The following is a 57,671-nucleotide window of genomic DNA, read 5'->3' as shown; positions in this document are numbered from 1 at the left end:
GTCCTCAATAGTTTCCCGCTCTTCGCCAATGGCCGCGGCGAGGTTATCCAGCCCAACCGGGCCGCCAAAGAATTTATCGATCACCGCCAGCAGCAGCTTGCGGTCCATATAGTCGAAACCTTCCGCATCGACATTAAGCATATCCAGCGCCTGTGCCGCGATTTCCAGCGAAATGGTGCCGTCGTGTTTGACTTCCGCAAAGTCGCGCACGCGGCGCAACAGGCGGTTGGCGATACGCGGCGTGCCGCGGGAGCGTTTAGCCACTTCCCAGGCACCCTCTTCGCTCAGCTCCAGCCCCATAAAGCGCGCGCTGCGCCCGACGATATGCTGCAGATCGGCGACCTGATAAAACTCCAGGCGCTGCACAATACCGAAACGGTCGCGCAGCGGCGACGTCAGGGAACCGGCGCGGGTGGTTGCACCAATCAACGTAAAGGGCGGCAAATCGATTTTGATCGAGCGGGCCGCAGGGCCTTCGCCGATCATAATATCCAGCTGGTAATCTTCCATCGCCGGATAGAGCACTTCTTCCACTACCGGCGATAAACGGTGGATCTCATCGATAAAGAGCACATCATGAGGTTCAAGGTTGGTCAGCATGGCGGCGAGATCGCCGGCCTTTTCCAGCACCGGCCCGGAAGTGGTGCGTAAATTGACGCCCATTTCATTGGCGACAATGTTTGCCAGCGTGGTTTTTCCAAGCCCTGGCGGGCCAAATATCAGGAGATGATCCAGCGCATCGCCGCGCAGCTTCGCCGCCTGAATAAAAATCTCCATCTGCGAGCGTACCTGCGGCTGACCGATGTATTCGTCGAGCAGTTTAGGGCGGATCGCCCGATCCACCGCTTCTTCTGGCGTCAGGTTTACGGCCGACACGAGACGGTCTGCTTCAATCATCCTTTACTACCTCACATTGCAGCGCGGAGCGCTTCACGGATAAGATTTTCACTGCTCGCACCCGGCTGAGCAATTTTACTCACCATGCGGCTGGCTTCCTGAGGTTTATATCCCAGCGCCACCAGCGCAGCAACTGCTTCCTGCTCGGCATCATCTTCCGCAGGACCGGCCGGCGATGCCAGCACCAGATCGCTGGCGGGGGTGAAGAGATCGCCATGCAGGCCTTTGAAGCGGTCTTTCATTTCGACAATCAGGCGTTCCGCCGTCTTCTTACCAATGCCCGGTAGTTTGGTGAGCGCCACGGGATCTTCGCGCTCTACGGCGTTAACGAACTGTTGAGCGGACATACCGGAGAGAATGGCCAGCGCCAGCTTCGGCCCGACGCCGTTGGTTTTGATCAGCTCGCGAAACAGCGTGCGCTCCTGCTTATTGTTAAAACCGTACAGCAGCTGCGCGTCTTCGCGTACCACAAACTGCGTAAAGACGATGGCTTCCTGTCCGGCATCGGGTAGTTCATAAAAACAGGTCATTGGCATATGCACTTCATAGCCTACGCCACCCGTCTCAAGCAGTACCAGCGGGGGTTGTTTTTCGAGAATAATGCCTCTGAGTCTGCCTATCACATCGCGCTCCTGCGTTAATGGCAAAGTTATTGTGGGCTATCATATAAAAAAGGCTGGATAAATATCCAGCCTGATTTGCAATTATCGCAACCGCCCGCGCGCCAGATTGAGCCGGCTGTCGCTGATTTGCACCGCATTCTGACTGACATGACAATGCGTAATGGCGATGGCCAGCGCATCGGCGGCGTCGGCCTGCGGATTGGCGGGCAGTTTCAGCAGCGTACGTACCATATGCTGCACCTGGCTTTTCTCCGCGCTGCCGGTGCCCACTACCGTCTGTTTGACCTGCCGTGCGGCATATTCAAACACCGGCAGATCCTGGTTAACGGCGGCGACAATCGCCACGCCACGCGCCTGTCCCAGCTTCAGCGCCGAGTCGGCGTTTTTCGCCATAAATACCTGTTCAATGGCGAAATAATCCGGCTGAAACTGGGTGATGATCTCCGTCACGCCCGCGTAGATGAGCTTCAGGCGGGACGGTAAATCATCGACTTTGGTGCGAATGCAGCCGCTGCCGAGGTAGGTCAACTGTCTGCCAACCTGGCGGATGACGCCATAACCGGTGATGCGTGAGCCAGGGTCAATACCGAGAATAATCGACATCACGCGCCTCCGTCGTTAAGGCCTGCCTGGCACGTCATTCTAACGTAGCCGCAACCTCATCAGAGATCTCGCCATTATGGTAAACTTCCTGCACGTCATCGCAGTCTTCCAGCATGTCGATCAGGCGCAGCAGTTTCGGCGCAGTTTCGGCATCCATATCGGCTTTGGTGGACGGGATCATGGAGACTTCTGCCGCGTCGGCCTTCAGGCCCGCCGCTTCGAGCGCATCTTTCACCGCACCCATATCTTCCCAGGCGGTATAAACGTCGATGGCGCCGTCATCGTAGGTCATCACGTCTTCCGCACCGGCTTCCAGCGCTGCTTCCATGATGGTGTCTTCATCGCCCTTTTCAAAAGTGATGACGCCTTTCTTGCTGAACAGATAGGCCACGGAGCCGTCAGTGCCGAGGTTGCCGCCGCATTTGTTAAACGCGTGACGCACTTCCGCCACCGTACGGTTGCGGTTATCAGAGAGGCATTCAACCATTACCGCCGTGCCGCCAGGACCGTAACCTTCGTAAATGATGGTTTCCATCTGCGCATCGTCGTCACCGCCCACACCGCGCGCGATGGCACGGTTTAAGGTGTCGCGCGTCATGTTGTTAGACAGCGCTTTATCCACTGCCGCACGCAGGCGCGGGTTAGAGCCGACGTCAGCGCCGCCCAGACGGGCAGCCGTGACCAGCTCACGGATAATTTTGGTAAAGATCTTACCGCGTTTGGCATCCTGTGCCGCTTTGCGGTGTTTGGTGTTGGCCCATTTACTATGACCTGCCATAAAAATATCTCCAAAAGCCTCGCCCTTTCAGGCGGCGTTAATTACAAATTCTTCAATCGCCTGCCGGTTGCTCCATGATTTGGTTAATGCAGCCGCAGCGGGCGCATCCAGCCAGCGGTAGGTCAGATGTTCCGTAAACACAATCTGCCGCTCATGGGGCAGCGCAAGACAGAACCAGGATTCCGTATTGCGCTCAATACCCGGCGCGTAGCGATGACGCAAATGAGTAAAGATCTCAAACTCCACCGTGCGCTGACAGTCGACTAAGGTCAGTTGCTCTTGCACAACGTCGATAACGACCTCTTCCTTTACTTCACGCAGGGCGGCCTGCGACGCGGTTTCCCCCTCCTCCAGGCTGCCGGTTACCGACTGCCAGAAATCAGGATCGTCGCGTCGCTGCAACATCAGCACCCGTTTCGTGTCCTGCGCATAAATCACCACCAGCACGGAAACGGGACGCTTATATTGCATATTATTTATTCTCCGGGGACTCTTTTTTGATCACCTGAATACCCAGTTCGGTCAGGGACGCGTCGTTTGCGAAACTCGGCGCTTCCGTCATCAGACAGGCGGCTGCGGTGGTTTTCGGGAACGCGATCACATCACGAATGTTGTCGGTGCCGGTGAGCAGCATGGTCAGGCGATCCAGACCAAAAGCCAGACCCGCATGCGGCGGCGTACCGTATTTCAGGGCGTCCAGCAGGAAGCCGAATTTCTCGCGCTGTTCCTGTTCGGTGATGCCGAGAATGCCGAACACGGTCTGCTGCATTTCACTGCGGTGGATACGCACGGAACCGCCGCCCACTTCGTAACCGTTGATCACCATGTCGTAGGCGTTGGCGATAGCCGTTTCCGGCGCTGCTTTCAGCTCTTCCGGCGTCATGTTGCTCGGCGCGGTGAACGGGTGGTGCATCGCGGTCAGGCCGCCTTCGCCGTCGTCTTCGAACATCGGGAAGTCGATAACCCACAGCGGCGCCCATTTGGACTCGTCGGTGAGGTTCAGATCTTTGCCGAGTTTCAGACGCAGCGCGCCCAGCGCATCGGCAACCACTTTCTTGTTGTCGGCGCCGAAGAAAATCATATCGCCATCCTGCGCGTCAGTGCGGGCAAGGATCGCTTCCACAATCTCAGCGTTAAGGAATTTCGCCACCGGGCTGGTGATACCTTCCAGACCTTTCGCACGCTCGGTCACTTTAATATAGGCCAGGCCTTTCGCGCCGTAGATCTTAATGAAGTTGCCGTAGTCGTCGATCTGTTTACGGCTCAACGCCGCGCCGCCGGGCACACGCAGGGCAGCCACACGGCCTTTGGGATCGTTCGCCGGGCCTGCAAAGACGGCGAATTCCATGTCTTTCAGCAGATCGGCCACGTCCACCAGCTCCATCGGGTTACGCAGATCCGGTTTATCGGAACCGTAACGACGCTCGGCTTCCGCGAAGGTCATCTGCGGGAACTCGCCGAGATCCACGCCTTTAATGTCCAGCCACAGCTGGCGGATCAGCGCTTCCATCACTTCACGCACCTGCGGCGCAGTCATGAAAGAGGTTTCCACGTCGATCTGGGTAAATTCTGGCTGACGGTCAGCACGTAAATCTTCGTCGCGGAAGCATTTAACGATCTGATAGTAGCGGTCAAAACCGGACATCATCAGCAGCTGTTTAAACAGCTGCGGCGACTGCGGCAGCGCGTAGAATTTACCTTTGTGCACACGTGAAGGCACTAAATAGTCGCGCGCGCCTTCCGGCGTGGCTTTGGTCAGCATCGGGGTTTCGATGTCGAGGAAGCCGTGATCGTCCATAAAGCGGCGCACGAAGCTGGTGATTTTGGCGCGCGTTTTCAGGCGGGTCGCCATTTCCGGGCGACGCAGATCCAGATAACGGAATTTTAGACGCGCTTCTTCGGTGTTGACGTGATTGGAGTCCAGCGGCAGCGATTCTGAACGGTTGATGATCTCCAGATCGGTGGCCAGCACTTCGATTTCGCCGGTCGCCATATCGCTGTTAATGTTTTTCTCGTCACGGCGGCGTACGGTGCCGGTGACCTTAATGCAGAACTCATTACGCAGTTCAGAAGCCAGCTTTAATGCGTCCGCGCGATCCGGATCGAAAAACACCTGCACGATACCTTCGCGGTCGCGCATATCGATAAAGATCAGGCTGCCGAGATCACGGCGACGGTTGACCCAACCACACAGAGTCACCTGCTGCCCCTCGTGGGACAGTCGAAGCTGTCCGCAATATTCTGTACGCATGAGATATCCCTTAACTTTGCCGCAGGCCGATTGTCGCCTGCCGTGCAGGCCACGTTGTCGCAGCGTTAGCCTAATGTCACAACTGGATGAAAAAAGGGGGTTATTATACTGGAAATTCTGGCGGACGATAAGTGCCACGCCGTGCGGACGCGCGATTGCTGCGCGCTTATTGCGTAATCTCACAAAAATTAACAATATTTGTCAGCCGCGCTACCCTTTTATACAGGTAAGGTAAACGCGATGTCATTCAATAAACGGGAGTTATTATGCTGGAACTGAACGCCGCCACCACCGCACTGGTCGTTATCGATTTGCAGGAGGGGATCCTGCCCTTCGCCGGTGGCCCGCACAGCGCCGGGGATGTGGTGGCCCGCGCCGCGCGGCTGGCGGAACAATGCCGCCTTAAAGGCGCGCCGGTGGTGATGGTGCACGTCGGCTGGTCTGCGGATTTTGCCGAAGCGCTGAAACAGCCCGTAGATGCCGCGATCCCGGCCCACTCGCTGCCGGACAACTGGTGGGATTACCCTCTTGCGCTGGGTAAAAAAGAGAGCGATCTGGAAGTAACCAAACGTCAGTGGGGCGCGTTTTACGGCACCGATCTGGAAATGCAGCTGCGTCGCCGTGGCATCGACACCATTATTCTCTGCGGGATCTCCACCAATATCGGCGTCGAGTCCACCGCCCGTAACGCCTGGGAAATGGGCTTTAAGCTTGTGGTGGTGGAAGACGCCTGTAGCGCCGCCAGCAGCGAGCAGCATCTCGGCAGCATGACCAACATCTTCCCGCGCATCGGCCGCGTACGCAGCACCGAAGAGGTGCTGGCAGCCTTATGATTTACATCGGGCTGCCGCAATGGTCGCACCCGAAATGGGCGCGGCTTGGTATTCAGGGACTTGAAGACTACGCCCGACACTTCAACTGCGTGGAGGGTAACACCACCCTCTACGCTCTGCCGAAAGCGGAGATCGTCGCGCGCTGGCGCGAGCAGACTCACGATGATTTTCGCTTTTGCTTTAAATTTCCGGCCACCATTTCCCACCAGGCGGCGCTGCGCAACTGCGACGATTTAACCCAGGAATTCTTCACCCGCCTGTCCCCTGTTGCAGATCGTATGGGACAGTTCTGGCTGCAGCTTCCGGCGACTTTTGGCCCGCAGGCATTACCTGCCCTGTGGGAATTTCTGGATGGCCTGCCGAAAACCTTTACCTATGGCGTGGAAGTGCGGCATGCGGAATTTTTCGCCAAAGGTGAAGCAGAAACGCAGCTTAACCGTGGCCTGCATATGCGTGGCGTTAACCGGGTGATATTAGACAGCCGACCGGTGCACAGCGCGATCCCGAGTAACCAGGCCATTATTGACGCCCAGCGTAAAAAACCGAAGCTGCCGGTGCATGCGGTAGTCACCGCGCGGGATCCCATGGTGCGCTTTATCGGCAGCGACGACATGGCGCAAAACCGCGCGCTGTTCGACGTCTGGCTGCAAAAGCTGCCGCTGTGGGAGCAAAGCAGCACGCCCTGGCTGTTTTTACACACGCCGGATATTGCCCAGGCCCCGGAACTGGTGGATACCCTCTGGTCGTCTCTGCGCGCGGCCATACCGTCCGTCGGCGCCGCGCCCTCAATTCCACAACAATCCTCTCTTTTCTGAAGCAGTCGCGCTATCATAGAGGTGTGCCATCTTTGTACCTCTAACGGAGTTGTTATGGTTAGCGCGCTGTATGCCGTGCTGAGCGTTTTGCTGTTGATGAAGTTTTCCATGGATGTTGTACGGTTACGCATGCAGTACCGCGTCTCTTTGGGTGACGGCGGTTTTAGCGAACTGCAAACGGCGATCCGTATTCATGGCAATGCGGTGGAGTACCTCCCCGCCGCCCTGATCCTGCTGCTGTTTATGGAAATGAACGGCGCAGAAACCTGGATGGTACATTTTTGCGGCCTGCTGCTGGTTATCGGGCGGCTGATGCATTACTACGGGTTGCACCACCATCTGCTTTTCTGGCGTCGTTCTGCCATGAGCGCCACCTGGTGCGCGCTGATCCTGCTGGTGCTGGCTAACCTGTGGTATATGCCCTGGGAGTTGGTTTTCTCCCTGCATTAGCGCACAATACGCCACTTTTGTTTTCTCGGATTTTTACGTTATGCCTCACCGCGACACGCTTTTTTCTGCGCCAATCGCCAGCCTGGGCGACTGGACATTTGATGAACGGGTAGCCGAAGTCTTCCCGGATATGATCCAGCGCTCCGTTCCGGGCTACTCGAATATCATCTCCATGATCGGCATGCTGGCCGGGCGTTTCGTCACGCCGGATACGCAGGTCTACGATCTGGGCTGTTCTCTGGGCGCGGCCACCTTGTCTGTCCGCCGTAATATCGCCCATGAGGGCTGCAAAATCATTGCCGTGGATAATTCACCGGCGATGATCGAACGCTGCCGCCGCCATATCGAAGCCTTCAAAGCGCCAACGCCGGTAGAGGTTGTGGAAGGCGACATCCGCGCGGTGCGTATCGAAAACGCCTCAATGGTGGTGCTGAATTTCACCCTGCAATTCCTTGAACCTGCTGAGCGCCAGGCTTTGCTGGACAACATTTATCAGGGCCTCGTCCCGGGCGGCGCGCTGGTGCTGTCGGAAAAGTTCAGCTTTGAAGATGCCCAGGTCGGCGAGCTGCTGTTCAATATGCATCACGACTTCAAGCGTGCTAATGGCTACAGCGAGCTGGAAATCAGCCAGAAGCGCAGCATGCTGGAAAACGTCATGCTGACGGACTCGGTGGAGACGCACAAAGCACGCCTGCGCAAAGCCGGTTTTGAACACAGCGAGCTCTGGTTCCAGTGCTTTAACTTTGGTTCGCTGGTGGCGCTGAAAGCCGGGGATGCGCAATGATCGACTTCGGCAATTTTTATCAGCTTATCGCCAAAAATCATCTCTCCCACTGGCTGGAAACCCTGCCCGCGCAGATCGCCAGCTGGCAGCGCGATGCCCTGCACGGCCAGTTTAAACAGTGGAATAACGCCGTTGAGTTTCTGCCGGAAATGACCCCTTACCGGCTGGATCTGCTGCACAGCGTCACCGCCGAAAGCGAGACGCCCTTAAGCGACGGTCAAATCAGACGCATCGAAACGCTGCTGCGCAATCTGATGCCGTGGCGCAAAGGGCCATTTTCCCTCTACGGCGTGGACATTAATACCGAATGGCGCTCCGACTGGAAATGGGATCGTGTACTGCCCCATCTGTCGGATCTGACCGGGCGCACCATTCTGGACGTCGGTTGCGGCAGCGGTTATCACCTGTGGCGCATGATCGGCGCGGGAGCGCATCTGGCGGTGGGTATCGATCCGATGCAGCTCTTTTTATGCCAGTTCGAAGCGGTGCGTAAACTGCTGGGCAACGATCAGCGCGCGCATCTGCTGCCGCTGGGCATTGAACAGCTTCCGGCGCTGAACGCCTTTGACACCGTCTTCTCGATGGGCGTGCTCTATCACCGCCGCTCGCCGCTGGAGCATCTGTGGCAGCTGAAAGATCAGCTGGTGAAAGAGGGCGAGCTGGTGCTGGAAACCCTGGTCATCGAAGGGGATGAAAACGCCGTGCTGGTGCCGGGGGATCGTTATGCGCAAATGCGTAACGTCTACTTTATCCCGTCGGCGCTGGCGCTGAAAAACTGGCTGGAAAAATGCGGCTTTGTGGACGTGCGTATCGCCGACGTCAGCGTGACCTCCGTTGAGGAGCAGCGCCGCACCGACTGGATGATCACCGAATCCCTGGCGGAATTCCTCGATCCGCTTGATGTCAGCAAAACGGTGGAAGGTTACCCTGCCCCGCAGCGTGCGGTGTTGATTGCCCGCAAACCGTAACCTTGCGTCGGACGCCCGCCCGGCGGCGCAGGCTTGCCGGGCCTACACGTTAACTTTACATCTTTTTCCAAACGGGTTCGGTTTGCAACAAGGCGGCGACGCAGCAAATCCCCGGGAGCTTACATAAGTAAGTGACCGGGGTGCGCGAGGAAAGCCAACGCAGTGGCAGGCCGAAACAGGCAGGAAAAAGACAAAAAAAGGCCCCTGTTGAAATTGCAGGGGCCTGGTACAAGCAAGCATCACATTGGGCGACATGATGCGCGGTAAAAAGGGTTAACGAAAGCGATGACGGGCGATCATCGCTTTCATCTCAGAAACCGCGTCGCCATCAACGCCATAACGGGAATACTCATCCGCGCTGGCATCCGAAGACATCGACAATCCTGAATGACGATAACGCATTGGTGACGGCGTCCATCTTCCCGCTGAACTGTGAACCTCCGCGATACCCGCGTCGAGAAACAGTTCAAGGTTGGAAGGGCGAACGCCAGCACCGGCCATAATGATTGGAACACGGGAGTGTGCTTTTAGTTCCGTAATAAATGAAAGTCCTTGCTCCGCCGACGCCTGCTGACCCGACGTAAGGACGCGCGCCACGCCTGAATCCGCTAGCTTTTCAAAAGCTTCGATGGGGTTCTGGCACATATCAAATGCACGATGAAAAGTTACCGCCATCTCTCCGGCAGCATCCATTATTTGCCGCATCCGCGGCAAATCGACGTTGGCGTCCTCGTCCAGTACGCCGGTGACCACGCCCGGATAGCCCAGCGATTTGATGAAACGGATGTCTTCCAGCATGGCGCGGAATTCCGCCTCGCTGTAGCAAAAATCCCCGCCGCGCGGACGCACAATCGGATGCACCGGAATAGTCACGCTTTCCCGCACGCGTTTTAACACGCCGTACGAGACGGTCAGCCCGCCCTCTTTCGGCGCAGCGCACAGTTCAATACGATCCGCGCCTTGCTGTTCGGCAACGATCGCGCACGCCTCGCTGTAACAACAGATTTCCAGTAATGCCACGGTTTTCTCCTTAAACGCTGTGATTAATGCTCGCTGGCGACGATCTCCTCAATCGACCAGGGATGGAATTTGATCGTCACCTTGCCGTCGCTGACCGCCAGCGTCGGATTCGGCAGACGCTCGCGCTCCCCTTTTGGCGAACTGGTTTTCACAACAATGCCCGGCTGGCTCAGGCCCTCGTCCGCCAGCAGCGCCAGCGCCCTGGCGTTAAGGCTTTGCGGATCGCCGGGCAGGACGATTTCGATATGCTCCCAGCCCTCATGGGGATAGCGTTTTTCGCCGGGCCACGGCAGCTCCACCACTTTAAACTGCCAGTGCGCCACCGTCACCGGTTCGTGCAGCTTAAACAGGCAAATGGGGCGTCCGTTAATCAGCGTTTCGCTGAGTAACTCGCCGCACTGCTCAAGACCGGCCCGCCAGCGTTCGGCAGTGGCGTTCTGATGACAGCGCAGAGAAATGTGATCGGCATCAAGGGGGGCGATATCCAGACCGAGCCGGGTGGCAAGTTCTGTTAACGCCAGAGTGAAGCGCGGTAAATCCGCGGAAATATCATGCAGTTCATCAATTGTCTGCCAGTGTGCCATCGTCAGTGCCTTTCACGGGTCGCAAAACCGCTAATTTACCCTGTTGCCGGTGGCTTACCAACCGCTGATTTACAGCAGGCGCAACTGAATGATTATTCATGGATCTGCCGCGATTTATTTGCGCATTCTGCACCCGGTCGCAGGGCTGACGGCAGGGGCCAATTGCAGTATACTCCCGCCTTTGATGATCAACATCCGGGTGCAGCCAGCCCTTACGCGCTGCGCCATTAACCAAAGGTATCACGGTGAATATTCAGGCTCTTCTCTCAGAAAAAGTCAGTCAGGCACTGATTGCCGCAGGCGCGCCTGCGGATTGCGAACCCCAGGTTCGTCAGTCAGCAAAAGTACAGTTTGGCGACTATCAGGCTAACGGCGTGATGGCGGTTGCTAAAAAACTGGGTATGCCCCCACGACAAGTTGCAGAGCAGGTGCTGACTCATCTCGATCTCAGCGGCATTGCCGGCAAAGTGGAAATCGCCGGACCTGGCTTTATCAACATTTTCCTTGAGCCTGCGTTTCTGGCGGCCCAGGTGGATCAGGCGCTGGCCTCCGATCGCCTCGGCGTTTCCCGCCCGGCGCCGCAAACCGTGGTGGTCGATTACTCCGCGCCTAACGTCGCCAAAGAGATGCACGTCGGTCACCTGCGCTCAACCATTATCGGCGATGCCTCGGTGCGCACGCTGGAATTCCTCGGCCATAACGTCATTCGCGCGAACCACGTCGGCGACTGGGGCACCCAGTTCGGCATGCTGATCGCCTTCCTGGAGCTGAAGCAGCAGGAAAACGCCGGTGAAATGGCGCTGGCGGATCTGGAAGAGTTCTACCGCGCAGCCAAAACCCATTATGACGCTGACGAAGCCTTTGCCGAACGCGCCCGTAACTACGTGGTGAAACTGCAAAGCGGCGACGAATATTGCCGTGAGATGTGGCGCAAGCTGGTGGACATCACCATGACGCAGAATCAGATCACCTACGAGCGTCTGAACGTGACCCTGACCCGTAAAGACGTGATGGGCGAAAGCCTGTATAACCCGATGCTGCCGGGTATCGTGGCCGATCTGAAAGAGAAAGGTCTGGCGGTGGAAAGCGAAGGCGCAACCGTGGTCTTCCTTGACGAGTATAAAAATAAAGAAGGCGAGCCGATGGGCGTCATCATCCAGAAAAAGGATGGCGGCTACCTCTACACCACCACGGATATCGCCTGTGCGAAATACCGCTATGAAACCCTGCATGCGGATCGCGTGCTCTATTACATCGACTCCCGTCAGCACCAGCACCTGATGCAGGCGTGGACCATCGTGCGTAAAGCCGGTTACGTGCCGGACAGCGTGCCGCTGGAACACCATATGTTCGGCATGATGCTCGGCAAAGACGGCAAGCCGTTTAAAACCCGCGCGGGCGGCACGGTGAAGCTGGCGGATCTGCTGGATGAAGCACTGGAGCGCGCGCGTCGTCTGGTCGCGGAGAAAAACCCGGACATGCCAGCGGACGAGCTGGAAAAACTGGCTAACGCCGTGGGTATCGGCGCGGTGAAATACGCGGATCTCTCCAAGAGCCGTACCACCGACTATATCTTCGACTGGGACAATATGCTGGCGTTTGAGGGCAACACCGCGCCCTACATGCAGTATGCCTACACCCGCGTGCTGTCGGTATTCCGTAAGGCCGGTCTGGATGAAAGCACGCTGAGCGACGCGCCGGTGATCCTCACCGAAGATCGCGAAGTGCAGCTGGCCGCCCGTCTGATGCAGTTTGAAGAGACGCTGACCGTGGTCGCCCGCGAAGGTACGCCGCACGTGATGTGTACTTACCTGTACGATCTGGCAGGGCTGTTCTCCGGCTTCTATGAGCACTGCCCGATCCTGAGCGCGGAAAACGAAACCATGCGCCAGAGCCGCCTGAAGCTGGCGCTGCTGACGGCCAAAACCCTGAAGCTGGGTCTGGATACCCTGGGTATAGAAACCGTAGAGCGGATGTAATAAAAAACCCCGGTTCGCCGGGGTTTAATTTTTGCACATCTGATTAGCGAAGCGTCATCAGGCGTTTTCCCCGGTGGCGCGTTGCTTACCGGGGCTACAACCTCAGAAGTATTTCCGCAAATACTCCGTCAGGCATAACATCGCCATCGCCTGGCCGTAGGGCATGGAGGTGCGCGGAATATTGCGGTAGAAATCCAGATCCGATCCCATTCCGGTACCAAACGACGTCTGCAACAGCTCCCCTTCCGGCGAAATGTTATTCACGATACCTTTAATGGCCTTCTCCGCCACCTCTGCATATTCCTGGCTGATATAACGCTTACGCACCGCCTTCAGAATGCCGTAGGCAAATCCTGCCGTCGCTGATGCCTCCAGATAAGAGTGCGGATCGTCGAGCAGCGTATGCCACAGGCCGCTGTCATCCTGACATTTCGCCAGCGCCGCCACCTGCGCGTTCAGCACCTGCACCAGATAACGGCGCACGGCGTTGTTTTCCGGCAGATCCACCAGTTCCAGAAAATCCGGGATCACTATGGTCAGCCAGCTGTTGCCCCGCGCCCAGCGCGCTTTCGCAAAGTTATGGTTGCCTTCGTAATTCCAGCCGTGGAACCACAGCCCGGTTTCCCTGTCCATCAGGTTCTGCACGTGCAGCAGGAACTGATACACCGCCTCTTCCACATAGGCCGGGCGATCCAGCAACTTGCCGATTTTCGCCAGCGGCAGCACGGTCATCATCAGCGTGTCGTCCCACATCTGCTGATGATTTTCCTCTGCCAGGGTGATGTGCTGCATGCCGCCGTGTTCGGTGCGCGGCATGTCGTGCATCGCCCACTCCGCCCAGCTTTCCAGCCACGGCAGATACGCCGGGTTGAGGTTTTCCTCATAGCGGTACGCCAGCGTCAGGAACGGCGCCATGGTGTTGACGTTTTTGGTGGTCGCCCCTTCCGCAAAGCGGTCGGCAAACCAGGCATCGATAATATCGCGCATTGCCAGATCGCCGGTCTGCTGGTAGTACTGCCAGATGCCATACAGACCGACACCGTGCGTCCACTCCCAGCCCGCCCAGCCTTTGGTATCAATGACGCGCCCGTCATCTAATCGCAGTAAAAACTCACCGGATTCATCCCGAATGTTGACCAGGTTATGGGTCACTTTCTGGATCAGTGCCTTCAGCTCATCCCGGGCGATAAAACGCTCCGGCTGACGCAGTAAAGGGCTATATTTGACAGGATAAACAATCATTTACTTCACCTCCTGAGTATTGTATTCAGTCGCTGCGCGGGCTTTAAGAGAGCCCGGGGCTGGCTTATTGCGATTCAGATAGCCAATGTTGTTATTGCCCCACAGGGATTCGAACGGCATACCCGCCAGCATTTCCACGGTTGCACGCGCCTGCGGGGTGACGGTTTCCGGCATCACGCGGCCTGTCTGGCGCATTTTTTCGGTTTCTTCCCGCAGCACGCTATGGGTTTTCAGATTCAGTTTGAAGCGCAGTGAGACCAGGAAGCCGCACAGCAGCACCGCCACCGTACCGAAGCAGAGGATCATCAGAATGGTATGGCTGACAGATTCCACCTGGGTTTTCTGACCAGAAACAAAGCCGGAGGCCTGCATGATGATCCCCACCAGCATAATCGCACCCGCCTGGGAGGCTTTACGTGTCAGGGTCATGATGCCCGCGAAGATACCTTCACGACGCTGCCCGGTGATCACTTCATCCACGTCAGCAATGTAGGTATAGGTGTTCCACGGCACGTAGTTGATACCACCACGTCCCAGACCAGCAATCGCGGAGACCAGCAGCAACAGCGAATAGATGTCGCTCAGACCGGCGTAATAAAGAATGGCGTAGGACGCTGAGCTCAGACCAAACAGTACCACCACCATGCGGTAGGACGGCGCGGGTCCGAAACGGATACACAGCGGGATCATCATGATGACCGCGATGAACTGGAAGATCGCCATGGTGCCCAGCAAGTTCGACGCCATTGACGCATCCTGCATCAGCACGAACACCACATAGTAAGTAAAGACGGCATTGAAGACGTCCTGCGCGATATAGCCGCCCAGGTACATGCCCAGGTGCTGACGGAAAATCTTGATGCGCAGGGTGGAGCTTAACTCCGTAAACAGACGGCTCATGCTCTGGCCGAAAGTAAGGTGTTTTTTCTCCTCTTCTGCACGCAGCGCCGCTTCGGTCCAGTCTTCACGCGGCCGTTCCCAGGTGAAGAACCAGACAAAGGTAAGCATCAGCGCGCACAGCACCGAGAACACCAGGCTGGCATAAAAGAAGGAAACCGGATTGTCTTTACCGAAATGGGTTAACAGAATGCCCGGCAGGAAGGACGCCAGAATAGCGGACATCTGCGCCATACCGATACGCGCGCCGGAGAATTTGGTTTTCTGTTTGAAATCGTCGGTCATCTCCGGCACCAGGGTTTCATAAGGCACGAGGATCATGGTGTAGACGATGTCGAAAATCAGGTAGGTCAGCAGGTAGTACCAGAATCCCATGTCGCCGACCCACATAATGGAGTAGCTGAACACGGCGGGTATACCGAGCAGGATAAAGAACTTGCGACGACCGAAGCGTTTACCCAGCCAGGTCGAACCAAAGTTATCGGTTAAAAAGCCCATCAGCGGACTGATCACCGCGTCCAGTACCCTTGCGGTGGCAAAGATAAAGGTGGCTTCGATAGGCGTTAAGCCGCAGAAGGTGGTGTAGAAGTACAGAAGCCAGGCCGCAGTCAGCGCTGTGGTGCCCGCTCCAAGAAAGTCACCCGAGCCGTAGGCCAGGTAGTTTGCCAGTCCAATTTTACGTGTCTTCATTGCCGCAAACCCTTTTTGTTATTGGGAGCTCTCAGGCAATTGGCGTAGCCTGAAAGGAACATTACACGGCTAAAGTAGAATTATGTGATGAGAGAAACCTTTCTGTTTCTGCCAGGGTACTGACGCAACTGGCAAAAATGCAAAGAGTCTCATCATGCGTGTCACTGATTTATAAAACAGTGTTTCTCGCGGTTCAAAAGGCGGGGCCAAAATATGAGAGGCAGCCACCGGATTGCGGAAGAAATCACCAGTGGCGGGTTAAAAGACGGGCATTTAGCGGTAGTTAACAATCACTTCGTTGCGGCTGACTTTCAGCGCCGGGATTAGCCTGCCGCCGCCGGGCACTTCCCAGATAAAGCGTAACGGCTCGGCCGCCGGAACATTGGCGAAGCCCATGGTCGTACCGCTTTCGCCGTCCAGCTCCACGCAACGCGATTGCGAACACAGGCGCACCAGCAGGCCCGCCGGGGTCGGGCCGTTAAGTTCGTAGCGCCAGGCCACCAGCGTCATCAGACCGCTGGCTGGCTGCGGGGCGGACAGCGGCTGCGATGACGCCGCCTGCCCACGGTGACTGAGCGTGATGCCGATACTGCTGGCCTGCCACGCCCCCTCACCCGCCGCCTGGGCGAACAGCGGCAGGGCGATTAACCAGGCAAGATGACGCATTATTTGCCTCCGATGGTGGCGGTCATGCGGATGCTGCGGTTATCCGACAGCTCCATGTTGGACAGCACCACCAGCTGCGGCAGACTGCGGCGCAGGAAGCGCGACAGCAGCGGACGCAGGGCATGGTTGACCAGCAATACCGGCGGCGCGCCAAGCATCTCCTGACGCTGCAGGGCTTCCTGGGTTTGCGCCAGCAGGCGATCCGCCAGACCTGGCTCCAGACCGCCGCCGCCCTGCAGGGCCTGCAACAGCAGACGTTCAAGGGGCGTATCCAGACCAATCACCTGCACTTCCCCGCTGCCAGGGAACCACTGCTGGGTTATGGCGCGACCCAGCGCCACGCGCACAACCGTCGTCAGCTCATGAGGATCGTTCTGTACCGGCGCATGTTCCGCCAGGGTTTCCAGAATGGTGCGCATATCGCGGATCGGCACTTTTTCTTCCAGCAGGTTTTGCAGCACTTTATGCAGCGTGGTGAGCGTGACCACGCCCGGCACCAGATCTTCCGTCAGCTTCGGCATCTCCTGGGTAACGCGATCCAGCAGTTGCTGCGCTTCCTGACGGCCAAACAGTTCAGATGAATATTGTCCGATCAGATGGTTAAGGTGAGTGGCCACCACGGTACTGGCTTCCACCACGGTATAACCCTGGATCTGCGCCTGCTCTTTCAGGGCGCTTTCGATCCAGATCGCCGCCAGGCCAAAGGCCGGATCGACGGTCTGCTCGCCCGGCAATGTGCCCGCCGCGGTGCCAGGGTTAATCGCCAGCCAACGGCCCGGATAGGCGTCGCCGCTGCCGATCTCCACCCCTTTCATCAGAATACGATAACGCGCGGGCGGCAGATCCATGTTGTCGCGGATATGCACCACCGGCGGCAGGAAGCCCATGTCCTGCGCGAACTTCTTACGGATACTGCGGATACGGCCTAACAGCTCGCCATCCTGCTGCATATCCACCATCGGGATCAGGCGGTAGCCCACTTCCATACCCAATGGATCTTCCAGCTGCACATCGCCCCAGGTGGCTTCCACCGCCTGGGTATTTTCCGGCAGCTTCACAGGCGCGGCTTCCACCGGCGCCTGTTGCTGGCGGCCGCGCAGCCACCAGGCGAGACCCAGTAACGCGCCGGTAAACAGCAGGAACACAAAGTTCGGCATCCCCGGCACCAGACCCAGCAGACCCAGCACCGCGGCGCTTAATACCATCACGCTCGGATTGGTGAACAGCTGGCCCACCATCTGCTGGCCCACATCTTCATCCGTAGCCACGCGGGTCACAATGACACCCGCCGCCGTGGAGATCACCAGCGCCGGGATCTGCGCCACCAGGCCATCACCGATGGTCAGCAGCGTATAGGCTTCCGCCGCATGACCGACATCCATACCGTGTTGCAGCACGCCCACCAGCAGGCCGCCGATGACGTTAATCACCATGATCAGGATGCCCGCGATGGCATCGCCGCGCACGAATTTACTCGCACCGTCCATTGAGCCGTAAAAATCCGCTTCCTGGGTAACTTCAGAGCGGCGCTTTTTCGCCTCTTCTTCGCCAATCAACCCGGCGTTAAGATCGGCGTCGATAGCCATCTGTTTGCCCGGCATCCCGTCCAGTACAAAGCGCGCGCCCACTTCTGCAATACGCCCGGCACCTTTAGTGATAACCATAAAGTTGATGATCACCAGGATGATAAACACCACGATACCGATGGCGAAGTTACCGCCCACGAGGAAGTGACCGAAGGCTTCAACCACTTTACCCGCCGCCGCGCCGCCGGTATGCCCGTCCATCAGGATGATACGGGTGGAGGCGACGTTCAGCGCCAGGCGCAGCAAGGTGGTGAACAGCAGGATCGTCGGGAAGGCGGCGAATTCAAGCGTACGCTGGGTGAACATCGCCACCAGCAGCACCATGATCGACAGCGCAATGTTGAACGTAAATAACAGGTCAAGAATGAACGCCGGAAGCGGCAGCACCATCATCGACAAAATAAGCATGATGAGGATCGGTCCGGCAAGGATCTGCCATTGAATCGACTTCATGTTGCCAGGCAAACGCAACTTTGCCACCAGATTATTCATCAGTGTCCTTCTCGTTCATAAAATCCAGCGCTTCAGGCACCGGAAGATTTGCAGGTTTAACAGGTGCAGTACCCCCCGCCAGACGCCAGCGTTTCAGCTGCCATACCCAGGCCAGCACTTCCGCCACGGCGGCATAAAGCTGGCCGGGGATCTGCTGACCAATTTCCGCATGGCGATAGAGCGCACGGGCCAGCGGAGGGGCTTCAAGGGTGGGAATTCGGTTTTCGTTGCCAATTTCACGGATGCGCAGGGCCACCAGCCCTGCCCCTTTGGCGATCACTTTCGGCGCGCTCATTTTGTTTTCGTCATACTTCAGCGCCACGGAGTAGTGCGTCGGGTTGGTGACGATGACGTCAGCCGTCGGCACATCGGCCATCATGCGACGACGCGCGGCGGCACGCTGCATCTGCCGGATGCGCCCTTTCACATGCGGGTCGCCTTCGGTCTGTTTGTACTCATCGCGAATATCCTGACGGGACATGCGCAGTTTCTTAAAGTGGCTGTAGAGCTGGAAGCCCACGTCAAAGCCGACCATCGGGATAATGCTCAGTACCACCAGCAGCACGCACATGCCCACCAGATCGAGGGCATTGTTCATCGCCGTGGTCGGCGCCTCGCTGACCAGACGCATAATTTCTGGCCACTTATTCCATAAATAGAGTGCGGCGACCCCGCCCATCAGCACTGATTTAAGGACGGCTTTCAGCAGTTCGGCCCCGACCTGCGCGGAAAACAGGCGTCCGATACCGGTAATAGGATTGAGTTTGGAAAATTTAAACGCCAGGGATTTGGTGCTGAAAATCAGCCCGCCGAGCAGCACCGGCGACACCAGCGCAATGATCACCACCCCGGTGATCAGCGGGAGCAGCGCATAAATCGCCTCTTTCACCAGCAAAATCACCTGACCCAGGATCAGCTTCTGGTCGTTAATGATGCCGTGGTCAAACCGCAAGCCTGACGCCAGTAGCCCCGCCAGCCGTCGGGCGATCGACTCACCGCCAATCCACACGATACTTACGCCCACCACTAAAATCAGCAGTGACGTCAGTTCTTTGGATCGGGGGATCTGCCCTTCCTCACGCGCTTTGTCCAGTCGTTGGGGTGTGGGGGCTTCTGTTTTGTCGTCGCTATCTTCTGACACAGCCGAAGTTCCGGAGATATAGGTTTGTAGCATGATGCCAGAGAGAGGCCGCCGCAATGGGCAGATAAACGCGACTAAAAGGCGGTTTTTTCAGGCGATAAGAACCCTGCGGCGTGTCACGCAGCATCGGGATAATGCAGAGAGTGGAGGGCAAATTCATTAACCCCACTCCCCGCCTGCCGGAGTGCGCAGGCGGAAAGCGGGATTGTTGATCAGAAACCGAGGCTGTCCAGCAGGTCGTCGACCTGATCCTGGCTGGCCACGACGCCTGCTTTGGTGGTGTCCAGTTGCGGACCGTTCAGCAGGCTGTCGTTTTCACGTTTGGCGCGTGCTGCCGGTTCCGGCATGTTATCGAGCAGCACCATCAGCAGCTGACGCTCGATTTCCTGGATCACATCCATCATGCGCTTGATCACCTGACCGGTCAGATCCTGGAAATCCTGCGCCATCATGATGTCGAGCAGCTGGGCGTTGGTGAAGCTGGTATGACCCGGCACGTCGCCCAGATACTGACGTGTATCTTTCACCAGTTCTTTGGCATCCGTCAGCTCGATAGGATTCTCGAACCACTCATCCCAGCGTTTGGTCAGGGATTTCGCGCCGGATTCCATCGCGTCCTGGTGCGGCTGCGAGGCTTCAACGCTGTTCAGTGCACGTTCGGCGGCCTGCGCCGTCATCTGCACAACATAGTCGAGACGGTCACGCGCATCCGGAATGGCTTCTGCCGCTTCGGCAATCGCCTGATCCAGACCCAGCTCACGCAGGCTGTCACGCAGCATACGCGTCAGGCTGCCGATGCGGGCGATAATGTCTCCGGCAGCGTTTTCGTCTGCCGGTTTAATCTGCGATTGATGCATCATTATCCTGCCCTCACATGCCAAGTTTCTCGAAGATCTTGCCAAGTTTCTCTTCGAGTGTTGCAGCGGTGAATGGTTTCACCACGTAGCCGCTTGCGCCTGCCTGCGCGGCCGCAATGATGTTCTCTTTTTTCGCTTCCGCCGTGACCATCAGCACCGGAAGCGACGCCATGTTACCGCTGGCACGAATGGTTTTTAACAGTTCCAGACCGTCCATGTTCGGCATGTTCCAGTCAGAAATGACAAAACCGAAACCACCCGCCTGCAGTTTATTCAGCGCGTCAACGCCATCTTCTGCTTCTTCGACGTTGTTGAAACCCAGCTCTTTCAGCAGGTTGCGCACGATGCGACGCATGGTGGAAAAGTCATCCACAACCAGAAACTTGAGCTCTTTGTCCGCCATAAAACTACACTCCTCTTTAAATACGTATTGCCTGTCCGGCACTGATTTTTGCCAGCATCTGCTGGCTTACCTGGCTAAGATCGACCACTTCGCTAACGCCACCCATATTGATAGCCTCGCGCGGCATGCCGAACACCACACAACTTGCTTCGTTTTGTGCAATGGTCCAGGCGCCCGCCTGGTGCATCGCTAACATACCGGCCGCGCCGTCGTTGCCCATACCGGTGAGGATCACCCCAACGGCATTACGACCCGCGAACTTCGCCGCCGAATGAAAGAGTACGTCCACCGACGGGCGATGGCGGTTAACCGCCGGGCCGTCGTGGATCTTGATTTGATAGTTTGCCCCACTGCGCGACAGCTCCATGTGCCGATCACCGGGCGCAATATAGGCGTGTCCTGGCAATACACGCTCGCCGTCCTCTGCTTCTTTCACGGTGATCTGGCACAGCTTGTTCAGACGCTCGGCAAAAGAACGGGTAAAACCCGGCGGCATATGCTGGGTAATGAGGACCGCCGGGCTGGAAAGCGGCAGCGGTTGCAGCACATGCCGGATCGCCTCGGTGCCGCCGGTGGATGCGCCGATCACCAGCAGTTTTTCCGAACTAAGCAGCGGCCCGGCTTTTAAGGTGGCAGGCGCTGCCGTCGGCTTATGCGCCGCCAGTTTCGCCCGGGAAGCGGTACGCACTTTTTCAGCGATCATTTCGCTGTAGGCCAGCATGCCTTCGCGGATCCCTAACTGCGGTTTGGTGACGAAATCAATCGCCCCCAGCTCCAGCGCGCGCAGCGTCACTTCTGAACCCTTACCGGTTAGTGAGGAAACCATCACCACCGGCATCGGACGCAGACGCATCAGCTTTTCAAGAAAATCCAGCCCATCCATGCGCGGCATTTCAACATCCAGCGTCAGGACATCGGGGTTAAATTTTTTGATTAAATCCCTCGCCACCAGCGGGTCCGGCGCGGTTGCCACCATCTCCATATCGCTGTGACTATTGATGATTTCCGTCATTATCTGGCGCATCAGTGCGGAATCATCAACGGACAATACCCTGATTTTACTCATGCTTTTTCCTTACTCAGCGCATAAACAGTCTGCCCACGGAGGGTGAACTCACGCGCGAGGTTGCTAAAATTCTCCGAGTGCCCGGCAAAGAGTAATCCGTCAGGCTTAAGCAAGGGTGCAAACCGACGCAGAATGTCCTGCTGAGTCGTTTTATCAAAATAAATCATTACGTTACGACAAAAAATTGAGTCGAACGGCCCCTGCACGTTGTACTGTTTGGCGAGCAGGTTAAGCGGGGTGAATTCAATGTAATTCGCCAGCTCCTGACGGACGCGCACCAGCCCTTCATGCGGGCCGGTGCCGCGCATGAAATAACGCTGTAGTTGCTGCGGTGACAGCGTTTTCAGTTCGTCCACGCGGTAGATGCCGCTTTTGGCTTTCTCCAGCACTTCGGTATCGATGTCGCTGGCGATCACTTTAAAGCGCCCCGGCGCCATACCGAGCGAATCCGCCAGGGTGATGGCAATGGAGTACGGCTCTTCCCCGGTGGAGGCCGCCGCGCACCATACGCGGTACTCGCCACTGCGTTTGCGGGCGTGGTCAGCCAGCACCGGGAAGTGGTGAGCTTCCCGGAAAAAAGCCGTCAGGTTGGTGGTCAGGGAGTTAATAAACGCCTGCCACTCAGCATTACTCTGATTCGCCTCCAGCATGCTGAGATAGCGACCAAAATCATCCAGGCCCAGCGCGCGCAGGCGACGGACGAGACGGTTGTAAACCATGTCACGCTTATGATCAGCCAGTACAATCCCTGCACGCTGGTAAATCAGTTCACATATCCGACGAAAATGCGTGTCGGACAACGCCAGACGTTGTGTCATCTGTAACAGCAGCGATGTTTGCCCGGTGGGCGTGGATGAGGTCATAGCGCCTTCTTAATTACTCTCAGGTTACAACGGGCACGGCTTCAGCCAGTGCACCAGCAGGTGTTGAATGGTGTTCATCGAGCTTAAATACGGCGACCAGCGATGTCAGATGGTCAGCCTGGTTAGCCAGTTGTTCGGTGGCGGCGGCCGCTTCTTCTACCAGCGCGGCGTTCTGTTGTGTCACCTGATCCATCTGGCTGACAGCAAGGGCGACCTGCTCGATCCCGCGCCGTTGTTCATCCGACGCGGACGCGATTTCGCCCATGATGTCGTTTACCTGGGTAACGGATCGGACAATGTCCGTCATGGTCTGCGCGGCGGTTCCTACCAGTCCGGAGCCTTGCTGTACGCGGGAGACTGATTCTTCAATCAGGCCTTTGATCTCTTTTGCCGCCTGCGCGCTGCGGCTTGCCAGATTACGGACTTCTCCTGCCACCACGGCAAAGCCGCGGCCCTGTTCCCCTGCTCTCGCGGCTTCGACGGCGGCGTTCAGCGCAAGGATATTGGTCTGGAAGGCAATACCATCAATCACGCTGATGATGTCGCCGATTTTCTGCGAGCTGGCGGCAATATCCTGCATGGTTTGCGCCACACGGGACGTTTGCTCGCCGCCTTTACGCGCGGTTTCTGCCGCACTGGACGCCAGTCCTGACGCCTGACGGGCGTTGTCGGCGTTCTGCCCGACGGTGGCGGTCAGCTGTTCCATACTGGCGGCGGTTTCCGCCAGCGACGCGGCCTGCTGTTCCGTACGCGCCGAGAGATCGTTATTACCGGCGGCGATCTCCGCGATGCCGGTGTGCATGGCGTTGCTGCCGTGACGCACTTCGGTCACGGTGCCGCGCAGCGCGGTCTGCATGTTTTTCAGGCTGGCAAAAATCGCCGAAATTTCGTTACGGCCATACACCATGACCGGTCGCGCCAGATCCCCTGCGGCGATGCTTTCGAAATGGCTGCTGATGATCGCCAGCGGTTGCACGATCATTTTGCGTGACCAGAACAGCGCGCTGGTGGTCAGCATCGCGGCGATGATCACCACGGCGATAAAGATCGCCGCCGACATATGGTAATTTTTCTGCCCGTCGACGCTCGCGGTCTCCACGAAGCCGTCGATATGCTTCTGCCAGGCCATAAAGTTGTTATCAAAAGCCGCCTGAGAGGTCTCAACCGGCGCGGTCATAAAATCCGACAGCTGGTTATTTTCAAGCCAGGTGGCCTGATGGCTTAAATCGTCATGCCATGCCGCAAACGCAGTTTTGGTCTGCTCTTTCAGCGCCTTGCCGTCGGCTGACAGCGTGTCAATCGCCAGGAAGGTTTTCAGCTGGTCCTGCGCCTGTTGCAGACTGTTATGCGCCGTAACCATCAGCCCTTTAATATCTTCCGGCGGATAGGCCAGCGCGGTCAGCGTGCCCGCTTTGTTCAGCGCGATACCCGCCTGTAACATCGTGGTGCGCATTTGCGCCAGGGTGTTACGTTGCAAATTACTCTTTTCGAGCTGTTCCAGATGCTGATAGCCATCGCGAAACGCCCAGAACGACAACCCATTACTACCGACCTGCAAAATGCCGCAAACAATCAAAATCAGAAAAAGTGTGGTCGAGATACGAATACGATTAAACATTCACGCTCCCATCAGGTGGCATTGCCACATTGCTGTCACTTAAAAAGTTTCCCAGTTAGCATCTTGTCCGGTGTGGGTCTGACGCGGAACTGCCGCCTGCGGGATCGCCGGCGACGGCGCAACGCCTGGCTTTGCCGGTATGCCGGGTACAGTGGCAAGACGGAAAGCGGATACGGCCATATTCAGTCGACTGGCTTGTTCTTCTAATGCCGCGGCAGCTGCCGCAGACTCCTGTACCAGTGACGCATTCTGCTGCGTGACGCGATCCATCTCGGAAATCGCCAGCGCAACCTGATCGATCCCGCGGCTCTGTTCATCTGACGCGGAAGCAATTTCACCCATGATGTCGGTCACGCGCGTTACCGCATTGACGATCTCGTTCATGGTCTCCCCGGCGCTTTCCACCAGCACTGAGCCGGTATCCACGCGCGCCACGGAGTCTTCAATCAGCGCTTTGATCTCTTTTGCCGCCTGGGCGCTGCGGCTGGCGAGATTACGCACTTCACCTGCCACCACGGCAAAGCCCCGCCCCTGCTCACCGGCGCGGGCCGCTTCCACCGCCGCGTTCAGGGCGAGAATATTGGTCTGGAAGGCGATACCGTCGATCACGCTGGTGATGTCAGCAATTTTCTTCGAGCTGCCGGCGATGTCCGACATGGTTTTCACCACACGATCCACCACCTGGCCGCCCCGCCCGGCGGTATCCGAGGCGCTGTGCGCCAGCTGCGACGCCTGACGGGCATTGTCGGCGTTCTGCTTCACGGTGGCGGTCAACTGTTCCATGCTGGCGGCGGTTTCTTCGAGCGCCGACGCCTGCTGTTCGGTACGGGAGGAGAGATCATGGTTACCGAGGGCGATTTCGCTGGTGCCGCTGTAGATGGCATCCGAGCCCTGACGCACACGGGTCACGGTATCGGTCAGCGACTGCTGCATATGATTGACGCTGTCGGCAAGGTCAGTCATTTCGTTGCGGCCTTCTACTGCCAGGCTTTGCGTCAGATCGCCCTGGGCGATCTCGCGGATATGGCGGATCACGCGATTAAGCGGATCGAGCAGGATTTTACGAATGCCGAACCACACCACCGCCAGTACCAGCACTAACGCCAGCGCGAGGGTCGCCATCTGCCATTTGGCAAACTGGTAGTCGCTGACGCTTTGGGTAAAGGCATCCTGATACAGCGACGCGCTGAGCGCCGCGTACGCTTTCATGGCATCGCCCATGCCGTTCTGCATGCCCTGGGTCGGCTGCGCGAAATAGGCATCCATGTTGCCGCTCTCCAGGAACTGGATCAGCTCATTAAGCGCTGCCGCGTAGGCGCGGTATTTCTCATCCAGCGTCAGGCTGGCCTGTTCCATGGAAGGCAGCGTCGGCAGGGCTTTGTAGGCGTCGTAGTGTTTCGCCGCGTCTGCCAGCGAGGCATGGGCGTTTTTCAGCAGATCCGTTTTAGCGCTGCTTTGTTGATTATTCGGATCCATCATCATGCGCGCCGCCGAGCGGCTTAAGTTGATGCGCGTTTGCAGCATCAGCTCCCAGGCGCTGGTCAGCTCGGTCTGTTGCGAGCGGAGATCGTTGGAAACGGCGAAGCTCTGCTGGTTCTCTTTTAAGGAAGAAAACAGCAGACCACCGGAAACCAGCTGCAAAAGTGCGAAGACCACCAGCACCATCATCAGCATGGTGACAACACGGATACGGTTCAACATGCAACAACACCTTATTGATGACTTATTAACGGTGTTATCGGCACGCCTTAAGGGAACTTTACATTTGCGAAAAGTAAAAAATCAGCGCAGTCCTAAAAAGCGACGTCAACGATCACCGTATCTTCATAAGTCCCGCCAGGGGGCGTTGCCTGGGTGGTGAGCACTTTGGCGGTGTAATTGAAGGTGCGCGTCAGGGCATCGGCGCTGATCAGTGATGAGGCGCTGCTTGCCCAGCGCTCGGTGCCGGTGCTACCCCAGCGGCTGGTGGTGTTGCCTTTATAGATCTCATAGCTCAGGCGGTTATTACCGCTCGCCATGTTGCGCACCGTGCCGTTCGGGTAAAGCCCGTTGTTCAGCCCGACGGTGTAGGTACTGCCTTTAGTGCAGGTCAGCGTCACGGCCTGGGAGATGGTCGGGAAGTTCTGCACCAGCGGCGAGCTGCCGAAATTGACCGCCGGGGCGGTGATGGTTGAACAGTCATTGGTGACGGTGCCGTTGACCTGCAGGGTGGTGGTCAGAGTACCGGTTTGCGGCGTTCCGCACAGCCCGAGCGCCCCCAGCGCACAGATGTTGTAGTTGATGCTTAAGTTCAGCGTGACCTGATACGGCCCCGCGGAGACGTTTTGCCCGGCGACGGTACGCAAATAGATCGGCAGCGTATAGCGCTGTGAGCCCAGTAATCCCAGCAGCGCCGAAGCGTTCCAGGTATAGGGCGTGGCGTTGATGGTCACTTCGCTGTTGTTATTACAGCCGGACTGCCCGCATACACGAATGGGGATGAGATCGGTCACCGTCAGGTTATCGGTGCGCCTCATGGCCGCGCGGTTACTGGCAGAGGACGAGGCGGTGGGCATGCTCACGGTGATGGAGTCGTTAGTGAGCAGCCCCAGCACGCGATCGCACTGCACGATCAGTTGTCCGGTGGTGGCCTGCTCGGTGCTGTTGAGCGCAAAGGACGTCACCGGGCCAAAGGAGGCCGCCACAGTGCTGGCGGAACAGGCCGCCAGCGCCTGCGGACTGAAGGCCATAAATAAGATCAGTAACAGACCGGCGCGTAGCATCAGCGTTTCTCCTGACAGGTGAGAGGCCCAAAGGTTTGCAGTTTATGGCCGGGGTTATCCCCTACCTGCAAGGTCGTATAACAGGTTTTGTTGTCCGGGGTGGTGACGCGCAACGGGTTGACGCCGTCGAGGTTTTCCAGCCAGGCGATCCCGTCGTAGCCGACGATGGCGGTCGGTTTGCCGTCGCGCCACACCTGGCTTGCCAGCGGCAGCGCCTGGCCTTGTTCATCGTGCAGAATGACGCTGGCCACCCGCTCCTGCACCATCGGGAACTCCACCAGATAACCGCTTTGACGGCGCAGGGCCACCCGCCGCTCCGTCTCTTTCAGCCGCGTATCTGCGGGTAAATTCAGCGTATTGATGCTGTAACTGGCCGGATAATACGCGGACACGCCGCTGATCAGCAGATAGCCGTTTTCATCCGTGGTGCCCACAGGCTGGTTTTCATAGTTGACCGGCACGCCGCCATTGCCGCTGGTGCTGATCACCACAAAGGCATCGTTGATTTTGTTGGCGGCAAACACCTGGTTGTCCATCAGCACCAGCGACCCCATCGCCTCGCCCCACCAGGTGAACATATCGGTTTCGCCATAGCCGCCGCCCTGAAGTTCCACATGATTATTACGCCAGCCGAGTGTGGCCTGTTGATAGCTGTCCGCCTGCGACTGACGGGCATACGCCATGTTCCAGCTGAAGCCGCCGTCGGTCGGCATCGCATGGCTGTAGTTCACCCGCTGCGAGTTGCCGGAATAGGGCCGGTTTTCAATGCTGACGGCGGCGCTGTCGCGTTCGCCCAGCGGAATTTGCAGCGACAGGCCGAAGGTCCAGTCACCCTGCTGATTATCCCGGCTGGCGGCGAGGTTAACGCTGCTGCTGCCCCAGAGGTTGCGGCTCCAGGACAGGTTTAACAGTTCGGTTTTCTCATTGTCGAAACTGCGCACGCCGATCCACGCCGCGCCGACGTTGCCGAAATCCCCGAGGTTGAAGGTCAGCGAATACTGATCGGTGTTACGACTGAGTGAGGCGACCGGCTGGCGATTATTATCATCATACTTATAGAGCGCCGTCTGGTCGTAAAGCGCCAGGTTGCCAAAACCGCGCTCGCGACGGCTGTGCTGGGTGGCGATGCTGAACTGGCTGGTGCTGTACTGATAGCCCCAGTTAAACTGACTGCCGCTGTTGCCGCGCATCCGGCTCTGCGTCCAGGCGGAATTGACCACGCCGAACTGCCCCAGTTTTAACACAGTCCCCGCCCCGCCGAGCGCCAGCTCCTGGGCGGCTTCCGTATGGCCTTCCAGCGTCAGGTAATCGGTCAGGCCGTAGCGCAGCGTGCCGCTTCCCGCCGCCGGGCCGTAATCAAAATTGTCGATACCGTAATCACGTCGCAGGCTGCCGACGGAGAACGCGCCATCGCTGAGACCGCTTTTCAGCACTTCGCTGGCGACATAAAACGGCAGCGTGGTGCTGACCTGGCGGCCGAGCGCATCGGTGGTGACCAGCACCGCGTCCCCCGCGCCATTGACGTAAGGCAGATTGGTCAGGGTGAAGGGGCCGGGTTGCAGACGGGTGTTTCCGGCGCGATAGCCGTTGATAAAGACGTCCACTGAAGTGGGTACCGCCGCCTCGCCGGAAAACTGCGGCAGCGGCCAGGTGACCAGATCCGGGCGCACGGAGAAATCGCGCCCGTAGCGGATCCCGCCGAGGCGCACGCTGTTGCTCCAGCTCAGGGAATCGGAAATCACATCCCCGACGTTCCACACGGTGGCGTCATCTTCATTGACCAGGGTTAAGGTGGTGTCGTAGCGGATATAGCCCTCCTTTTGCTGTAAATCGCCGGAGAGATTCTGCCGCTGGGTGCCGGTGGAGCTGAGTACAGCGTTTTCTTCAAAGAAGCGCAGCTCATGCCAGAGGGCGATCTGGCTGCCGATATTTTCCGTCTGGCTGGTATAGATGTCATAGTTCAGTAGCGCACCGCGCCCGTACATCGGCTCGCTGCGCTCGCTGTCGCCGGTAAAGGAGGTGCTGCTATCCCCTACCCATTCGCGCGGCACAAACAGCAACAGCCGCTGGCCGCTGCTGTCATAGTCAACGCGCACCTCCGGCAGGGACGACAGGTTAACGTCTCCTGGCGGTAATTTATCCGCAGGCAGCCCAGCGCGCTTGAGGTTTTCGCTGTCGATAAAAAACGCGTTCTGGCGGCGGATCACCGGCACCACCTGATTCGTGTCACGGTAGTTCACCACCAGCGCCAGGTGGAAGGTCGCCTCGTCGTTCAGCGCCCGGGCATCAGGAGGCGGCGGCAGGGCGTCGTCCCCGTCGGCAGCCTGCACGCTGCCTGTACTGCCGAGGCTCAACATCGCCATGGCGATCAGCGCGCGGGGGCCGACTGCCATGTCGTATCCCTGGCGTTAATGGTTGCCGTCATGGCTGAAGGGGACGTCACGCCCGCCGGCAAGGGCCAGCTGCGGGTGCTACCGGGCAGAACATAGCCCAACAGCCCCTCCGCCAGGGTGCGCCTTTGCCCGCCCTGCTGCACTTTCACATCGCTTAAGCGCACATGCACATCGCTGCGGTTAGTGACTTCCAGGGCCGGTTTGCCACCATCGCGAGTGGTGCGCCAGCTCAGATCGCGGGTTTCCACCAGGGCATGATTCGCCCCTTCGCGGTAAGTGGCAACCCCCTGTCCGTATGCAAAGAGTGGGATGGAATAACGCATCTGGATCTTCAGGCCGATTTGCGGAGTGTTATCACCCTGCGGCTGGGGGATCTCATCGACGATAATGCGGTAGGCCTGCTCGACGCCCGCCGGTACCGTGGTCTGTTTGATCAAACGGATCAGCTGTTTACTGCCCTTCTCGATGCGCACGATGGGCGGACTGGCAACCACATCCTGCTGGGCCTGGTAGCGCTCATTTCCGCCATCCTGACGCCAGCGCACAATACGCACCTGCATGGTGGTCGGGGTGTCGCCCTGATTCTGGATCCACAGTTCAGTGGCCGGGGTATCCGCCGCCAGCCAGGGATCGATAGGCCATAATAAAATGGAGGCCGCCGCCTGTGCCTGCGGCGCGCTGATGGTCAGCGCGGAGGCGAACAGCAGCGCCGCCAGACGAGAATTTACGCTCATATACTTCTCCCTGTCTCACCAGGTAAGGGTCACGGTGAGTTGATCGCTATAAGTGCCTGCGGGACTGAATCCCGTCAGCTGCGCCGCGCCAAACAGCGAAAGCGCAATGTTATTACTGTTGCTGTAGGTGACCGAAACTGACTGGTTCTGGGCGATCTCCGTATTGGCAGCCAGCGTGCTGCTGCTGTACAGGCGATACGGCACGACCTCGGTGCCACCGCTGCGGCGCATATTACGCACGCTGGTATAATTCAGCCCGCCGTTGATGCTCATGGTCAGCGCCACGCCGGGGGTACAGGCCAGCAGGAATGAAGAGTTGGGCACGAAACTGGTGGATACGCGCCCGCTCTCCACGCCGGTACGGGTGCCGAAATTCAGCGTCCCAAGTACGCCGCCGGTGCCGCTGGTGACCGAGCAGCCCGGCGTTATCGTCGCTCCCACCCTGAATGACTGGCTGGTGACAGCCAGGGCAGTTCCCTGCATCATGAGCCCTGCCAGCGCCAGCCAGAAAATTGGGCGCAGGGCTCCCCGGCTTCCCCGCAGGGAAGCTGGCGTTCCTTCAGATTTCATCGTGAGGGGCGTTAGTAAATAACGCTCACGTTTATCGTATCGGTATAGGTACCCGGCACGACCGTCACGCTGTTACCGCCCCCCTGAATACGACCATAAAGGGTATAGTTATTGACGCCGCCGGTGGTTGAGGCGATAGGCAGCGGCGCATTGTTGGCCACCACGTTACTGAAGCCGCTGTCGCTGTAGAGGCTGTAGGCCACACCCTGCGCGGTATTGGTGGTATTCACCAGAAAGCGCGCGGGCGTCCCTGTGGTCCCGACCACTGTTGCCGGTGGGGTGGAGTTGGTATTGCCGGTGATTTGCACGGTATAGCTGTCGGTGGTGCACTGAATGCCGAAGCTGTTACCGCCGCCCACGCCGGTAAGCTGGGTGGTCAGCGTAGAGAAGGTTGCCGGGTGTTCACCAAAATTCAGCGTACCGAAATTGATACCGTTCTGGTTGGGAGATCCGTTAATCAGGCAGCCGTTGGTTAACGTGAGGGTTGCGCCGATAGTACCGTTACTGGTTACCGCCTGAGCATTCTGCCCGGCGAATAACAACGCGCTACCCGCGAGGATAATACGTAATTTTCTGTTCATGTTATCGCCTCCAGTAAATAAGCATTCCGCTTATTGCGATAATGGTTTAGCCGCCGTAAACATTCTCCTGCTGATGAAATAACAGGATTAACAGAAATTTAGCTCAGGGAAAGGGAAAGAACTACCAGGCGAGGCGCGGGTCATCAGGGTGCCTGATTGACATAAATTATCATTAATTTTCAATGCATTAAAAAATAAATCAAGATGTAAATAAACGTATCAACAAAGGATATATTATGTTGCGCGTGATCTACATCACAATAAATCATTAGCGTTGCTGTTGTTTCATTTATTTGCCGTTAACCGAAGTTAACCGCACCTTAATTATTACGTTCGGCGATAATAATATATTCAGGCTATATTGTTTTTTGGGCGGGAATTTATTTAAAAGCGGGCGGGGAAATTAAAACGCTCTCGCGAGGGAGAGCGTTTTTTGTTTGCCGGGTGGCGCTGACGCTTACCCGGCAAGGTGAAGCATCAGGCGACGTGCGTGGCCGCCACGTCGAGCAGCGCCATTTCTTCGCTGTTCAGCAGTTTTTCGATATTCACCAGGATCAGCATACGGTCGCCGAGCGCGCCGAGGCCGGTCAGGTATTCAGTGGACAGCGTGACCGCGAATTCCGGCGCCGGGCGGATCTGATCCGCTGCCAGCGACAGTACGTCGGAAACGCCGTCAACCACGATCCCCACCACACGCTGACCGAGATTCAGCACGATCACCACGGTGTTTTCGTTGTACTCCACGTCCATCTGGCTGAACTTCACGCGCAGATCGACGATAGGCACAATGACGCCGCGCAGGTTCGTCACCCCTTTGATGAACTCCGGGGTGTTAGCGATGCGGGTGACCTGATCGTAACCACGGATTTCCTGCACTTTCAGAATATCGATCCCGTATTCTTCACCACCGAGGGTGAAAACCAGGAATTCCTGACCTGATGGCTCGCCAGCCAGTTTCGTTACATTACTCATACCGGTCATGTTTATACCTTCTTACCTAAATCAGGCGGCTGTATGCGCCATACGTTGTTCACGGTTTAATCCCTGTAACGCCGAAACATCAACGATCAGCGCGACACTGCCATCGCCGAGGATGGTCGCAGCGGATATGCCCGGCACTTTGCGATAGTTGCTTTCGAGGTTTTTCACTACCACCTGATGCTGACCGATCAGCTGGTCAACCAACAGGGCGTAACGACGTCCCGCGCTCTGCACGATCACCACGATACCGGCGGTGGCTTCGGTTTTCGCGCCCTTAACGTCAAAGACTTTCCACAGTTCTACCAGCGGCAGGTACTCGCCACGCACTTCCAGAACGCGCTCGCCGCCGGCCAGCGGGTGCAGATCTTCTTCACGCGGTTGCAGCGATTCCATCACGGCATTCAGCGGCAGGATAAAGACTTCTTCGCTGACCTTCACGGACATGCCGTCGAGGATCGCCAGCGTCAGCGGCAGCAGGATACGAATGGTCGTGCCCGCGCCCTGTTTGGATTTGATTTCGACGTGGCCGCCCATCTCCTGGATGTTACGTTTCACCACGTCCATACCCACGCCGCGGCCCGACACATCGGTCACCTGCTCGGCGGTGGAGAAGCCCGGCGCGAAGATCAGCATGCCGACTTCTTCGTCAGACATGTTTTCGCTTACCGCCATGCCCTGCGATACGGCTTTGGCGAGGATGCGTTCGCGGTTCAGACCCGCGCCATCGTCGGTCACTTCAATACAGATATTGCCGCCCTGATGTTCGGCGGACAGCACCAGATTACCCACGGCGGATTTACCGGCGGCGACGCGCACGTCCGGCAGTTCGATACCGTGGTCGAGGCTGTTACGCACCAGGTGCGTTAACGGATCGATAATGCGTTCGATCAGGCTCTTGTCCAGCTCGGTCGAGCTGCCGACCAGCGTCAGTTCGATCTGCTTGTTCAGTTTGGTGGCGAGATCGCGCACCAGACGCGGGAAGCGGCTGAAGACATATTCCATCGGCATCATACGGATGGACATCACCGATTCCTGCAGGTCACGGGCGTTGCGCTGCAACTGGCCCATGCTGGTGATCAGATCGCCATGGGTGACCGGATCCAGTTCGTTGGAACGCTGGGCCAGCATCGACTGGGTGATCACCAGTTCGCCCACCAGGTTAATGATCTGGTCTACTTTTTCCACCGCCACACGGATGCTGGTGGATTCGCTGGCGCGCGCCGGTTTCTCACGTTCCTGACGGCCTGCGGCAGCCTGCTCTTTCGGTACGGCTTTCAGTACCGGGGCGGCGGCTACTGCCGGCGGCTGCGGTGCGGCCTGGGCTACCACTTCTGCGGCCGGTTCGGCTTTTGCCGCGGCGGGCGCGGTTTCGAAAGCAATCTGATCCGGTTCAACCACGAAGCAGAGTACGGCAATCAGATCGTCCTGGCTCACGCCGCCATCGAGGGTGGCGCTGAGGGAGTCGCTGCCTTTGACCACGTCACTTAAGGTGGCGAGGTTTTTGAGTTCATCTTCCAGCAGGCCGACTTCGTTCTCTTTCAGACGCGAAATCACGATGCGCAGCTTATCGTTGTTTGCCGGGGCGGCAGCAACGTCAGCCTGTTCGTCCTGCGCCTCGACCACCGTCAGTTTTGCGCCGCTGGTAGCAGGCACCACTTCGCCTTTCGCTTCCAGCGCCAGCTGACGCAGGGCATTGCAGATATATTCAAAGCTGGCGGCATCGGGCTCCTGGGAGCTTTTATAGGCGTCGAGCTGTTCCTGCATAATATCTTTAGTTTCCAAAAACAGATTGATTATATCGGTATTGAGCTGCATCTCTCCGCGCCGGGCTTCATCAAGCAGGTTTTCCATGAGGTGCGTGGTTTCCTGCAAAATGGTGAAGCCAAACGTACCTGCGCCGCCTTTTATGGAGTGCGCTGCACGAAAGATGGCATTCAGTTGTTCGGAATCCGGGGCTTCGGGCACCAGATCCAACAAATGCTGCTCCATGTCGGCCAACAACTCGTCAGCTTCATCAAAAAACGTCTGATAAAAATCGCTAATATCCATGCTCACGCTATCACCTCGGATCGGGTTGTGGCGATGTGGGAACTGTCGCCTGGGGCAACGCCTCTGGCTGTTTTAATAAACTTACTGGCTCGTTCTGGCTCTCGGCATTTTCGTGCAAAATTGCCTGTTCCGCCTGCCGGTTGAGAACCAGGAGACTGATGCGGCGGTTAATCGCATCATCAGCGCCTTTGTCGCTAAGGCGCATGGTCGCCGCCATGCCCACGACACGCAGGACTTTACCGTCGTCCAGGCCGCCGATGACCAGCTCGCGACGCGATGCGTTTGCGCGATCCGCGGAGAGTTCCCAGTTGCTGTAGCCGCGTTCGCCATTAGCATAAGGGTAATCATCGGTATGGCCTGACAGACTGACTCTGTTAGGAATGCCGTTCAGCACCGGCGCAATGGCGCGTAAAATATCGCGCATATACGGCTCTACTTCGGCGCTGCCGGTCTTAAACATCGGGCGATTCTGGCTGTCGATGATCTGAATACGCAGCCCTTCCTGCACGAGGTCGATCTTCAGATGCGGACGCAGGGCGCGCAGTTTCGGATCGGCTTCAATAAGCTGGTCGAGATCGCCGCGCAGCTTGCTCAGGCGGTTCTGTTCCATGCGTTTACGCAAATCTTCCACGTTCGGCTGACGCTGCACTTCCCCCTTCTGCTGGGTGAAATCATCACCGCCACCAGGGATTGGGCTGTCGCTGTTCGAAATACGCGGTCCGCCGGTCACCGCCGTCGCCAGCGGTGTGCGGAAATATTCTGCGATCTGAATGAGCTCTTTAGGACTGGAGATGGAAATCAGCCACATGACCAGAAAGAACGCCATCATTGCCGTCATAAAATCGGCGTAGGCAATCTTCCACGATCCGTGCGAGCCGCCTCCGTGTCCTTTATGTTTACGTCGTTTGACGATGACAATGGGATGGGCCTGGTTTTTCATGCGTCCTCAGTCGTGGTCTGCTGGTTTGGGTTTCTGACTGCGCGCACGTGCTCTTCTAGTTCCACGAAGGAAGGACGTTCGCTGGAGTACAGGGTTTTACGACCAAACTCAACGGCAATCGGCGGTGCATAGCCGTTCAGATTAGAGAGCAGCGTGATCTTGACGCACTGCATCATCTTGGTGGTTTCGGCGCTCTTCTGACGCAGCACCGTCGCCAGCGGCGAGATGAAGCCGTAGGCCAGCAGGATGCCGAGGAACGTCCCCACCATCGCATGGGCAATCAGCGCGCCCAATTCAGCCGCCGGGCGATCCGCCGAGGCCAGGGCGTGAACGACGCCCATAACCGCCGCCACGATCCCGAACGCGGGCAGTGAATCACCGACCATCGTCAGGCTGTTGGCGGGCACTTCCGCTTCGGCTTCATGGGTTTCGATCTCTTCGTCCATCAGCGCTTCGATTTCGAAGGTGTTCATGTTGCCGCTAATGATAAGACGCAGATAATCCACGATAAATTCGAGCATCACCGGATCGGCAAGGATACGCGGGTAGCTGGCGAAAATTTCGCTCTCTTTCGGACTTTCAATATCACGCTCCAGCGAGAACATGCCCTGTTGACGCGATTTCGCCATCAGGCGATAAAGCAGCGCCAGCAAGTCCATGTACATGCTTTTGGTGTATTTTGAACGGCGAAACAGCAGAGGAAGCGCTTTCAGCGTTCCTTTGATGGCTTTGCCGTTGTTGCCCACAATAAACGCACCTACGCCCGCACCACCGATGATAATAAGTTCGGCAGGTTGATAAAGTGCCCCAAGGTGTCCGCCGGTCATCATATAACCGCCGAAGACTGTACCGAGAACAACCAGGTAACCTAATAAGATCAGCACGACATCATCCTTCACTGTTGACTAAGGCGAGGAGAAACAGATTTGCGTTTGGCGCGGCGGCGGGGCAAAAAAAAGCAGCGGTAATTGCTTACCGCTGCTGGAGTGTTGCTCACACCGTTCGGTCAAACAGCCTGATTAATCTGTTCATCCAGCAGTTGTGAATTACTATCGGCAACTTCCGGGGAAAGTTTACGTCTTTTTACTGCCCTGGAAGGCGGCTGACACAAACTACAGGCGAAGCTTCCCACGGGCTGGTGCGCATGGGTAATAAAATTGCCGTCGCAGCAGTTGCAGCGTGAAAGCTGCAGCATTCCGCTTTCGACGAAACGGACCAGCGTCCAGGCGCGGGTCAGGGCCAGCAACGGCCCCTCTTCCTGCTGCGGACACTGTTCTAAATAGAGACGGTAAGCTTTGATCACGGCATCAACGCCGCTGCAAAGTCCCGTTTTCAGTAAAAACTGCCAGGCGTTACAGAACATGGAGGCGTGTATATTCTGCTCCCACGTCATAAACCAGTCGGTCGAAAACGGCAGCATGCCTTTCGGCGGCGGGCTGCCGCGCAGTTCTTTATAAAGTTTGATGAGTCGACCACGGCTGAGCTGCGTTTCGCTTTCCAGCATTTGCAACCGCGCGCCAAGCGTAATCAGTTCCATGGCCAGCTGAATATCGCGCGCTTCCTGAACAATGCTTTTGCCGGTCATAAATCAGGCCCTTTTCTTCCGGGCAGGCGTATCAACAGTCTGACCAGCATCGCTGAGTAAACGTGTCGACAGCAAAATACCGGTATGAACCTGCTGCAAATCGTCTACACGGGATTCCTGCGTCAGACGGGTGATCGTCTGGTGGCTGTCAAAGCGGAACTGGCAAATCAGCTGATTGGTTTCAGCCAGTTTTACCATTTGCGGCAATGTCAGCTCGACCATTGTGGATGCCATTTCTTCACTCATCCCCAGACGGAACATGGCTGAGGCTTTGTCCTGACTAATCAGACGCTGTGCAAGAAGGAGATATGACAAATTGATGTCATAAACGTGTTTCAGCAACTCGGATGTATGCATTTTTCCCATCCAGAATAACCAACGAAAATCTTAAGCGGTCAGACCGCACCCCGTGATGTCGCCGGGAAAAAACCCGGTAGAATAAAAAGAAAAGGCAAAATGCAATACTACGATTCAGGGATGTGACGCGGAGGCCTTCGCCTCTTTGGGCGACCTGGTCCTTCGCACGCTGCCATCATTTCTTACGCTAAACTAAGATTTTTCCTAAATCGAGGCAACTGTACTCGCGGACACTCAGACATACAATGTGAGCAAGTAGTATTTTGAAAATAATGTGATCGACGTCACATAATTTAAGCGAATATTCCGAATAAATCCATCAATAAGACTATTGCTTTGCGTCTTTTTTGTTCTATTGAATCTGTTTTCTATTCCTTTCGCACGAATAGACATGCAAACACCTCTGACCTGTGCGTGAAAAGAATGCACTGCTTTTCAAAGCAACGGCTTAGCGTAAATGATCGATCTCTATTGTAGAGACAAATTAATAATAATCTTATAAAACAACACATTATGCAGGAGGATAAAAAGCCCGGTCGCTTTTGTTAACGATTACAAAATTACTAATCCTCAGGATTAGTAAAACAGCAGCCAGGGTTTTTTATCGCGCAGATTTGGGTTAAGAAGCGGTATTTTTGCAAAATGGTTACGTTGTGAACTATTCCAGTAGTAAGAATAATTAATGAATATTTATTAACTCTGTCATAAAACTAACATCTTTTGTAGTTGCGCTGAAACATAAAAAAGAGTATGGGAGTGGCAAAAACGAGGAAGCGGGAGGCGTGTCGGGCAAGAGAAACACGTGCTCCCGCCTGCGCGGGAGCACGTGTTATCAGGCTAATTTCGGAAAGGTCGCCACGTTATTTTGCAGCAAACTTTCTGCACTACGTGGCGTTATGCGCTTTAGGTCGGCGATAAACCTCTTCTGCCAGGCGTCGATGTCATTTTTCTGGATAATGTCCAGCATCTCGGCGTGGCGGGAAATACGTTCAGCCAGCGGCATTGTCAGCGCACGGTCCATCGCCGCCGCCACATCATCGCGATCGTACGGGTTCACCAGCAGCGCGGACGTCAGCTCGTTGGCGGCACCGGCAAAGCGGGAAAGGATCAGCACGCCCGGATTCGCCGGATCCTGCGCGGCCACGTACTCCTTCGCCACCAGGTTCATGCCGTCACGCAGCGGCGTGACCAGACCAACGTCGGAGTAGCGGAAGACTTTCATCAAAAGCTTGCGGTCAAAGTGCTGGTTGAGATAGTACAGCGGCGTCCAGCCCAGCTGGCCGTATTTACCGTTGATGCGCCCTGCTTCGGTTTCAAGCTGATGACGAATATCCTGATACGCCTGCACGTCACCACGGGACGTCGGCGCAATCTGCGTATAACGAATTTTGCCGTGATGCTCGGGGAATTTCTCCAGCAGCGTTTCAAAGGCCGCAAAACGCTCCGGCAGACCTTTGGAGTAGTCCAGACGCTCAACGGAGAAGATATTTTTAACGCCTTTCAGCTCTTCTTTCAGCTGGGCCATTTTTGGCGGCAGCGGCCCGGCGGCAGCCTGGGCGATCTCTTTTGGCTCAATACCAATCGGATAGACTTCAGTGGCGAAGGTTTTGCCCCAGGCGGTATGGGTTTTCTTGTCTTTGGCGATCAGACGCGTCTGGCTGGCGATGCTGTCGAGGAAGGACACACGGTCGCTTTCCGTCTGGAAGCCCAGCAGATCGTAATCGCACAGCTGTTCTAACAGCTCGGCATGGGGCGGTAAGGCGTTGAAAATTTCCGGCGTCGGGAAAGGAATATGCAGGAAGAAACCGATCTGGTTTTTCACGCCGCGCTGACGCAGCTCATGGGCGAACGGCAGCAGATGGTAATCGTGGATCCACAGCACATCGTCTTCTTCCAGTAGCGGCAGCAGTTTGTCCGCCAGCAAAGCGTTTACGCGCTGATAGCCTTCCCAGGATTCACGCTGGAACTGTACCAGGTCCAGACGATAGTGGAACGCAGGCCAGAGCACCGCGTTAGAAAACTGGTTGTAATACTCTTCGTAATCCTGTTCGCTGAGGTTAAAAGAGGCCCAGGTAATATTACCGCGCGTCTCTTTCTTTAAAGGTTGATCTTCATTGCCTGTCTCACCGCTCCAGCCAAACCAGAGTCCCCCGGTGGCTTTCAGCGCGCCTAAAATCCCGACAGCCAGACCACCTGCGCTTGCTTTTTTATCATCCGGCGGTGCAATGCGATTAGATACTACGACTAAGCGACTCATAGCCATCTCTCCTGTTTGTTAGCGCTAATTTTTCTTGTTGTAAGTGATGATCAATCATCTGTTCGAGCCACTGGTGTACAGCAGAAACGCCGTCCAGTCGCCATTGTGCCTGGGTGTCCCCTAAGCCGACTTTGATCGAGACGCCGCCTGCGCGGTTCACGACCTTAAATCCTTGTTCATCGGTGAGGTCATCGCCCAGGAATACGGGTTTTCTGCCCGCAAACGGGGTTTCCTGCATAAATGCGTCGATGGCGGCGCCTTTACTGATGCCGCGCGGTTTCAGTTCAACAACGCATTTGCCTGGCTGTAAGGCCAGTTCATCGTGTTTTGCTTCCAGCGCCTGTGCCAGCGCGTAGATAGCGTCTTCGTGGTGCATGGCCTGACGGTAATGGAGTGCAAATGCCATTCCTTTTGCTTCGAGTTCGGTGCCCTCAAGACCATCCAGCCCGGCAATCAGCTCCAGTTCAATCTGCTTTACCAGCTCAGGCGGCAGCGTCACCACGTGGTGTTCGCCATTGCTGTCACGGCGTTCTGCGCCGTGGACGCCCGCAAGGGGAAAGCGATATGGACTGGCAAGCGCATCCAGCTCACGCATCGAACGGCCGGACACCAGAGACACTGCGCCCTGGTTAAGCTCAGCAAGTTGATGCAACTGGTCCCGCACCCTGGCGGGGATGGCTACCTGATCGGGATGGGGTTTGATGTCAGCGAGGGTTCCGTCGAGGTCAAAAAAGAACGCAAAATTACCAGAAAAAATCGGCGGTACAGTTAACTGGTCGGCCACTCTGGTCTCCTCCTTACAGTTCAGATGGTCTGCTCCGGCAGACGCATCGCATTATCATTAGCTCTGTAAGTATAGACAGTGTGACGGGGCTCGCCATTTTAAGAAGGCGTTGCCAGCCATCGGGACGGCTGGCAACGGGGGAGATAAACTTAAAGGTTAAGCTTAAACAGTACGCTTCGCTTTTTGCTTGTAGCGGTCAAAAATCACCGCCGCCAGCAGGATCAAACCGCGCACCACATACTGGGAGAATGGCGAAATATTAAGCAAATTCATGGCGTTCTCCACCGTGCCCAGAATCAGGATCCCGGCCACCACATAGGAGATTTTGCCAATGCCCCCTTTCAGCGACACGCCGCCCAGCACGCAGGCTGAGATGACGATCAGCTCATAGCCGATGGAGGTCATTGGCTGTCCGCTGGTCATGCGCGACGCCAGAATAATGCCCGCAATCGCCGACACCAGACCCGACAGAATAAAGATGATGATTTTGGTGCGTACCACAGGGACACCGGCCAGGCGAGCTGCCTCTTCGTTACCGCCAATCGCCAGCGTATTTCGACCAAAAGTTGTACGGTTTAGTAAAAATCCGAAAATGGCCAGACAGATAACGGTGAGCCAGATAGGCGCCGGTAAACCGAGCCAGTTAGTGTAACCGAGGGCGAAAAAACGCTCATCTTCAATGCCGACCGCCTTGCCATCGGAAATGATATAGGCCAGCCCGCGCACAATCTGCATGGTCGCCAGCGTGGTGATCAGCGCGTTGATTTTCAGCCGGGCGATGACAAAGCCGTTTACCAGACCGCTGAGCACGCCGAGCATCAGCCCGGCGAAGATACCGATCCACAGGCTTTCGGTCATGTTGATCACCACCGCGGTGGTGACGCCCGCACAGGCAATGACCGAGGCGACGGACAGGTCGAAATCCCCGGAGGCGAGGCAGAACAGCATGCCGCAGGCCACCATGCCGGACATGGAGATCGCCAGCCCCAGCCCTTTCATGTTTACAAAGCTGGCAAAATTGGGCACAAAAATGGCGCAGCCGATAAACAGCACGGCAAACACCACCAGCATGCCGTACTGGTCCCAGATACGACCCAGGTTGAATGGCGACTTAGGCGCGCCGGAAGTGGTTAAAGACGACATCATATTCTCCTTGCTCAGGCGACAGCCTGGCTAACTTTAGGCATGGCAAGGCTTAACGCCTGCTGTTCATCCGCCTGACCGTGTAGTAATTCACCGGCGATCTCCCCTTCGCGCATCACCAGGATGCGGTCGGCGAGGCCGAGCACTTCGGGCAGGTCGCTGGAGGCGAACAGTACCGCCACGCCGCGTGCCGCCAGCGCATAAATCACGTTATAGATTTCATGTTTCGCGCCAACATCAATGCCGCGCGTTGGCTCATCAAGCAAAATGACCTTCATCTCTTCGGATAACCAGCGCCCGAGAATGGCCTTCTGCTGATTACCGCCGGAGAGATTCATGATCAGCTGCTCAGCGCCGGGGGTTTTAATATTCAGTGAACGAATATGGTGATCGGCGTTCTGCACTTCCCAGCCGTCGTTGATCAGGCAGCCTGCGCGGATGTATTTGCGACGGGCGCTGATGTTGATGTTATCGCGCACCGAATGCACCGGAATAATGCCTTCGGCTTTGCGGTCTTCCGGGCACAGCATCATGCCCGCGGCAATGGCGTGGCCGGGTTTCTGGATGTTGATGGCCTTGCCGTCGATCCACACCTGGCCTGCGGTGATGCGCGTCCCTCCAAACAGCCCTTTCATCAGTTCGCTGCGTCCCGCCCCTACGAGCCCGAACAGGCCGACGATTTCCCCGCGCTTCACCGACAGGCTCACCGGCTTACGCACGCCCGGCGCTTTGACCTCATCAAGGCGCAGCATCTCTTCACCGGTCTCACGCGGCTGCCAGCCATAGATATCGCCCAGATCGCGGCCTACCATCGCTTTCACCAGTGAATCATGGTTGACCTTCTCCATGTCGTCGAAGGTGCAGACATAGCGACCATCTTTAAATACGGTAATGGCATCGCTTAAGGCGAAAATCTCCTCCATGCGGTGCGAAACATAAATAATCACCCGCCCTTCGTCGCGCAGTTCGCGGATGACGCGGAACAGGTTGTCGATTTCACGGGCCGAGAGCGAACTGGTTGGTTCATCAAAGGCGATCACTTTGGCGTTACGCGCCAGCGCTTTGGCTATTTCCACCATCTGCCACTGCCCAATCGACAAGTATTTCAGCGGTGTTTGTGGATCGATATCGAGGCCGAGATGCTCCAGCTGTAGCCGGGCTTCGTAGTTCAGCAGCGAACGGTTAACGAAGCCGCCTTTATGGGGCAGTTGTCCGAGATAAATATTCTCCGCCACGGTCATTTCAGGTACCAGATGCAGTTCCTGATAAATAATGGCGACGCCGGCATACAGGGCGGCGGGCGTATCCGCAAAGGTGACGTCTTCGCCGCGCAGGGCCAGGGTGCCGGTGGTGGGGGCATAGTTGCCGCTGAGGATTTTCAGCAGCGTGGATTTTCCCGCGCCGTTCTCCCCCATCAGGGCGTGAACCTGGCCTGCATAGCAATCAAAGCTGATGTCGCTGAGCGCTTTTACGCCAGGGAAGGTTTTGCCAATCCCCCGGAAAGACAGGTATGGAGTTGACTGTTGCATAACATCTCCGAAACGCTTTTCAGTGTACGACAGGCCCTCCACCCGGCGGATGAAGGGCACACTTGCCACGCGTATTACTTAACGCCGAGTCCTTTTTTCGCCAGCTCTTCTTTAAAGTTATCGCGGGTGATCAGCACCACATCGGTAACCGCGGTGAATTTCGGCGGCTCAACGCCCTTCTCCACCCAGTTGTAAAGCATTTCGCTGGTTTTATAGCCGTGCACGTCCGGGCTTGGCAGCAGCGAACCATAGAAGCCGGTGCCCTGCGCTTTCGACAGTTCGCTCACCGCATCCACGCCGTTAATGCCGATACCGATAACATCAGCCGCTTTAAAGCCCTGGCCTTCTGTGGCGCGCACACCGCCCAGCACGGTGTTATCGTTCATACCGACCACCAGCCAGTGTTTCACTTCCGGATGCTGCACCAGCAGGGAGTTACCGGCGTCAAACGCGCCCGGAATATCGTTTGCTTTGGTCGGCACCTGGTAAATTTGTTTTTCCGGGAAGCCCGCGGCTTTCAGCGCGTCCATGGAGCCGGTGGTACGACGGCGGGCGGTGTCCAGCTCGTCGGCGGTAATGGCCATCACCGCGGTATCTTTCACGTCCCAGCCACGTTTTTGCATCTCTTTATAAAGTTCCTGTCCCTGGCGCGCGCCGATTTCGCTCGCCGCCATCATCACCAGCGGGACGGATTCCATCGGTTTGCCTTTCGCGGTCACAAACTGGTCATCAACGGCGATGACCTTCATGTCATAGCCTTTGGCTTTCGCCACAATGGCTGAACCCAGTTTTGGATCCGGCGTACAGATGACGAAGCCTTTCGCGCCGCTTGCCGCGAGGCTGTCGATGGCGTTCAGGGTTTTCTCCCCGTCCGGTACGGCGATTTTGATCACTTCAAAACCCAGATCTTTCCCGGCTTTATCGGCGAACTTCCATTCTGTCTGGAACCACGGCTCTTCCGGCTGTTTCACCAGAAAACCGAGTTTCATGGTTTCTGCGATAGCGGATTGTGACATAACGGCAGCCAGACCGATGGCTGCCAGCGCTTTAGTGAATTTGTGCATGGTTAACTCCAGCTTTAGCGTTCTTTTATGTAGGGAAAAACGGTTTTTCTGTTCTTTAATCAGACAGAAAACAAAGCATTAGCCGATACTGTTCAGGATATGCTTCTGCTGGAGAGTAGTTTTAGCGGGAAATTAATCATCCATAGGAGAGCGCCATCACACCGCAGAATTACAGTAATTGCGTACATAAATTCAGCGGAAAATGACATAAAAAAAGGCGTATTTGTCGGACAATTGCGGCGGGCGCCAGCTAAATTATCCATAACGTCAGCCAGCTTATCCTTGTCGCCCGGATGCGTTGCACATCCGGGCCTGTTCACTACCAGGGATAATAGATATGTTCGGCGTGTTCGCGCACCGGCGCGTCGTCACCCAGTAAGCGTGCCGATACCGTGAGCGCAAAATCAAATACGTGCCCCAGGCCTTTGCCACTGATCAGATTGCCATCTTCCACCACCGGCGCATCCACATATTCGCCGTTTTTCACGCCCTGCCACAGATCGCCGGAGCAGACGTAGCGCCGCCCGTTCAGCAGATCGTTACCCCCCAGTACGCGCGCCGCCGCCGAACAGATCGGGCAAATCAGTTTACCTGCCGCATCGTGCGCCTTCACGAACTGGATCACCTCCGCACTGGCCGCCAGATTGACGCTGCCCTGCGGCCCGCCCGGCAGCACCACGGCGTCGTACAGCGTCTCCAGCCGCTCAGTGAGGGTGCTGTCCGCCACCATAGGGATAGCATGATAGCTTTCCACCGCGCGGGAGCCAGCGCAGGCCAGGGTTTCCACCTCATTATGCAGACGACGCAGAATATCGATGGTGACAATGGCTTCGGCTTCTTCAAATCCCGGTGCGAGTAATACCGCCACTTTTTTCATTTTTTATTCCTTCAGGTAAGAGTTAACTTCACCATAAACTTAATTTCAGTAAAATTAAACTGCCAGTTCAAAGCTATCGCACCTAGACCTTATCGCCGGTAAATTTCTGCCGTTTCGCCTAAGTGCCTCACAGGTCACAGTAATTATCCGTGCGATCTTTCTATGCTGTAGTCAGTTACTCATAACAAGGATATTTGCTATGGCTATTGTCGGAATGGTTCAAAAACTCAATACGCAAATGAATCTTGAGTTCCAGGCATCCAGTCTTTATTTGTCGCTCAGCGAATGGTGCGCCGGACACAGCCTGAACGGAACCGCCACTTTCCTGCGTACCCAGGCGCAGGGCAATATCACGCAAATGATGCGCGTGTTTGAATATATGAAACGCGAAGGGGCGAATCCCATCGTAAAAGCTGCCGAACCCTTCCATGACGACTATTCCACCCTTGAAGATCTGTTCACAAAAATGCTTGAGGCGTATTCCCAGCGCTGCGCCACCCTCGCCCGCTTAACGGCGGAAGCGGCGGCCATGAACGATGCCTGTACGCTGGAATTTTTGCGGCAGCTGGAAAAAGAGCAGCAGCAGGACGGCCTGTTGTTGCAGACCATTATGGAAGAAGTGCATAACGCGCAGCAGTCGGGTATGGGTTTACCCCAAACCGATCAGCATTTACTTAATATCGTTAACTTCCGGCAGCATTAATCCACCACTGTTACTCAGCCCCGGCCCGCGTCGGGGTTGTTAATTTTTGCGGCTCAATGTTGCAGGAATGTGCATAACCCTTTGATTACCCGCGTTTTAACAAAGTCGATCTGGCTCGCAAAGATCAACCTTACAAAATGTAATGATTTAGAGCATCAATGTTTAATTACACAGGTGCTTCATGATCACTCTTGAATTTATTGTCATTATCCTCTGTCTGCTGGTGGGTACCCGCTTCGGCGGCATGGGCCTCGGCCTGATCAGCGGTATCGGCCTGTTCATACTGACCTTTGTGTTTGGCCTGCAACCGGGTAAACCGCCGGTTGACGTGATGCTGACTATCCTGGCGGTGATCGGCTGCGCCGCCACGCTGCAAACCGCCGGCGGGCTGAACGTGATGATGCAGTTTGCCGAGCGACTGCTGCGTCGCCACCCGCAGCATATTACATTGCTCGCGCCCTTCACCACCTGGACGCTGACGTTTTTGTGCGGCACCGGGCATGTGGTCTACACCATGTTTCCCATTATCGCCGATATCGCACTGAAAAAAGGTATCCGCCCGGAGCGCCCGATGGCGGTGGCGTCGGTGGCTTCACAAATGGCCATTACCGCCTCGCCCGTTTCGGTGGCGGTGGTGTCGCTGGTCTCTATTCTGGCGGCGCAGCACGGCATCGGGCAGGCGTGGAGCATCCTCGAGATCCTCGCCGTCTCCGTGCCGGCCTCGCTGTTTGGCGTGGCCGTCGCTGCGCTGTGGAGCCTGCGCCGGGGTAAGGATCTGGCGGAGGACGCGGAGTTCCAGCAGAAATTAACCGATCCGAAACAGCGGGAATTTATCTACGGCAGCAGCGACACCTTAATGAATCAGCGCTTCCCGAAGCAGGCGTACTGGTCAACCTGGATCTTCTTCGCCGGTATCCTTGTGGTGGTATTACTGGGCGCGTTGCCGGAACTGCGACCCTCATTTGAGGTGAAGGGCAAAATGACGCCGCTGTCGATGAACCTGGTGATCCAGATGATGATGCTGATTGCCGGGGCGGTGATGCTGATCGTCTGTAAGGTGAATGCGTCGACCATTTCCAGCGGCGCGGTGTTCAAGGCCGGGATGGTGGCGATTTTTTCGGTGTTTGGCGTGGCGTGGATGAGTGACACTTTCTTTCAGGCGCATCTGGAGGAGTTAAAAGTGGCGCTGGAGGGCGTGGTGCAGAATCATCCCTGGACCTACGCGATTGTGTTATTCCTGGTGTCCAAGCTGGTCAACAGCCAGGCGGCGGCACTGACTGCCGTTGCGCCCATGGCGCTGATGCTGGGCGTCGAGCCAAAAATGCTGCTGGCGTTTTTCCCGGCGTCATACGGCTATTTTGTACTGCCGACCTATCCGAGCGATCTGGCCTGTATCGGCTTTGACCGTTCAGGCACCACCCGCATCGGGAAATTCATCATCAACCACAGCTTTATTATTCCGGGGCTGATTGGCGTCAGCTGTGCCTGTGTGGCGAGCTATGCGCTGGTGATGGCGCTGTTCTGATCCTGCCGGCGGGGTCGCCCCCGCCTTTTTTCAGCGCGGCTTCCGCGCCCGATCTTCGAAAACATCCGTTTGAATAATTCAAAACGAAGGTTTACTTTAGCTAGTGCGCCTCGCCCTGCGGCGTGAACTTCAGCTCAATCAGCGCAATGGCTTTCTGTATGGCGCGGCGGGTCACCGGATCGGCGGCAGCCGGGTGGGTGGTGAAATCGATGGTTTTCAGCTGCTGCGACATTTTCTCACGCACTTCAACCGGCGCGATAACGTCAATGATGTCGAGGATTTGTTTGATCACCAGCTGGCAGGCGACAACGTCAGATACCAGTTCTTGATCGGCACTCAGGGATTCAGACATGGAAGGCTCCTTTCAGTAAGGACGCCATAGTAGCGGGAAGCGCTGCGAAAAGGTAGTTTGCCCGGCCTGCACAGCGTACATCAGATATAAAAAAACCTGCCGCAGCAGGTTTTTTTATCAGAACATCGCGCCAGGCGGGACGTCTTTGAAAGTTTTGCAGTAGGTTTCAAAAATGCTTTTCAGGATCTTACGCAGTTTCATCTTTTGCTCCGGTGAAATTTGTTATGCAGGTGTTATGTTTCTGTGTGCACATAATATGACCTGCATCACAAAAATCAACCAGTTTGTGAAGCCCATCACATTAAAAAACGCATTGATATTTTAGTTTTTTTTTAAAATGCATGATAAATCCGTGGGTTACGGATATTTCATTTCTGTAAAAATTTAAAATTTTTTTTAAAATGGCAGACCAAAAATGAGTGACAGCACCCAACCGGAGGCCAGACGCGGCGTTTCTCCCGCCGCGCTGCTGGTCGCCGGGGCGTTTTTTATGGAGTTTCTCGACGGTACGGTGATCGCTACCGCCCTGCCGGACATGGCGGAAAGTTTCGGCGTCGACGCCGTCGATCTGAATATCGGTATCAGCGCCTATCTCATCACCCTGGCCGTGTTGATCCCGGCCAGCGGCTGGATCGCCGACCGCTTTGGCGCGCGGAAAGTCTTTGCCTCGGCGCTGGCAATCTTCACCCTCGCCTCGGTGTTCTGTGGCCTCGCGGTCAGCGTGGAGTGGTTTGTCGCCATGCGTATTTTACAGGGCATCGGCGGCGCGCTGATGGTGCCGGTCGGACGGCTGGCGGTATTGCGCACCACACCCAAGCATCTGCTCATCACCGCCATCGCCACCCTCACCTGGCCCGCCCTGGTCGCGCCGATCATTGGCCCACCGCTGGGCGGCTTTATTACCAGTTTCGCCAGCTGGCGGTGGATCTTCTTTATTAATGTACCGCTGGGGCTGATCGCCATTGCGCTGGCGCTGCGCATCATTCCGGATATTCGCGAGGAGGAGCGGCGGCCTTTCGATATGCCCGGTTTCCTCTCCACGGCTATTGCGATGGTCAGCCTGGTGTATGCCATGGAATCGCTGGGCGCGCAGCAGCCGCAGGGGTGGCTGACGGCGGCGATGTTGCTGCTGGGCGCGGGCACGCTGTTTTATGCGCTGCGCCATTTTCAGCGCGCCCGCTGGCCGATGATACGTCTCGATGCCATGCAGGTGCCGACCTTCCGCGTGACCATGTATGGCGGTTCGCTGTTTCGCGCCTCCATCAGCGCCGTGCCTTTTCTGTTACCGCTGATGTTTCAGGTGGGCTTTGGTATGGACGCCTTTCATGCCGGGCTGCTGGTGCTGGCGGTGTTTGTCGGCAATCTGACGATAAAACCCGCCACCACCCCGCTTATTCGCTGGCTGGGATTCAAAAAACTGCTGCTGATCAACGGCGCGCTCAATGTGCTGGCGCTGCTGGCCTGCGCCTTCCTGACGCCCACGACGCCGGTGTGGGTGATCCTGCTGGTGCTCTATCTCGGCGGCGTATTTCGTTCAATACAGTTTACCGGCGTCAGCACGCTGGCCTTCGCGGATGTGCCTTCGGCGCAAATGAGCTATGCCAATACGCTATTCAGCACCGCGACACAGCTGGCGGTGGGGCTGGGCATTACGCTGGGGGCGATTGGTATTCGTATCGGCGAACGGGTTGGCGACTGGCTCTCGCTTGGGGAGGTGCCGGGGATCAGTTTTCGCCTGGCGTTCGTGGCTATCGCGCTGATTTGTCTGGTGGGCATGGCGGATACGCTGCGGCTGACGAAAGATGCCGGCAGTGCGGTGTCGAATAAAAAGAGATAAAAAAAGGCCAGCGAACGCTGGCCTTTCGGGATGTTATGCGAGCATTTCACGTACGAAGGCTTCGATCTCTTTATCCTGGCAGTTTTCGAAGAAACACTCCTGGAAACGCTGGCCGGAAACGGCGGTTTTCACCAGCTCCGGATCGATGGCGCGCAGAGTGTCCAGATAGTTATCTTTTACCACGGCGGCTTTCACCTGGTTCAGAATGCCCGCGTTACGCACCTGCGGCTCTTTACGCTCCGGCGGATACCCTTCGCCTTTGCGGCCGGTGAAGGCTTTTTCGAAGATAAAGCGCACGTTCAGCTCTGCGCCCCAGCCAAAACCTTTAGCGAACGGCAGCGCCAGCGCGTTACCGTTGTTGATCTGCGCAAACAGGAAGGCATCTGCCGGATCGATGCAGTAGCCGCAGTTCACGCCCGGATGGATATTCAGCGACATCAGCGCGCCCTGACCGGTGCCGCAACCGGCAATCACGAAATCAACGGCTTTAGAGTTCAGCAGGATGCTGGCCATGATGCCTAAGTGGATGTAGGTCAGGTGATGGTCATTCTCGTCGCTCATGCCGACGTTGAAAACCGGGAAGTTCTTCTCATCCGCGACGGTTTTCAGCTCTTTAAGGATAATGGCGTTTTTGGCAGCCTGGCTGTTTTCCATCATCAGTGCAATTTTCATTGTGTCTTCTCCTGAAGCGTTGCGGGATGTCCCGCCGTGAATAGCGAACGTTTTAGAAACCTTACTACTAAGCAAACATACTTTCAAATTTAGTGAAAAATCGTTTTAAAAAGTTGTGAGGTGCTCACAGTTTTCCCCGCTTCGCTGGCCGTTACAATTAGTAAGGCCAGAAAATCCGGCTATTCAGGCTATTGGGCGGGAAAGAGAGGTTGTAGGATGAGAACATCGAAACTGAATCAGAGCGATACCATGAAGAGTATGCTTTTAGCCGCCGCAGTACTGCTGCTGGCAGGATGCACCATCACTAAAGAGCCGCAGGTGAGCGAGGTCATTCAGACTACCGGTGTGGTACGACTGAATTTTAACGAAGCCATGCTACAAAATGCGCGCTTTGATGAGTATACCACCCACGGCACCGCCACGCGTCAGTGCCAGCAAATGGGCTATGCCACCGCCGCTGCATACGGTCAGCCGATCCGTACCTGTAGCGTATTCAGCGGTTCACTGTGCCTTAATGAAAAGATCACCCTGCAATACCAGTGTCAGGGGCTGGCGCTGTCGCCTGCCGCCACCGGCTATTATTAATCTTTACCACCTGCGTTATTACGCAGGTGGCGCTTATTTATAATAAAAAGAATTATTCTCAGGTAATTTAACCTTCACATCTAATGCGTATTATTCACATTACCATTCAAATTAATTATTCTATTTTACCTTTTGCAAATAATTAAATAACAAATTATAGTGGCGCCATTATTCATTGCGCACTTCCTGGAGCCGTATCATGCTTAAAGCAGAAATGATCGAAAAATTAAATGAGCAAATGAATCTGGAGCTTTACTCCTCTCTGCTTTATCAGCAGATGAGCGCCTGGTGCAGCTACCACAGCTTCGAAGGCGCGGCAGCCTTCCTGCGCCGCCACGCGCAGGAAGAGATGACCCACATGCAACGCCTGTTTGATTATCTGGCCGATACCGGCAGCCTGCCGTGTATTAATACTATTCCATCGCCGGTTGCGGAATATGCGTCTTTAGACGATCTGTTCCGTTCCACTTATGAACACGAACAGCTGATCACGCAAAAAATTAATGAACTGGCGCACGTGGCAATGACCACGCAGGATTATCCGACCTTTAATTTCCTGCAATGGTATGTGGCCGAACAGCACGAAGAAGAAAAATTATTTAAATCTGTTATCGATAAACTATCGCTGGCGGGTAAAAGCGGCGAAGGTTTGTATTTCATTGATAAAGAACTTTCCACGCTCGATGCCCAAAAGTAATACTTCAGGCGGTGACACTGTCACCGCATTAAACCTCTGTAAACATTAAATTACACCGCGTGTAACGCCCGTTTGACGAGGCTGTCATTTTCCCTTACTCTGCGCCGCATATTCGAATGTGCAATGGTTTATGGGCAGAGGAAAGCGTGAAGAATCGGACGCTGGGTAGTGTTTTTATCGTCGCGGGAACGACAATCGGGGCCGGTATGCTGGCGATGCCGCTGGCGGCGGCTGGGGTGGGATTTGGCGTAACCTTAGTGCTGCTGTTCGGCCTGTGGGCGCTGATGTGTTATACCGCTCTGCTGTTGCTTGAAGTGTATCAGCACGTCCCTGCCGATACCGGGCTGGGTTCGCTGGCGCGTCGCTACCTGGGCCGCTACGGTCAGTGGCTGACCGGTTTCAGTATGATGTTTCTGATGTATGCCCTCACCGCAGCCTATATGACAGGCGCGGGCGAGCTGCTGGCGGCAAGCCTCGGCTCCTGGCTCGACATCACCGTTTCACCGGTCGCCGGTGTGCTGTTGTTTACCCTGATTGCGGGCGGCGTCGTCTGCGCGGGCACGTCGCTGGTGGATCTGTTTAACCGCTTTCTGTTCAGCGCCAAGATCCTCTTTCTGGTGGTCATGCTGGCGCTGTTAATGCCGCACGTACACAAAATCAATCTGCTGACGCTGCCGCTGGAGAAAGGGCTGGCGCTGTCGGCAATTCCGGTAATTTTCACCTCCTTTGGTTTCCATGGCAGCGTGCCGAGCATCGTCAGCTACATGAATGGCAACATCCGTAAGCTACGCACGGTATTTATTACCGGCAGCGCCATTCCGCTGGTGGCCTATATTTTCTGGCAACTGGCGACGCTGGGCAGCATCAACTCCTCCACCTTTATGGGATTACTGGCGGATCAGGCCGGGCTGAACGGGTTATTACAGGCGCTGAGAGAAGTGGTCGCCTCGCCGCACGTTGAACTGGCGGTGCATCTGTTCGCCGATCTGGCGCTGGCCACTTCCTTCCTTGGCGTGGCGCTGGGCCTGTTTGATTACCTGGCGGATCTGTTTAATCGTCGTAATAACGTTGCCGGACGTTTACAGACCGGGGCGATCACCTTCCTGCCGCCGCTGGCTTTTGCCCTTTTTTATCCGCGTGGGTTTGTGATGGCGCTGGGTTATGCCGGTGTGGCGCTTGCCGTGCTGGCGCTGCTGATCCCGTCGCTGCTGGCGTGGCAAAGTCGTAAGCATAGTCCGCAGACGAGTTATCGCGTCAGCGGTGGCAAGCCTGCATTAGCGCTGGTGTTTTTGTGTGGGATCGCGGTGATTGCCGTGCAGTTCTGTATTGCAGCCGGATTATTGCCGGAGGTGGGTTAACGGCGCTTCTTTTATTGCCGGGTGGCGCTGCGCTTACCCGGCAAGCTGGTGCAAGTGACTATCAGTGCAGGCAGCACTGCTTGAATTTTTTACCGCTGCCGCACGGGCAAGGGTCGTTACGGCCCACTTTTTCACCGGCGGTGAACGGCTTCGCCACTTCAATTTCCTGCTGATTGTCGGCCCAGTAATCGTACAGCGCCAGCGCCGCAGGTTTAATCGCCTCTATGCTCTCTTCAAAGGCTTCCGGCGTCATCTGCTCCACACGTTCGAAGTTCTCTTCTTTACCGTGCAGTTCAATGGCCGCCAGCGCTGGCTTTAACGGATCCGGTAAGGATGACCAGTCGCTCAGGCTGACGCCGCGCAGATAACCGAAGCACCACTCTTCCACAATGGTCAGCTCCTGATCTTCCACGTCGCGCGTTCCAAACAGCGGTTCAAACTGTTCCGGATACTCGGCCAGACGATCGCCGATATCGTCCATATGCTGGAAAGCGAGCATCATGAAACGCTCCATCTCCTTTTCCGACGACCAGTTCGGCACCTTGTCAGCACCGCCCCACAGCGCCACCAGCCACTGGCTCGGCTCAACCGGCACCGGCGAGCTCAGCACCGCAGTGAGTAAGCCATCCAGCTCTGAGACATCCATAATGGACGCTTCCGTACCGTACTTCATCAGTACGTCTTCCAGCCATTCCAGCTCTTTCTCGTTCAGGGGTCCGGTTTTCATTGTGCATATTCCTCGGTGAGGTGCGAAATACGCACCGTAAAAAAGGAATTTTAACACAGGTGGGGTGCAAAATTATTGGCGATACTGAGGTAACTGTGTTCTCCTTTCTACCCTGCACAAATAGTTACGCCGATCGGTTTAAGGATCTCACCCTATGTTCAACAGACACAGCCACCATTCTGCTGAATTCTGGCGCGATCCGGCGATGGAGCATGTAGAGACGCGCCGCGCCTGTCATAGCCGGGCGTGTTATAAGGCGCACAGTCATCCCACCTTTTCTGTTGGCGCAGTGGATACGGGCGGTAGTCATTTTACCGGCGTGTCAGGCGGTCCGACTGCTCTGCGCCCCGGCATGATGGTTTTTATTCCCGCAGGCTGTGTTCATGCCTGTAATCCCCTGCCCGATGATTGCTGGAGCTATCAGATGCTGCATCTGGATGCTGACTGGCTACGCCAGTTACTGGCAGAAACTGGTCCTTCCTCAGCAGGCCTTATTCGCGAAAATGAAATTCGCCTCACGGATAACCAGACGGTCTATGCCCGGTTTTGCCAGCTTAATGACACCCTCTTTTCAGCGTCCACTTCAGAAGACAAAAATGCCGCGCTAATAGAATTTATCGGTGACTGCGCCTGTGAGAATGCTCTGGTGGAAACTTTTGCCGCACAGCTACCCCAGGGCAACGGGACACTGGCACGGGTGATCAGCCAGTTGCAGGAAACCGAATGCCCGCCCGTGCCGCTTGAAGAACTGGCGAAAATCTCTGATATGAGCCGTTATCAGTTCATCAGAGCATTTCGCGCCGCTACCGGCATGACGCCGCATGCCTGGCAGCTCAATATCCGTGTAAATCAGGCGCGCCGCTGGCTTCAGTCAGGTTATGAAATTACTGATATTGCCTATCGACTGGGTTTTGCCGATCAAAGTCATTTTCAGCGGGTATTCAAAGCGCATACTGGCGTCACGCCAGGCTGTTACCGGTCCTGACTCCCTGCAATTTTATTCAATACTATCATCCTGTCAGCCTGCATCCTGTAGGAAAAATTTCTTAGAGGGTGATGGCATGATGCAGCAATTTCTTCTGGTGGCAACCGCACATTTTCTGGCGCTACTTTCCCCCGGCCCGGATTTCTTTCTGGTTGCGCGTTCCTCAATTAAAGCGGGCTGGCGTCATGCCGCCTTTGTCTGTCTGGGAATAGCTGTCGCAAACGGGGTGTTTATTCTTGCGGCCTTCAGCGGTATCACGCTTTTCCGCTCCGGCAGCGCAGGATTTATCGCCATTCAGCTCGCTGGCTGTGGCTATTTGTTGTATGTAGGCCAGCTTTTTATTCGTTTTGCTGGCGCAAGCTCCCTCACCGGACACAAGATGACTCCGGAAGCCGCTTCGACAGAGAAGGCTGATCTCAGAGATCGCTGGCGTGAATTCGGCATGGGTTTTATGTCGGGCATTCTCAATCCTAAAAATGCGCTCTTTTATGTCAGCCTGGCGACGTTAATCGGCGGTGCCGGTACTGCGCCCGGCCTGAAAGTTGTCTATGGCGTTTGGATGTTCAGCGTTGTGCTATTGTGGGATTTGCTGGTGGCGATCTTTATCGGTAATGGTGCAGTGCTGCGCACTTTTTCGAAAGTGTTACCCGCTGTGGAGCGTATTTCGGGGGTGATCCTGATTTGTCTGGCACTGAGCGTTATTGTGGTCAACGTGCTGCAACTGTCACGGTAAATCAGTGAGGGATGAGGGCAATCAGGTCAGAAAAGGCAAATTTCAGGCATAAAAAAACCACCCGAAGGTGGCTTACACGACACTGCTTATCATTGATTTTATTCGAGGTTTCCCATGGTACCCGGAGCGGGACTTGAACCCGCACAGCCATAAGCCGAGGGATTTTAAATCAGGCGTGTTTACGTAGTATTTCATAAAGTTAAAAGCACTTTTCGCCATTACTCAACTTTTTTCAATTCTGAAATATCAGTCACTTAGTGCTTATGATAGATTGCAATGGTGAACATTTTACTGCCGCCATTTCATCTGAATCTTTTACTACCAGTAGGAAATATCCATAATCTTATATGAATTCCAAACCGGCCGCTGGGCCGGTTCTTTCTTTCCTTACTTTGACACCTTCCTTGTAGCTGTCGCAATACGTTGTTGCTGGCTCCTTTTAGCTGTATACAGACGCTCATCCAAAGCTAATAAATAACGCTCAAGATCGTTGTTATTATTAATCAATACCTTCCCATCCTTTACCATACTAGGAAAATACTCAATAATCTCATCAATGCATTCTTTTAAATCATTAGCACGAAATGAGTCGTAATCAGCTCCCTTTTCAGCCTTCAATTCCTCTTGCTTAACTAACTCTGACTGTATTCTTTTTTTATTTAATACTGTCACTTTTGTTTCATCAAAATCTTCAAGCAATTCTAAATCCTGTTGACCTAAAAAAGTTTTAGTTTCTTTTTGACCTGCCTCCTTATAAATACTTTCAAGTCCAGATAAGATTTTCTTGGCTTTTACTATGCTTTCAAAATAAACCTTTTCCTCATCTATAGAGTAAACTACTTCTGCAGATTCGTTTAGAGTTATAAAGTCCCCCTTTAGTAACTCCATCTTTTTTAAGGATAATATTTTTGAACCAAGAATATTTTTTTTGTAAAACTGTTGAAATAACAGGTACCCCCCTTGCTTTGTAGCAAAATATTTAACACAGGAGAGATTATCAGTCGACAAGGCCTTGTAGTCACTAGTATTTATAGTGTCCTGAGCACTAAGCGATTGTAATTCATCTATTATTTCATTACTTACCCCCTTATGCAATTTTAAGTCTAAAAAAAATATCTTTCCTTGATCCTGTCTATCATTGGGATCATATTCCTCTACACCATTATTATCGTTCATTAATGGGTTTGAGAAGAATGCATCTTCCGATGAAGCAACCTTATAAATTGTGTGCGCTCTATTTTTCTTTGTAAATGCTATGAGATGATTCATTTCCATTTCTAAGCAACCTTAATAAAAGTGAAATCGTTAATTCTTTTATAAACTGATGATGATACGTCTTTAAAAGAGCGAAGATCATCTTTGCAAATTAATAAAACCTTAACACCTTTGTCAGAAGTTAAATGGTAAAACTTAAATCCTGACAATAGTAATGATGGGTTAAAAAAATATATTTTTGAAAACAAGTTGAACAAAACAACTAATAACATAAAGTAACAAAAAACCCAATTAGAAGTAATGCTAACGGATACAAAAAAGTATCCTAAATACGTTGGCAGAAAATTATCATTGACGGGTTCAACGTTTTGGATATTACTCATCCCCTCGTTATCCAAACCTTTCACGGCCCACAAGAACACCTTGTTTAATGTAAATATCACGAATATTGTTAACAGAATATAAGCAAAAAAGAACATAGCCTTATGACCATTGATCTTTTCTATTATCCCGTCAGATAAAATCCTTTCATAATTAGTTATTACATAGACAAATATAGCCGGTAAGAGTGCTGATATCGTTGACAATGTTTTAAAAGCGTAATCGAGAATGTTGCATAACTTAAGATTATTAAACATAACCCCTCCGGTTGATAATTTTTTTAATTCAAAACTCTTACTATGTCAATAAATATTAATTTGATTCTCTTAAATATGTGCATTAAATCGCATCAGATGATTAAAACATCATTGGACTAGCGCTACCCGATGTTATTTTTCACTCTTTATGTTTATTCTTCGCCCATAAATACTTACAGCTCTACTGAGAGGATGTCGCGAGAAGTGACGTGGTAAGCATGATTATCGCTTATACATTTATTCAATTAGCCCGTACTATCGGCACTTCTGACCACCTCGTCGTATAGCATGGTGACAGCATTTCCCTCTTCATCTGCCATGCTGGCTGAACGCCCTGTCCGGCAAAATAGAGAGTGCCCCTGCCCTGTTTGTTGAGCCGGTCCATCAGCGTCATCAGCGCGTCGCTGTCGGCCCGCGGCGCGTTGTCATCAAACAGATTGAGTTGCGCCACGCCCTGGCTGAAAAAGTCGCCCAGCATGATCCCCGCTTTCTGGTACCGGTGGCCATCGCGCCATATTGCATCTAGGCAGCGCGTGGCCGCCGCGATAATGTCGCGGGTGTCCTGCGTCGGTGTGAGCAGTTTCGTGCCAACGTTGTTGCCGTAGTAAGGCTCATTCAGCGCAAAGGGCGATGTTTTCACGAATGCGGAAATATACCGGCAGTACTGGCGTTCACTGCGCAGCTTTTCCGCCGCCCTGGCCGCATACGAACAGATAGCCTGGCGCATTTCTTCATAGTCGGTGATGCGCTCACCAAAACTACGGCTGCACACGATTTCCTGCTTCGCCGGTGCAAATTCTTCCAGTTCCAGACAGGACTCGCCGCGCAGCTCCCGCACCGTTCTTTCGAGCACTACATTAAAGTGCTTTCTGATAAACCGAATATCCGTGTCCGCCAGCTGGAGCGCTTTGCTGATCCCCATAGCCTCGAGC

The 57,671-nt window shown here is 55.5% G+C and carries 56 protein-coding genes (2 of these 56 only partly in view); 14 read left to right on the top strand and 42 right to left on the bottom strand.

Features of this window, described 5'->3' with window-relative positions; all coding sequences use genetic code 11:
- The 6 genes from ruvB to aspS all read right to left on the bottom strand — a co-directional run.
- A protein-coding gene (gene ruvB, locus ACQUTD_RS04790) for a Holliday junction branch migration DNA helicase RuvB (protein ID WP_072568795.1) crosses the window boundary here: on the bottom strand, positions 1-897 show its 5' portion. The gene continues 114 nt to the left of window position 1, outside the view; 897 of the gene's 1,011 nt are visible here — the first part of the coding sequence; it begins with the start codon at positions 895-897; its stop codon lies off the left edge, out of view.
- A gap of 11 nt (positions 898-908) precedes the next feature.
- Positions 909-1,520: a Holliday junction branch migration protein RuvA gene (ruvA, locus tag ACQUTD_RS04785; RefSeq protein WP_072568796.1), complete on the bottom strand. Its 612-nt coding sequence runs from the start codon at positions 1,518-1,520 to the stop codon at positions 909-911.
- 81 nt (positions 1,521-1,601) lie between these two features.
- The gene (ruvC, locus tag ACQUTD_RS04780; RefSeq protein WP_318373649.1) at positions 1,602-2,123 is read right to left on the bottom strand and encodes a crossover junction endodeoxyribonuclease RuvC; all 522 of its coding nucleotides are present in this window, start codon (positions 2,121-2,123) and stop codon (positions 1,602-1,604) included.
- Between the two features lie 34 nt (positions 2,124-2,157).
- Positions 2,158-2,901, bottom strand: a complete 744-nt coding sequence (locus tag ACQUTD_RS04775; protein ID WP_473273902.1) for a YebC/PmpR family DNA-binding transcriptional regulator — start codon at positions 2,899-2,901, stop codon at positions 2,158-2,160.
- A gap of 27 nt (positions 2,902-2,928) precedes the next feature.
- Positions 2,929-3,372 (bottom strand): dihydroneopterin triphosphate diphosphatase, encoded by a 444-nt coding sequence (nudB, locus tag ACQUTD_RS04770; protein ID WP_072568799.1) that lies wholly within the window; start codon positions 3,370-3,372, stop codon positions 2,929-2,931.
- Position 3,373: 1 nt separating this feature from the next.
- On the bottom strand, positions 3,374-5,152 hold the full coding sequence (gene aspS / locus ACQUTD_RS04765; protein WP_473273901.1) for an aspartate--tRNA ligase: 1,779 nt from the start codon (positions 5,150-5,152) through the stop codon (positions 3,374-3,376).
- A gap of 266 nt (positions 5,153-5,418) precedes the next feature.
- On the opposite strand from aspS, the gene ACQUTD_RS04760 reads away from it, so the two are divergent.
- From ACQUTD_RS04760 to cmoB, 5 genes are read left to right on the top strand one after another with little or no spacing between them, the layout of a single operon-like run.
- The gene (locus ACQUTD_RS04760) at positions 5,419-5,985 is read left to right on the top strand and encodes a hydrolase (protein ID WP_473273900.1); all 567 of its coding nucleotides are present in this window, start codon (positions 5,419-5,421) and stop codon (positions 5,983-5,985) included.
- Positions 5,982-6,800 carry a DUF72 domain-containing protein gene (locus tag ACQUTD_RS04755; RefSeq protein WP_473273899.1) on the top strand — a complete coding sequence of 273 codons (819 nt, stop codon included), beginning with the start codon at positions 5,982-5,984 and terminating at the stop codon, positions 6,798-6,800. The genes ACQUTD_RS04760 and ACQUTD_RS04755 overlap by 4 nt, the downstream gene beginning before the upstream one ends.
- Positions 6,801-6,854: 54 nt before the next feature.
- Entirely contained in the window at positions 6,855-7,250 is a 396-nt protein-coding gene (locus ACQUTD_RS04750) for an MAPEG family protein (RefSeq protein WP_072568851.1), read from the top strand.
- A gap of 40 nt (positions 7,251-7,290) precedes the next feature.
- Positions 7,291-8,034, top strand: a complete 744-nt coding sequence (gene cmoA / locus ACQUTD_RS04745; protein WP_072568852.1) for a carboxy-S-adenosyl-L-methionine synthase CmoA — start codon at positions 7,291-7,293, stop codon at positions 8,032-8,034.
- Complete coding sequence (gene cmoB, locus ACQUTD_RS04740; protein ID WP_318376800.1) at positions 8,031-9,002, top strand: tRNA 5-methoxyuridine(34)/uridine 5-oxyacetic acid(34) synthase CmoB; 972 nt, start codon at positions 8,031-8,033, stop codon at positions 9,000-9,002. The genes cmoA and cmoB overlap by 4 nt, the downstream gene beginning before the upstream one ends.
- Positions 9,003-9,275: 273 nt before the next feature.
- Here cmoB and cutC read toward each other — a convergent pair whose 3' ends face one another.
- Both cutC and ACQUTD_RS04730 read right to left on the bottom strand, forming a co-directional pair.
- Positions 9,276-10,022 carry a copper homeostasis protein CutC gene (cutC, locus tag ACQUTD_RS04735; RefSeq protein ID WP_473273898.1) on the bottom strand — a complete coding sequence of 249 codons (747 nt, stop codon included), beginning with the start codon at positions 10,020-10,022 and terminating at the stop codon, positions 9,276-9,278.
- A gap of 23 nt (positions 10,023-10,045) precedes the next feature.
- Complete coding sequence (locus ACQUTD_RS04730; protein ID WP_473273897.1) at positions 10,046-10,606, bottom strand: VOC family protein; 561 nt, start codon at positions 10,604-10,606, stop codon at positions 10,046-10,048.
- 245 nt (positions 10,607-10,851) lie between these two features.
- Here ACQUTD_RS04730 and argS point away from each other — a divergent pair, with 245 nt between their 5' ends.
- A complete protein-coding gene (argS, locus tag ACQUTD_RS04725; protein ID WP_473273896.1) occupies positions 10,852-12,585 on the top strand; it encodes an arginine--tRNA ligase in 1,734 nt (577 codons plus the stop codon).
- Between the two features lie 102 nt (positions 12,586-12,687).
- Here the strand turns inward: argS and bglB are convergent, their stop codons facing one another.
- The 28 genes from bglB to ACQUTD_RS04585 all read right to left on the bottom strand — a co-directional run bounded on the left by bglB (position 12,688) and on the right by ACQUTD_RS04585 (position 44,712).
- The gene (gene bglB, locus ACQUTD_RS04720) at positions 12,688-13,827 is read right to left on the bottom strand and encodes a beta-galactosidase BglB (protein WP_473273895.1); all 1,140 of its coding nucleotides are present in this window, start codon (positions 13,825-13,827) and stop codon (positions 12,688-12,690) included.
- Entirely contained in the window at positions 13,828-15,414 is a 1,587-nt protein-coding gene (locus tag ACQUTD_RS04715) for an MFS transporter (RefSeq protein ID WP_473273894.1), read from the bottom strand.
- Between the two features lie 273 nt (positions 15,415-15,687).
- Positions 15,688-16,080 carry a flagellar protein FlhE gene (gene flhE, locus ACQUTD_RS04710; protein ID WP_072568859.1) on the bottom strand — a complete coding sequence of 131 codons (393 nt, stop codon included), beginning with the start codon at positions 16,078-16,080 and terminating at the stop codon, positions 15,688-15,690.
- Complete coding sequence (gene flhA, locus ACQUTD_RS04705) at positions 16,080-18,158, bottom strand: flagellar biosynthesis protein FlhA (RefSeq protein ID WP_072568860.1); 2,079 nt, start codon at positions 18,156-18,158, stop codon at positions 16,080-16,082. The genes flhE and flhA overlap by 1 nt, the downstream gene beginning before the upstream one ends.
- Positions 18,151-19,299, bottom strand: coding sequence for a flagellar biosynthesis protein FlhB (gene flhB, locus ACQUTD_RS04700; protein WP_321987638.1), 1,149 nt, complete (start codon positions 19,297-19,299; stop codon positions 18,151-18,153). Before flhB ends, flhA begins: the two co-directional genes overlap by 8 nt.
- A gap of 212 nt (positions 19,300-19,511) precedes the next feature.
- A complete protein-coding gene (gene cheZ, locus ACQUTD_RS04695; protein WP_072568862.1) occupies positions 19,512-20,156 on the bottom strand; it encodes a protein phosphatase CheZ in 645 nt (214 codons plus the stop codon).
- A gap of 13 nt (positions 20,157-20,169) precedes the next feature.
- Positions 20,170-20,559 (bottom strand): chemotaxis response regulator CheY, encoded by a 390-nt coding sequence (gene cheY, locus ACQUTD_RS04690; protein WP_072568863.1) that lies wholly within the window; start codon positions 20,557-20,559, stop codon positions 20,170-20,172.
- A 16-nt stretch (positions 20,560-20,575) separates the two neighbouring features.
- Entirely contained in the window at positions 20,576-21,625 is a 1,050-nt protein-coding gene (gene cheB / locus ACQUTD_RS04685) for a protein-glutamate methylesterase/protein glutamine deamidase (protein WP_072568864.1), read from the bottom strand.
- Positions 21,622-22,488 (bottom strand): protein-glutamate O-methyltransferase CheR, encoded by an 867-nt coding sequence (gene cheR, locus ACQUTD_RS04680; RefSeq protein ID WP_072568865.1) that lies wholly within the window; start codon positions 22,486-22,488, stop codon positions 21,622-21,624. Before cheR ends, cheB begins: the two co-directional genes overlap by 4 nt.
- 19 nt (positions 22,489-22,507) lie before the next feature.
- Positions 22,508-24,106: a methyl-accepting chemotaxis protein IV gene (gene tap, locus ACQUTD_RS04675; protein WP_473273893.1), complete on the bottom strand. Its 1,599-nt coding sequence runs from the start codon at positions 24,104-24,106 to the stop codon at positions 22,508-22,510.
- 39 nt (positions 24,107-24,145) lie between these two features.
- A complete protein-coding gene (tar, locus tag ACQUTD_RS04670; protein ID WP_072568867.1) occupies positions 24,146-25,807 on the bottom strand; it encodes a methyl-accepting chemotaxis protein II in 1,662 nt (553 codons plus the stop codon).
- Positions 25,808-25,899: 92 nt separating this feature from the next.
- Positions 25,900-26,868, bottom strand: coding sequence for a spore coat protein U domain-containing protein (locus ACQUTD_RS04665; RefSeq protein ID WP_473273892.1), 969 nt, complete (start codon positions 26,866-26,868; stop codon positions 25,900-25,902).
- Positions 26,868-29,261: a fimbria/pilus outer membrane usher protein gene (locus tag ACQUTD_RS04660; protein WP_473273891.1), complete on the bottom strand. Its 2,394-nt coding sequence runs from the start codon at positions 29,259-29,261 to the stop codon at positions 26,868-26,870. The genes ACQUTD_RS04665 and ACQUTD_RS04660 overlap by 1 nt, the downstream gene beginning before the upstream one ends.
- Positions 29,237-29,995, bottom strand: coding sequence for a fimbrial biogenesis chaperone (locus tag ACQUTD_RS04655; protein ID WP_321987642.1), 759 nt, complete (start codon positions 29,993-29,995; stop codon positions 29,237-29,239). The genes ACQUTD_RS04660 and ACQUTD_RS04655 overlap by 25 nt, the downstream gene beginning before the upstream one ends.
- Positions 29,996-30,010: 15 nt before the next feature.
- Complete coding sequence (locus ACQUTD_RS04650) at positions 30,011-30,481, bottom strand: Csu type fimbrial protein (protein WP_318364203.1); 471 nt, start codon at positions 30,479-30,481, stop codon at positions 30,011-30,013.
- Between the two features lie 95 nt (positions 30,482-30,576).
- Positions 30,577-31,146, bottom strand: a complete 570-nt coding sequence (locus ACQUTD_RS04645) for a Csu type fimbrial protein (protein ID WP_318364202.1) — start codon at positions 31,144-31,146, stop codon at positions 30,577-30,579.
- A gap of 477 nt (positions 31,147-31,623) precedes the next feature.
- Positions 31,624-32,127, bottom strand: a complete 504-nt coding sequence (gene cheW / locus ACQUTD_RS04640; RefSeq protein ID WP_072568873.1) for a chemotaxis protein CheW — start codon at positions 32,125-32,127, stop codon at positions 31,624-31,626.
- Positions 32,128-32,148: 21 nt separating this feature from the next.
- Positions 32,149-34,182, bottom strand: coding sequence for a chemotaxis protein CheA (cheA, locus tag ACQUTD_RS04635; protein ID WP_072568874.1), 2,034 nt, complete (start codon positions 34,180-34,182; stop codon positions 32,149-32,151).
- A gap of 4 nt (positions 34,183-34,186) precedes the next feature.
- Positions 34,187-35,116 carry a flagellar motor protein MotB gene (gene motB, locus ACQUTD_RS04630; protein WP_072568875.1) on the bottom strand — a complete coding sequence of 310 codons (930 nt, stop codon included), beginning with the start codon at positions 35,114-35,116 and terminating at the stop codon, positions 34,187-34,189.
- Positions 35,113-36,000 carry a flagellar motor stator protein MotA gene (gene motA / locus ACQUTD_RS04625; protein WP_473273890.1) on the bottom strand — a complete coding sequence of 296 codons (888 nt, stop codon included), beginning with the start codon at positions 35,998-36,000 and terminating at the stop codon, positions 35,113-35,115. The genes motB and motA overlap by 4 nt, the downstream gene beginning before the upstream one ends.
- A 122-nt stretch (positions 36,001-36,122) precedes the next feature.
- A complete protein-coding gene (gene flhC / locus ACQUTD_RS04620; protein ID WP_072568877.1) occupies positions 36,123-36,701 on the bottom strand; it encodes a flagellar transcriptional regulator FlhC in 579 nt (192 codons plus the stop codon).
- A 3-nt stretch (positions 36,702-36,704) separates the two neighbouring features.
- Positions 36,705-37,058: a flagellar transcriptional regulator FlhD gene (gene flhD, locus ACQUTD_RS04615; RefSeq protein WP_199775931.1), complete on the bottom strand. Its 354-nt coding sequence runs from the start codon at positions 37,056-37,058 to the stop codon at positions 36,705-36,707.
- Positions 37,059-37,890: 832 nt separating this feature from the next.
- The gene (otsA, locus tag ACQUTD_RS04610) at positions 37,891-39,315 is read right to left on the bottom strand and encodes an alpha,alpha-trehalose-phosphate synthase (RefSeq protein ID WP_318364201.1); all 1,425 of its coding nucleotides are present in this window, start codon (positions 39,313-39,315) and stop codon (positions 37,891-37,893) included.
- A complete protein-coding gene (otsB, locus tag ACQUTD_RS04605; RefSeq protein WP_473273889.1) occupies positions 39,290-40,099 on the bottom strand; it encodes a trehalose-phosphatase in 810 nt (269 codons plus the stop codon). The genes otsA and otsB overlap by 26 nt, the downstream gene beginning before the upstream one ends.
- A 162-nt stretch (positions 40,100-40,261) precedes the next feature.
- A complete protein-coding gene (gene araH, locus ACQUTD_RS04600) occupies positions 40,262-41,242 on the bottom strand; it encodes an L-arabinose ABC transporter permease AraH (RefSeq protein ID WP_072568881.1) in 981 nt (326 codons plus the stop codon).
- 14 nt (positions 41,243-41,256) lie between these two features.
- A complete protein-coding gene (araG, locus tag ACQUTD_RS04595) occupies positions 41,257-42,771 on the bottom strand; it encodes an L-arabinose ABC transporter ATP-binding protein AraG (RefSeq protein ID WP_473273888.1) in 1,515 nt (504 codons plus the stop codon).
- Positions 42,772-42,845: 74 nt separating this feature from the next.
- Positions 42,846-43,835 (bottom strand): arabinose ABC transporter substrate-binding protein, encoded by a 990-nt coding sequence (locus ACQUTD_RS04590; RefSeq protein ID WP_072568883.1) that lies wholly within the window; start codon positions 43,833-43,835, stop codon positions 42,846-42,848.
- A gap of 319 nt (positions 43,836-44,154) precedes the next feature.
- The gene (locus ACQUTD_RS04585) at positions 44,155-44,712 is read right to left on the bottom strand and encodes a DJ-1/PfpI family protein (RefSeq protein WP_473273887.1); all 558 of its coding nucleotides are present in this window, start codon (positions 44,710-44,712) and stop codon (positions 44,155-44,157) included.
- Between the two features lie 199 nt (positions 44,713-44,911).
- Between ACQUTD_RS04585 and ACQUTD_RS04580 the strand changes: the two genes are divergently transcribed.
- Complete coding sequence (locus ACQUTD_RS04580; RefSeq protein ID WP_318364198.1) at positions 44,912-45,415, top strand: non-heme ferritin-like protein; 504 nt, start codon at positions 44,912-44,914, stop codon at positions 45,413-45,415.
- Positions 45,416-45,596: 181 nt separating this feature from the next.
- The gene (locus ACQUTD_RS04575; RefSeq protein ID WP_473273886.1) at positions 45,597-46,940 is read left to right on the top strand and encodes an anaerobic C4-dicarboxylate transporter; all 1,344 of its coding nucleotides are present in this window, start codon (positions 45,597-45,599) and stop codon (positions 46,938-46,940) included.
- Between the two features lie 100 nt (positions 46,941-47,040).
- On the opposite strand, the gene ACQUTD_RS04570 is transcribed toward ACQUTD_RS04575, so the two are convergent.
- Together ACQUTD_RS04570 and azuC are read right to left on the bottom strand one after the other, a co-directional pair.
- Positions 47,041-47,292, bottom strand: coding sequence for a DUF2766 family protein (locus tag ACQUTD_RS04570; RefSeq protein WP_072568888.1), 252 nt, complete (start codon positions 47,290-47,292; stop codon positions 47,041-47,043).
- 117 nt (positions 47,293-47,409) lie between these two features.
- Positions 47,410-47,493: a stress response protein AzuC gene (azuC, locus tag ACQUTD_RS04565; RefSeq protein ID WP_088218881.1), complete on the bottom strand. Its 84-nt coding sequence runs from the start codon at positions 47,491-47,493 to the stop codon at positions 47,410-47,412.
- Between the two features lie 214 nt (positions 47,494-47,707).
- On the opposite strand from azuC, the gene ACQUTD_RS04560 reads away from it, so the two are divergent.
- Positions 47,708-49,129 (top strand): MFS transporter, encoded by a 1,422-nt coding sequence (locus tag ACQUTD_RS04560; RefSeq protein WP_473273885.1) that lies wholly within the window; start codon positions 47,708-47,710, stop codon positions 49,127-49,129.
- 33 nt (positions 49,130-49,162) lie between these two features.
- Here ACQUTD_RS04560 and ACQUTD_RS04555 read toward each other — a convergent pair whose 3' ends face one another.
- Positions 49,163-49,801, bottom strand: a complete 639-nt coding sequence (locus ACQUTD_RS04555; protein WP_072568890.1) for an RpiB/LacA/LacB family sugar-phosphate isomerase — start codon at positions 49,799-49,801, stop codon at positions 49,163-49,165.
- Positions 49,802-50,050: 249 nt separating this feature from the next.
- Here ACQUTD_RS04555 and yecR point away from each other — a divergent pair, with 249 nt between their 5' ends.
- The 3 genes from yecR (at position 50,051) to tyrP (ending at position 52,441) form a co-directional block, all read left to right on the top strand.
- Complete coding sequence (gene yecR, locus ACQUTD_RS04550; RefSeq protein WP_072569470.1) at positions 50,051-50,386, top strand: YecR family lipoprotein; 336 nt, start codon at positions 50,051-50,053, stop codon at positions 50,384-50,386.
- A gap of 199 nt (positions 50,387-50,585) precedes the next feature.
- A complete protein-coding gene (gene ftnA, locus ACQUTD_RS04545; protein ID WP_072568891.1) occupies positions 50,586-51,083 on the top strand; it encodes a non-heme ferritin in 498 nt (165 codons plus the stop codon).
- 146 nt (positions 51,084-51,229) lie between these two features.
- Entirely contained in the window at positions 51,230-52,441 is a 1,212-nt protein-coding gene (tyrP, locus tag ACQUTD_RS04540) for a tyrosine transporter TyrP (protein ID WP_473273884.1), read from the top strand.
- A gap of 61 nt (positions 52,442-52,502) precedes the next feature.
- Here the strand turns inward: tyrP and ACQUTD_RS04535 are convergent, their stop codons facing one another.
- On the bottom strand, positions 52,503-53,168 hold the full coding sequence (locus tag ACQUTD_RS04535) for a YecA/YgfB family protein (RefSeq protein ID WP_072568892.1): 666 nt from the start codon (positions 53,166-53,168) through the stop codon (positions 52,503-52,505).
- 154 nt (positions 53,169-53,322) lie between these two features.
- Between ACQUTD_RS04535 and ACQUTD_RS04530 the strand changes: the two genes are divergently transcribed.
- Together ACQUTD_RS04530 and ACQUTD_RS04525 are read left to right on the top strand one after the other, a co-directional pair.
- Positions 53,323-54,153 (top strand): helix-turn-helix domain-containing protein, encoded by an 831-nt coding sequence (locus ACQUTD_RS04530; protein WP_473273883.1) that lies wholly within the window; start codon positions 53,323-53,325, stop codon positions 54,151-54,153.
- On the top strand, positions 54,047-54,886 hold the full coding sequence (locus ACQUTD_RS04525) for a LysE family transporter (RefSeq protein ID WP_473273882.1): 840 nt from the start codon (positions 54,047-54,049) through the stop codon (positions 54,884-54,886). Before ACQUTD_RS04530 ends, ACQUTD_RS04525 begins: the two co-directional genes overlap by 107 nt.
- A gap of 387 nt (positions 54,887-55,273) precedes the next feature.
- On the opposite strand, the gene ACQUTD_RS04520 is transcribed toward ACQUTD_RS04525, so the two are convergent.
- Together ACQUTD_RS04520 and ACQUTD_RS04515 are read right to left on the bottom strand one after the other, a co-directional pair.
- Positions 55,274-56,161 (bottom strand): hypothetical protein, encoded by an 888-nt coding sequence (locus ACQUTD_RS04520; protein ID WP_473273881.1) that lies wholly within the window; start codon positions 56,159-56,161, stop codon positions 55,274-55,276.
- Positions 56,162-56,980: 819 nt separating this feature from the next.
- Positions 56,981-57,671, bottom strand: the 3' portion of a protein-coding gene (locus tag ACQUTD_RS04515; RefSeq protein ID WP_473273880.1) for a translesion error-prone DNA polymerase V subunit UmuC. It continues 578 nt past the right edge of the window; the window shows 691 of its 1,269 coding nt (coding positions 579-1,269); the start codon falls outside the window, past its right edge — the gene reads right to left on this strand; the stop codon is at positions 56,981-56,983.

The sequence above is a fragment of the Enterobacter sp. K510 genome, from assembly GCF_055804875.1.
This window is presented reverse-complemented; position numbering and strand designations above follow the sequence as displayed.

Bases quoted from the DNA above. Each gene is read 5' to 3' on its own strand.
- ruvC (WP_318373649.1), bottom strand. From the start codon at position 2,123: ATGTCGATTATTCTCGGTATTGACCCTGGCTCACGCATCACCGGTTAT.
- ACQUTD_RS04775 (WP_473273902.1), bottom strand. From the start codon at position 2,901: ATGGCAGGTCATAGTAAATGGGCCAACACCAAACACCGCAAAGCGGCA.
- nudB (WP_072568799.1), bottom strand. From the start codon at position 3,372: ATGCAATATAAGCGTCCCGTTTCCGTGCTGGTGGTGATTTATGCGCAG.
- aspS (WP_473273901.1), bottom strand. From the start codon at position 5,152: ATGCGTACAGAATATTGCGGACAGCTTCGACTGTCCCACGAGGGGCAG.
- ACQUTD_RS04760 (WP_473273900.1), top strand. From the start codon at position 5,419: ATGCTGGAACTGAACGCCGCCACCACCGCACTGGTCGTTATCGATTTG.
- ACQUTD_RS04755 (WP_473273899.1), top strand. From the start codon at position 5,982: ATGATTTACATCGGGCTGCCGCAATGGTCGCACCCGAAATGGGCGCGG.
- ACQUTD_RS04750 (WP_072568851.1), top strand. From the start codon at position 6,855: ATGGTTAGCGCGCTGTATGCCGTGCTGAGCGTTTTGCTGTTGATGAAG.
- cmoA (WP_072568852.1), top strand. From the start codon at position 7,291: ATGCCTCACCGCGACACGCTTTTTTCTGCGCCAATCGCCAGCCTGGGC.
- cmoB (WP_318376800.1), top strand. From the start codon at position 8,031: ATGATCGACTTCGGCAATTTTTATCAGCTTATCGCCAAAAATCATCTC.
- ACQUTD_RS04730 (WP_473273897.1), bottom strand. From the start codon at position 10,606: ATGGCACACTGGCAGACAATTGATGAACTGCATGATATTTCCGCGGAT.
- bglB (WP_473273895.1), bottom strand. From the start codon at position 13,827: ATGATTGTTTATCCTGTCAAATATAGCCCTTTACTGCGTCAGCCGGAG.
- ACQUTD_RS04715 (WP_473273894.1), bottom strand. From the start codon at position 15,414: ATGAAGACACGTAAAATTGGACTGGCAAACTACCTGGCCTACGGCTCG.
- flhE (WP_072568859.1), bottom strand. From the start codon at position 16,080: ATGCGTCATCTTGCCTGGTTAATCGCCCTGCCGCTGTTCGCCCAGGCG.
- flhA (WP_072568860.1), bottom strand. From the start codon at position 18,158: ATGAATAATCTGGTGGCAAAGTTGCGTTTGCCTGGCAACATGAAGTCG.
- cheZ (WP_072568862.1), bottom strand. From the start codon at position 20,156: ATGCATCAATCGCAGATTAAACCGGCAGACGAAAACGCTGCCGGAGAC.
- cheY (WP_072568863.1), bottom strand. From the start codon at position 20,559: ATGGCGGACAAAGAGCTCAAGTTTCTGGTTGTGGATGACTTTTCCACC.
- cheB (WP_072568864.1), bottom strand. From the start codon at position 21,625: ATGAGTAAAATCAGGGTATTGTCCGTTGATGATTCCGCACTGATGCGC.
- cheR (WP_072568865.1), bottom strand. From the start codon at position 22,488: ATGACCTCATCCACGCCCACCGGGCAAACATCGCTGCTGTTACAGATG.
- tap (WP_473273893.1), bottom strand. From the start codon at position 24,106: ATGTTTAATCGTATTCGTATCTCGACCACACTTTTTCTGATTTTGATT.
- tar (WP_072568867.1), bottom strand. From the start codon at position 25,807: ATGTTGAACCGTATCCGTGTTGTCACCATGCTGATGATGGTGCTGGTG.
- ACQUTD_RS04665 (WP_473273892.1), bottom strand. From the start codon at position 26,868: ATGCTACGCGCCGGTCTGTTACTGATCTTATTTATGGCCTTCAGTCCG.
- ACQUTD_RS04660 (WP_473273891.1), bottom strand. From the start codon at position 29,261: ATGGCAGTCGGCCCCCGCGCGCTGATCGCCATGGCGATGTTGAGCCTC.
- ACQUTD_RS04655 (WP_321987642.1), bottom strand. From the start codon at position 29,995: ATGAGCGTAAATTCTCGTCTGGCGGCGCTGCTGTTCGCCTCCGCGCTG.
- ACQUTD_RS04650 (WP_318364203.1), bottom strand. From the start codon at position 30,481: ATGATGCAGGGAACTGCCCTGGCTGTCACCAGCCAGTCATTCAGGGTG.
- ACQUTD_RS04645 (WP_318364202.1), bottom strand. From the start codon at position 31,146: ATGAACAGAAAATTACGTATTATCCTCGCGGGTAGCGCGTTGTTATTC.
- cheW (WP_072568873.1), bottom strand. From the start codon at position 32,127: ATGACCGGTATGAGTAATGTAACGAAACTGGCTGGCGAGCCATCAGGT.
- motB (WP_072568875.1), bottom strand. From the start codon at position 35,116: ATGAAAAACCAGGCCCATCCCATTGTCATCGTCAAACGACGTAAACAT.
- flhC (WP_072568877.1), bottom strand. From the start codon at position 36,701: ATGACCGGCAAAAGCATTGTTCAGGAAGCGCGCGATATTCAGCTGGCC.
- flhD (WP_199775931.1), bottom strand. From the start codon at position 37,058: ATGCATACATCCGAGTTGCTGAAACACGTTTATGACATCAATTTGTCA.
- otsA (WP_318364201.1), bottom strand. From the start codon at position 39,315: ATGAGTCGCTTAGTCGTAGTATCTAATCGCATTGCACCGCCGGATGAT.
- araH (WP_072568881.1), bottom strand. From the start codon at position 41,242: ATGTCGTCTTTAACCACTTCCGGCGCGCCTAAGTCGCCATTCAACCTG.
- araG (WP_473273888.1), bottom strand. From the start codon at position 42,771: ATGCAACAGTCAACTCCATACCTGTCTTTCCGGGGGATTGGCAAAACC.
- ACQUTD_RS04590 (WP_072568883.1), bottom strand. From the start codon at position 43,835: ATGCACAAATTCACTAAAGCGCTGGCAGCCATCGGTCTGGCTGCCGTT.
- ACQUTD_RS04585 (WP_473273887.1), bottom strand. From the start codon at position 44,712: ATGAAAAAAGTGGCGGTATTACTCGCACCGGGATTTGAAGAAGCCGAA.
- ACQUTD_RS04580 (WP_318364198.1), top strand. From the start codon at position 44,912: ATGGCTATTGTCGGAATGGTTCAAAAACTCAATACGCAAATGAATCTT.
- ACQUTD_RS04575 (WP_473273886.1), top strand. From the start codon at position 45,597: ATGATCACTCTTGAATTTATTGTCATTATCCTCTGTCTGCTGGTGGGT.
- ACQUTD_RS04570 (WP_072568888.1), bottom strand. From the start codon at position 47,292: ATGTCTGAATCCCTGAGTGCCGATCAAGAACTGGTATCTGACGTTGTC.
- azuC (WP_088218881.1), bottom strand. From the start codon at position 47,493: ATGAAACTGCGTAAGATCCTGAAAAGCATTTTTGAAACCTACTGCAAA.
- ACQUTD_RS04560 (WP_473273885.1), top strand. From the start codon at position 47,708: ATGAGTGACAGCACCCAACCGGAGGCCAGACGCGGCGTTTCTCCCGCC.
- ACQUTD_RS04555 (WP_072568890.1), bottom strand. From the start codon at position 49,801: ATGAAAATTGCACTGATGATGGAAAACAGCCAGGCTGCCAAAAACGCC.
- yecR (WP_072569470.1), top strand. From the start codon at position 50,051: ATGAAGAGTATGCTTTTAGCCGCCGCAGTACTGCTGCTGGCAGGATGC.
- ftnA (WP_072568891.1), top strand. From the start codon at position 50,586: ATGCTTAAAGCAGAAATGATCGAAAAATTAAATGAGCAAATGAATCTG.
- ACQUTD_RS04535 (WP_072568892.1), bottom strand. From the start codon at position 53,168: ATGAAAACCGGACCCCTGAACGAGAAAGAGCTGGAATGGCTGGAAGAC.
- ACQUTD_RS04530 (WP_473273883.1), top strand. From the start codon at position 53,323: ATGTTCAACAGACACAGCCACCATTCTGCTGAATTCTGGCGCGATCCG.
- ACQUTD_RS04525 (WP_473273882.1), top strand. From the start codon at position 54,047: ATGAAATTACTGATATTGCCTATCGACTGGGTTTTGCCGATCAAAGTC.
- ACQUTD_RS04520 (WP_473273881.1), bottom strand. From the start codon at position 56,161: ATGGAAATGAATCATCTCATAGCATTTACAAAGAAAAATAGAGCGCAC.